At 43.5% G+C, this 57,671-nt stretch carries 57 protein-coding genes (2 of these 57 cut by a window edge); 28 read left to right on the forward strand and 29 right to left on the reverse strand.

Annotation, left to right across the window (positions count from 1 at the left end; genetic code table 11):
• A protein-coding gene (locus tag M1L62_RS17345) for an MlaD family protein (RefSeq protein ID WP_254560879.1) crosses the window boundary here: on the forward strand, positions 1-421 show its 3' end. The gene continues 503 nt to the left of window position 1, outside the view; 421 of the gene's 924 nt are visible here — the last part of the coding sequence; its start codon lies beyond the left edge, outside the window; its stop codon occupies positions 419-421.
• A 238-nt stretch (positions 422-659) separates the two neighbouring features.
• The gene (locus M1L62_RS17350) at positions 660-1,031 is read left to right on the forward strand and encodes an Hpt domain-containing protein (protein ID WP_254560880.1); all 372 of its coding nucleotides are present in this window, start codon (positions 660-662) and stop codon (positions 1,029-1,031) included.
• A 72-nt stretch (positions 1,032-1,103) separates the two neighbouring features.
• Here M1L62_RS17350 and M1L62_RS17355 read toward each other — a convergent pair whose 3' ends face one another.
• Both M1L62_RS17355 and M1L62_RS17360 read right to left on the reverse strand, forming a co-directional pair.
• Positions 1,104-2,276 carry a glycosyltransferase family 2 protein gene (locus M1L62_RS17355; RefSeq protein ID WP_254560881.1) on the reverse strand — a complete coding sequence of 391 codons (1,173 nt, stop codon included), beginning with the start codon at positions 2,274-2,276 and terminating at the stop codon, positions 1,104-1,106.
• Between the two features lie 3 nt (positions 2,277-2,279).
• Positions 2,280-3,197, reverse strand: a complete 918-nt coding sequence (locus M1L62_RS17360; protein ID WP_254560882.1) for a glycosyltransferase family 2 protein — start codon at positions 3,195-3,197, stop codon at positions 2,280-2,282.
• A 188-nt stretch (positions 3,198-3,385) separates the two neighbouring features.
• On the opposite strand from M1L62_RS17360, the gene M1L62_RS17365 reads away from it, so the two are divergent.
• The 4 genes from M1L62_RS17365 to M1L62_RS17380 are packed head-to-tail and all read left to right on the forward strand — an operon-like array spanning position 3,386 to position 6,015.
• Entirely contained in the window at positions 3,386-3,937 is a 552-nt protein-coding gene (locus tag M1L62_RS17365) for a hypothetical protein (protein ID WP_254560883.1), read from the forward strand.
• Positions 3,934-5,091, forward strand: coding sequence for a response regulator (locus tag M1L62_RS17370; protein WP_254560884.1), 1,158 nt, complete (start codon positions 3,934-3,936; stop codon positions 5,089-5,091). Before M1L62_RS17365 ends, M1L62_RS17370 begins: the two co-directional genes overlap by 4 nt.
• Before the next feature lie 18 nt (positions 5,092-5,109).
• Complete coding sequence (locus M1L62_RS17375; protein WP_254560885.1) at positions 5,110-5,451, forward strand: STAS domain-containing protein; 342 nt, start codon at positions 5,110-5,112, stop codon at positions 5,449-5,451.
• On the forward strand, positions 5,452-6,015 hold the full coding sequence (locus tag M1L62_RS17380; protein WP_254560886.1) for a hypothetical protein: 564 nt from the start codon (positions 5,452-5,454) through the stop codon (positions 6,013-6,015).
• Positions 6,016-6,021: 6 nt separating this feature from the next.
• Here the strand turns inward: M1L62_RS17380 and M1L62_RS17385 are convergent, their stop codons facing one another.
• Positions 6,022-7,224 carry a glycosyltransferase gene (locus tag M1L62_RS17385; protein ID WP_254560887.1) on the reverse strand — a complete coding sequence of 401 codons (1,203 nt, stop codon included), beginning with the start codon at positions 7,222-7,224 and terminating at the stop codon, positions 6,022-6,024.
• 52 nt (positions 7,225-7,276) lie between these two features.
• Positions 7,277-8,617 carry a lipopolysaccharide biosynthesis protein gene (locus tag M1L62_RS17390; protein ID WP_254560888.1) on the reverse strand — a complete coding sequence of 447 codons (1,341 nt, stop codon included), beginning with the start codon at positions 8,615-8,617 and terminating at the stop codon, positions 7,277-7,279.
• Between the two features lie 176 nt (positions 8,618-8,793).
• On the opposite strand from M1L62_RS17390, the gene M1L62_RS17395 reads away from it, so the two are divergent.
• The 4 genes from M1L62_RS17395 to M1L62_RS17410 are packed head-to-tail and all read left to right on the forward strand — an operon-like array spanning position 8,794 to position 12,937.
• Positions 8,794-10,449 carry a glycosyltransferase family protein gene (locus tag M1L62_RS17395; RefSeq protein ID WP_254560889.1) on the forward strand — a complete coding sequence of 552 codons (1,656 nt, stop codon included), beginning with the start codon at positions 8,794-8,796 and terminating at the stop codon, positions 10,447-10,449.
• 51 nt (positions 10,450-10,500) lie between these two features.
• Complete coding sequence (locus M1L62_RS17400) at positions 10,501-11,373, forward strand: glycosyltransferase family 2 protein (RefSeq protein WP_254560890.1); 873 nt, start codon at positions 10,501-10,503, stop codon at positions 11,371-11,373.
• Positions 11,374-11,379: 6 nt separating this feature from the next.
• Entirely contained in the window at positions 11,380-12,156 is a 777-nt protein-coding gene (locus tag M1L62_RS17405) for a glycosyltransferase family 2 protein (RefSeq protein ID WP_254560891.1), read from the forward strand.
• A gap of 13 nt (positions 12,157-12,169) precedes the next feature.
• Positions 12,170-12,937, forward strand: coding sequence for a glycosyltransferase (locus tag M1L62_RS17410; protein ID WP_254560892.1), 768 nt, complete (start codon positions 12,170-12,172; stop codon positions 12,935-12,937).
• A 1-nt stretch (position 12,938) separates the two neighbouring features.
• On the opposite strand, the gene M1L62_RS17415 is transcribed toward M1L62_RS17410, so the two are convergent.
• The 6 genes from M1L62_RS17415 to M1L62_RS17440 all read right to left on the reverse strand — a co-directional run bounded on the left by M1L62_RS17415 (position 12,939) and on the right by M1L62_RS17440 (position 20,736).
• Positions 12,939-14,120 (reverse strand): glycosyltransferase, encoded by a 1,182-nt coding sequence (locus tag M1L62_RS17415; RefSeq protein ID WP_254560893.1) that lies wholly within the window; start codon positions 14,118-14,120, stop codon positions 12,939-12,941.
• Between the two features lie 26 nt (positions 14,121-14,146).
• Positions 14,147-15,007: a beta-1,6-N-acetylglucosaminyltransferase gene (locus tag M1L62_RS17420; RefSeq protein ID WP_254560894.1), complete on the reverse strand. Its 861-nt coding sequence runs from the start codon at positions 15,005-15,007 to the stop codon at positions 14,147-14,149.
• Between the two features lie 43 nt (positions 15,008-15,050).
• Complete coding sequence (locus M1L62_RS29585) at positions 15,051-16,556, reverse strand: O-antigen ligase family protein (RefSeq protein ID WP_254560895.1); 1,506 nt, start codon at positions 16,554-16,556, stop codon at positions 15,051-15,053.
• A gap of 162 nt (positions 16,557-16,718) precedes the next feature.
• Positions 16,719-17,897 (reverse strand): glycosyltransferase, encoded by a 1,179-nt coding sequence (locus M1L62_RS17430; protein ID WP_254560896.1) that lies wholly within the window; start codon positions 17,895-17,897, stop codon positions 16,719-16,721.
• A complete protein-coding gene (locus tag M1L62_RS17435; protein ID WP_254560897.1) occupies positions 17,894-20,074 on the reverse strand; it encodes a GumC family protein in 2,181 nt (726 codons plus the stop codon). Before M1L62_RS17435 ends, M1L62_RS17430 begins: the two co-directional genes overlap by 4 nt.
• Positions 20,071-20,736, reverse strand: a complete 666-nt coding sequence (locus tag M1L62_RS17440; RefSeq protein ID WP_254560898.1) for a TolC family protein — start codon at positions 20,734-20,736, stop codon at positions 20,071-20,073. The genes M1L62_RS17435 and M1L62_RS17440 overlap by 4 nt, the downstream gene beginning before the upstream one ends.
• Positions 20,737-20,849: 113 nt before the next feature.
• On the opposite strand from M1L62_RS17440, the gene M1L62_RS17445 reads away from it, so the two are divergent.
• Positions 20,850-21,467: an acyltransferase gene (locus tag M1L62_RS17445; RefSeq protein ID WP_254560899.1), complete on the forward strand. Its 618-nt coding sequence runs from the start codon at positions 20,850-20,852 to the stop codon at positions 21,465-21,467.
• Positions 21,468-21,557: 90 nt separating this feature from the next.
• Here the strand turns inward: M1L62_RS17445 and M1L62_RS17450 are convergent, their stop codons facing one another.
• The 5 genes from M1L62_RS17450 to M1L62_RS17470 all read right to left on the reverse strand — a co-directional run bounded on the left by M1L62_RS17450 (position 21,558) and on the right by M1L62_RS17470 (position 25,426).
• Positions 21,558-22,778, reverse strand: coding sequence for a sugar transferase (locus M1L62_RS17450; RefSeq protein WP_254560900.1), 1,221 nt, complete (start codon positions 22,776-22,778; stop codon positions 21,558-21,560).
• A gap of 20 nt (positions 22,779-22,798) precedes the next feature.
• On the reverse strand, positions 22,799-23,188 hold the full coding sequence (locus tag M1L62_RS17455; protein WP_254560901.1) for a response regulator transcription factor: 390 nt from the start codon (positions 23,186-23,188) through the stop codon (positions 22,799-22,801).
• Between the two features lie 326 nt (positions 23,189-23,514).
• Entirely contained in the window at positions 23,515-24,000 is a 486-nt protein-coding gene (locus tag M1L62_RS17460; protein ID WP_254560902.1) for a TspO/MBR family protein, read from the reverse strand.
• 48 nt (positions 24,001-24,048) lie between these two features.
• Positions 24,049-24,636, reverse strand: coding sequence for a DUF4202 domain-containing protein (locus M1L62_RS17465; RefSeq protein WP_254560903.1), 588 nt, complete (start codon positions 24,634-24,636; stop codon positions 24,049-24,051).
• A 154-nt stretch (positions 24,637-24,790) separates the two neighbouring features.
• Positions 24,791-25,426: a pyridoxamine 5'-phosphate oxidase family protein gene (locus tag M1L62_RS17470; protein WP_254560904.1), complete on the reverse strand. Its 636-nt coding sequence runs from the start codon at positions 25,424-25,426 to the stop codon at positions 24,791-24,793.
• Between the two features lie 80 nt (positions 25,427-25,506).
• Here M1L62_RS17470 and M1L62_RS17475 point away from each other — a divergent pair, with 80 nt between their 5' ends.
• Positions 25,507-26,985 (forward strand): aminotransferase-like domain-containing protein, encoded by a 1,479-nt coding sequence (locus M1L62_RS17475; RefSeq protein WP_254560905.1) that lies wholly within the window; start codon positions 25,507-25,509, stop codon positions 26,983-26,985.
• A gap of 7 nt (positions 26,986-26,992) precedes the next feature.
• Here M1L62_RS17475 and M1L62_RS17480 read toward each other — a convergent pair whose 3' ends face one another.
• The 5 genes from M1L62_RS17480 to M1L62_RS17500 form a co-directional block, all read right to left on the reverse strand.
• Positions 26,993-28,132, reverse strand: a complete 1,140-nt coding sequence (locus M1L62_RS17480; protein ID WP_254560906.1) for a glycoside hydrolase family 5 protein — start codon at positions 28,130-28,132, stop codon at positions 26,993-26,995.
• 121 nt (positions 28,133-28,253) lie between these two features.
• Positions 28,254-30,233, reverse strand: a complete 1,980-nt coding sequence (locus tag M1L62_RS17485) for a M56 family metallopeptidase (protein ID WP_254560907.1) — start codon at positions 30,231-30,233, stop codon at positions 28,254-28,256.
• A 37-nt stretch (positions 30,234-30,270) separates the two neighbouring features.
• Positions 30,271-30,633 (reverse strand): BlaI/MecI/CopY family transcriptional regulator, encoded by a 363-nt coding sequence (locus tag M1L62_RS17490; protein ID WP_254560908.1) that lies wholly within the window; start codon positions 30,631-30,633, stop codon positions 30,271-30,273.
• Positions 30,634-30,862: 229 nt separating this feature from the next.
• Entirely contained in the window at positions 30,863-31,987 is a 1,125-nt protein-coding gene (locus tag M1L62_RS17495) for a redoxin domain-containing protein (RefSeq protein ID WP_254560909.1), read from the reverse strand.
• A gap of 100 nt (positions 31,988-32,087) precedes the next feature.
• Complete coding sequence (locus M1L62_RS17500) at positions 32,088-32,324, reverse strand: hypothetical protein (protein WP_254560910.1); 237 nt, start codon at positions 32,322-32,324, stop codon at positions 32,088-32,090.
• A gap of 431 nt (positions 32,325-32,755) precedes the next feature.
• On the opposite strand from M1L62_RS17500, the gene M1L62_RS17505 reads away from it, so the two are divergent.
• The 5 genes from M1L62_RS17505 (at position 32,756) to M1L62_RS17525 (ending at position 41,225) form a co-directional block, all read left to right on the forward strand.
• Entirely contained in the window at positions 32,756-33,364 is a 609-nt protein-coding gene (locus tag M1L62_RS17505; RefSeq protein ID WP_254560911.1) for an RNA polymerase sigma factor, read from the forward strand.
• Positions 33,365-33,502: 138 nt separating this feature from the next.
• Positions 33,503-34,567: a FecR family protein gene (locus M1L62_RS17510; RefSeq protein ID WP_254560912.1), complete on the forward strand. Its 1,065-nt coding sequence runs from the start codon at positions 33,503-33,505 to the stop codon at positions 34,565-34,567.
• A gap of 227 nt (positions 34,568-34,794) precedes the next feature.
• On the forward strand, positions 34,795-38,313 hold the full coding sequence (locus tag M1L62_RS17515; RefSeq protein ID WP_254560913.1) for a TonB-dependent receptor: 3,519 nt from the start codon (positions 34,795-34,797) through the stop codon (positions 38,311-38,313).
• 21 nt (positions 38,314-38,334) lie between these two features.
• A complete protein-coding gene (locus M1L62_RS17520; RefSeq protein ID WP_254560914.1) occupies positions 38,335-39,819 on the forward strand; it encodes a RagB/SusD family nutrient uptake outer membrane protein in 1,485 nt (494 codons plus the stop codon).
• A gap of 29 nt (positions 39,820-39,848) precedes the next feature.
• Positions 39,849-41,225 (forward strand): arylsulfatase, encoded by a 1,377-nt coding sequence (locus M1L62_RS17525; protein ID WP_254560915.1) that lies wholly within the window; start codon positions 39,849-39,851, stop codon positions 41,223-41,225.
• Positions 41,226-42,002: 777 nt separating this feature from the next.
• Here M1L62_RS17525 and M1L62_RS17530 read toward each other — a convergent pair.
• From M1L62_RS17530 to M1L62_RS17540, 3 genes are all read right to left on the reverse strand, one after another.
• Entirely contained in the window at positions 42,003-42,578 is a 576-nt protein-coding gene (locus M1L62_RS17530; RefSeq protein ID WP_254560916.1) for a porin family protein, read from the reverse strand.
• 196 nt (positions 42,579-42,774) lie between these two features.
• Positions 42,775-44,037: a beta-ketoacyl-ACP synthase II gene (gene fabF, locus M1L62_RS17535; protein WP_254560917.1), complete on the reverse strand. Its 1,263-nt coding sequence runs from the start codon at positions 44,035-44,037 to the stop codon at positions 42,775-42,777.
• 163 nt (positions 44,038-44,200) lie between these two features.
• Complete coding sequence (locus tag M1L62_RS17540; protein ID WP_254560918.1) at positions 44,201-44,767, reverse strand: TetR/AcrR family transcriptional regulator; 567 nt, start codon at positions 44,765-44,767, stop codon at positions 44,201-44,203.
• Between the two features lie 109 nt (positions 44,768-44,876).
• Here M1L62_RS17540 and M1L62_RS17545 point away from each other — a divergent pair, with 109 nt between their 5' ends.
• Together M1L62_RS17545 and M1L62_RS17550 are read left to right on the forward strand one after the other, a co-directional pair.
• A complete protein-coding gene (locus M1L62_RS17545) occupies positions 44,877-45,728 on the forward strand; it encodes a helix-turn-helix domain-containing protein (protein WP_254560919.1) in 852 nt (283 codons plus the stop codon).
• Positions 45,729-45,903: 175 nt separating this feature from the next.
• Positions 45,904-46,947 carry an alpha/beta hydrolase gene (locus M1L62_RS17550; RefSeq protein WP_254560920.1) on the forward strand — a complete coding sequence of 348 codons (1,044 nt, stop codon included), beginning with the start codon at positions 45,904-45,906 and terminating at the stop codon, positions 46,945-46,947.
• Positions 46,948-47,023: 76 nt separating this feature from the next.
• Here the strand turns inward: M1L62_RS17550 and M1L62_RS17555 are convergent, their stop codons facing one another.
• Positions 47,024-48,262, reverse strand: coding sequence for an alkaline phosphatase family protein (locus M1L62_RS17555; RefSeq protein WP_254560921.1), 1,239 nt, complete (start codon positions 48,260-48,262; stop codon positions 47,024-47,026).
• 184 nt (positions 48,263-48,446) lie between these two features.
• Positions 48,447-48,830: a hypothetical protein gene (locus M1L62_RS17560; protein WP_254560922.1), complete on the reverse strand. Its 384-nt coding sequence runs from the start codon at positions 48,828-48,830 to the stop codon at positions 48,447-48,449.
• 125 nt (positions 48,831-48,955) lie between these two features.
• Here M1L62_RS17560 and M1L62_RS17565 point away from each other — a divergent pair, with 125 nt between their 5' ends.
• Genes M1L62_RS17565 through M1L62_RS17575 form a run of 3 tightly spaced genes read left to right on the forward strand, consistent with a single transcriptional unit; the run spans position 48,956 to position 51,647 of the window.
• Complete coding sequence (locus M1L62_RS17565) at positions 48,956-49,630, forward strand: response regulator transcription factor (RefSeq protein ID WP_254560923.1); 675 nt, start codon at positions 48,956-48,958, stop codon at positions 49,628-49,630.
• Positions 49,627-50,913: a sensor histidine kinase gene (locus tag M1L62_RS17570; RefSeq protein ID WP_254560924.1), complete on the forward strand. Its 1,287-nt coding sequence runs from the start codon at positions 49,627-49,629 to the stop codon at positions 50,911-50,913. The genes M1L62_RS17565 and M1L62_RS17570 overlap by 4 nt, the downstream gene beginning before the upstream one ends.
• Positions 50,914-50,969: 56 nt before the next feature.
• The gene (locus tag M1L62_RS17575) at positions 50,970-51,647 is read left to right on the forward strand and encodes a phosphatase PAP2 family protein (protein WP_254560925.1); all 678 of its coding nucleotides are present in this window, start codon (positions 50,970-50,972) and stop codon (positions 51,645-51,647) included.
• Positions 51,648-51,724: 77 nt separating this feature from the next.
• On the opposite strand, the gene M1L62_RS17580 is transcribed toward M1L62_RS17575, so the two are convergent.
• Positions 51,725-51,913: a hypothetical protein gene (locus M1L62_RS17580; protein ID WP_254560926.1), complete on the reverse strand. Its 189-nt coding sequence runs from the start codon at positions 51,911-51,913 to the stop codon at positions 51,725-51,727.
• A gap of 252 nt (positions 51,914-52,165) precedes the next feature.
• On the opposite strand from M1L62_RS17580, the gene M1L62_RS17585 reads away from it, so the two are divergent.
• From M1L62_RS17585 to M1L62_RS17595, 3 genes are read left to right on the forward strand one after another with little or no spacing between them, the layout of a single operon-like run.
• Positions 52,166-52,438, forward strand: a complete 273-nt coding sequence (locus M1L62_RS17585) for a hypothetical protein (protein WP_254560927.1) — start codon at positions 52,166-52,168, stop codon at positions 52,436-52,438.
• A 39-nt stretch (positions 52,439-52,477) separates the two neighbouring features.
• Entirely contained in the window at positions 52,478-52,807 is a 330-nt protein-coding gene (locus M1L62_RS17590) for a hypothetical protein (RefSeq protein ID WP_254560928.1), read from the forward strand.
• A gap of 52 nt (positions 52,808-52,859) precedes the next feature.
• Positions 52,860-53,066, forward strand: a complete 207-nt coding sequence (locus M1L62_RS17595) for a hypothetical protein (protein ID WP_254560929.1) — start codon at positions 52,860-52,862, stop codon at positions 53,064-53,066.
• A gap of 7 nt (positions 53,067-53,073) precedes the next feature.
• Here M1L62_RS17595 and M1L62_RS17600 read toward each other — a convergent pair whose 3' ends face one another.
• Together M1L62_RS17600 and M1L62_RS29590 are read right to left on the reverse strand one after the other, a co-directional pair.
• Positions 53,074-53,367 carry a hypothetical protein gene (locus tag M1L62_RS17600; RefSeq protein ID WP_254560930.1) on the reverse strand — a complete coding sequence of 98 codons (294 nt, stop codon included), beginning with the start codon at positions 53,365-53,367 and terminating at the stop codon, positions 53,074-53,076.
• Between the two features lie 179 nt (positions 53,368-53,546).
• Positions 53,547-54,407 (reverse strand): AraC family transcriptional regulator, encoded by an 861-nt coding sequence (locus M1L62_RS29590; RefSeq protein ID WP_254560931.1) that lies wholly within the window; start codon positions 54,405-54,407, stop codon positions 53,547-53,549.
• 181 nt (positions 54,408-54,588) lie between these two features.
• On the opposite strand from M1L62_RS29590, the gene ku reads away from it, so the two are divergent.
• Together ku and ligD are read left to right on the forward strand one after the other, a co-directional pair.
• The gene (ku, locus tag M1L62_RS17610; protein ID WP_254560932.1) at positions 54,589-55,362 is read left to right on the forward strand and encodes a non-homologous end joining protein Ku; all 774 of its coding nucleotides are present in this window, start codon (positions 54,589-54,591) and stop codon (positions 55,360-55,362) included.
• Positions 55,363-55,434: 72 nt separating this feature from the next.
• Positions 55,435-56,328, forward strand: coding sequence for a non-homologous end-joining DNA ligase (gene ligD / locus M1L62_RS17615; RefSeq protein ID WP_254560933.1), 894 nt, complete (start codon positions 55,435-55,437; stop codon positions 56,326-56,328).
• Here ligD and M1L62_RS17620 read toward each other — a convergent pair whose 3' ends face one another.
• Entirely contained in the window at positions 56,329-56,808 is a 480-nt protein-coding gene (locus tag M1L62_RS17620; protein WP_254560934.1) for a DinB family protein, read from the reverse strand.
• Positions 56,809-57,038: 230 nt separating this feature from the next.
• Here M1L62_RS17620 and M1L62_RS17625 point away from each other — a divergent pair, with 230 nt between their 5' ends.
• Positions 57,039-57,671, forward strand: partial view of a Gfo/Idh/MocA family protein gene (locus M1L62_RS17625; protein WP_254560935.1) — the 5' end (the start) only. 744 nt of this gene lie beyond the right edge of the window; only the first 633 of its 1,377 coding nucleotides appear in the window; the start codon lies at positions 57,039-57,041; the stop codon falls past the right edge of the window.

A 57,671-nucleotide genomic window follows, 5' to 3' on the forward strand; every position in this document is an offset into this window, starting at 1 on the left:
TGCACAAACGCTTACCTCGTCGTTAGCGGCTTACAGTACCAAGTTAAATCAAAAAGGTGGTCTCGCCAACGACCTCGCTACCGACACAATCATTATGCATGATGTACGTGCCACAATGCTGCGCCTGAACGAGACGGTAGCCTCTGCCAATGCTATGGTGAATAATCTGAAAGCAGCCAGCGCCGACATTAATTCAAACTCCAAAAGCCCGATCGGTGTTCTTCTTCATGACGAAGCTACCGCAACGAACCTAAAAACGACGATTCAAAATCTGGAAACCAGTACAGCCAAGCTTGATGAAAACATGCTAGCCTTACGTCAGAATTTCCTTTTCAGAAGATATTTTAAGAAAAAAGCTAAAAACGAAGCCAAGGAAGAAGAGGTAAAAAAGGAAGAAATCAAAGAAACAGGTGTTAAGTAGTCACAACATGTTTTTTGAAACAGGTTGTATTTCAGCACACTTCTGATTTCGTTCTAATAATTTTAACATTATTTAAGGGATACTACAAAATAATATCATAACTACTTATAAATTTACCTAGTTATAATGTATTCCATATGGTTATTTCCAGTCTGGGAAAAAGTCAGGAAATTCGCTATTATAATTCACTAGTTTAAAATTATTTAACACCATAAAATTCCTAAAAGAATATATCTTAATGGCTCTACCACTTAATCCTGCGCTCGATGTCAGTTACCTCACCCAGATTTACGGTGACGACGCATCTATTGTACAAATTATATTCGAAGCCTTTTTGTCTGATTCGCTGCCACGTTGGAAAAGCCTTAAAGCGCTGATAGAAAAAGAGGACATTGCCGAAGCTGCAAGTGTAGTTCATGGAATTAAACCGTCTTTCACAATGGCCGGACTGACTGCTATCCGTGTAAAAGTGGAAGAACTGGAAAAAGATATTCACAATGAAAAAGACACTCAGGATCTGATAGAGCATTATCTGAAGATCAATAAAGATGTTGAGCATATCGTCCCGATTCTTGAAGAAGAAGCGGTAAAATTAGGAAACCTGGCTTAGTAATAAGTCTGTTGCCCAATATTAAAAAGCCTCAGATTACTTCGTGAATGCTGAGGCTTTTTCTATGGTGATCTATGCCGTTTTTCGCTTGGCCTTTTCCCAGGCCGCACTCTGGCTTCCCCTATAATAACGCTGAATACCTGCAATCACAGCATAATTCATCACGCAGAAATAGTAAGGAACAAACAAAGCCTTCACCTTGATTTTCTTCTTTTCCAGTATCCAACCGGCAAAAGCAGCGCCGTAAAAAAACACCTGACCAGCCATAATCAGCCAGTAAATGACACTTCCCGACTGAAAACAGATCAGTACATTCAGGATAAATACCAGGATCATTAAAAAAGGTGTTATGGTCCAGCGAAGCACACGATGGCTGATGTATTGAAACCACAACAACGGAAAACTGAACGGGAAGAAAAGTTTTTCCAGACGAAGGATAGACTGAATACCTCCCGCTGCAATACGTACTTTTCGTTTTAATTCCTCCTTGATATTGTCTGACGACAGCTCTGAAGCATAAGCATCCGGCTCATAAATAATACGATATCCCTGCTGCGCAATAAGCATTGAGATCATGAAATCGTCCAGAATCGTATCTGATTCGACCTGCTGATACAGTGAACGTCTAACGCTGAACAACTCCCCTGCCGCGCCCACAACCGAATACAGCTCAGAATCCCATTTTTTGAGGGTTGATTCGTATTTCCAGTAAAATCCTTCGCCGGCTGTCGCATCAGAAACTGCGTCCTGCATCACCCGCTTTTCGCCGGATACCGCTCCCACTTTCGGGTCAGCGTAATGGCGCGCAATAAGCAGCAATGCATCCTTATTTAAAAACGTATTCGCATCCGTAAACACAACAACCTCGCTATCGACCTCATGCATCGCTCTGTGGATCGCATGGATCTTGCCATTTCTAGCGGCCGAATGCATGAGTTTTATTTGTGGGTAAAGTGCAATCAGATCGGGAGTTTTGTCATTTGACCCGTCTGTAATGAATAACAGCCTAAGCCTATCGGCCGGATAATTCAAAGACAGCGTGTTTTGAATTTTTTCTACAATGAGATCTTCTTCATTATACGCCGCTACCACGAGGGTTAAGCTCGGAAAGTCCTGATCAAGACCTGGCAAAACCCTTTTTCCTTTGAGTATCCGCCTGATCCTTACCAGAAAATAAAGAAGGATCCCGTAGCCAAGAAAAGTATAAAAAACGATGAATAAACTAAGCCAGAAAAGAATCTTCATAAATTAAAATTTTATAGGATAACCCAGGTGATTACTATCCGTCGCATTGGTAAAATGCCAGGTGATAGCTCTAAAAAAAACAGGGATAAAATTATATTCCTTGTGGATGAGATAGTTCAGCAGATTTCTGGGAATAACCAACAACAGAAAATAGATGCAGAAGATTGAAAATGTGGCGACAGGCGTGTTTTTACGAATAAACAATATCCTGTTGCGGTTCATAAAAAACTCCTTCAACGCACTTTTTTTTCCTACGGAAACGGATTCCTTGTGGTATATAAGCGCCTGAAGGTTTACGTGAATTTCATAACCTGCCTGCCTGATCCGTTCGCACCAGTCGAGTTCTTCATAGTACAAAAAGTAATTTTCAGCCATAAGTCCCGCCTTTTGGATTGCCTCCGCCGAGAGCATCATTGCGGCACCATGTGCATATCCTGTCGGGCCGGTCAATGAATCGTATTGCCCTTTATCTTCCTCAAATTGTCCAATACAGGCATTCCTGGCTGTGTAGTAATTCATCTGCGTATATCCTGCATATTGCAGCATTCCGGGCTGATCGAAGTAATGGATTTTTGGAGAAACAACACCAATGCGCGGATTTGTTTCAAGCATGTTGACAAGCTTTTCTATCAGATCAGCAGTGACTTCCGTATCGTTATTGATCAAAAAATAATAGTCTCCGCTCGCCTGCCTGAGCCCGATATTATTTCCTCCGGCAAACCCTGTGTTCAGCTCCGATCTTATAAAAATTACATCCGGGTATTTTTTTTCCCATTCAGGTACAGGATTTGTTTTGCTTCCATTATCGACAACAATAATTTCAATATTCGGATAGGTATTAACCTCATCCAATGATTTAAGCAAATCTTCTGTAACCTTGGGTTGATTGAAATTAACTGTAACGATAGAAACTTTTTTCATCAGATAGCAGGTGACGACTTAATTTTTGCGTTAAAATGAAGAATTAATTTCCTTGATTTGTAGAAGTATTTCAAAATTAATAATAAAAACCTAGCTTTAAATAAAATATAGAGGCCTTAGCGAAGATTTTATCGAAAATCATCTACGTTGGCTTGTAGTAATTGACACAATCTCATAAAATCGATCAGGTGAAAATACCACGCTTACAAGACATTAAGAGAATTTCAGGCAGTAAACCGGGCAACCCGTCATCCGGTGAGACTGAAAACTCATTACTTGACTCAAAAGTTAGGGAACTGATTGAAGTAATAGAACAGTCCAGTGTCGACAGCAAGGTTTCAAAAAATTACCAGCAGCAAATAGCTGACGCATTTCAAAAGTCACAGTTTTCAGCAAAACAGCTTGAACCTTACGACGCCCTCGACCAGGACAATAGTTTGTCGCGCGAAGAATTATTGGAAGGGCTGGAAAAACTACTTTCTGAAACAAAAATTGACAGCAATATCAGTAAAAACTACCTTCGAAAAAATGCCATACAGAAGGTGGTGATGTTCATTCTGGCTATTTTGCTAATTGTGGTCGGCTTTGCGATGATCATCATGCCCGCTCCTCCAAGCTTTGAAATATTTACGGTTTTCTATTTTACCGCCAATGACGGGGTCACAATCATGGATCTGGTCTCTTTACTCATTATTTTTGGGGGAGTTCTCCTCTTTGTCTTAAATTTCAACAAAAAATGATGACGTTTCCAGATCCTCCTGTCAAGGTAAAAAAAATACTGATCGTTGAAGATAACCTTATGTTCCGTAAGGTGATGGAGGCTTCATTGAAAAAAGCGGGTTACATCTGTGTGCTCTGCGACTCTGCGACGGAGGCGCTGTTGTTACTGCAAACAGAAACGCCTGATCTGATTTTATCCGATTATGATATGCCGGAGATCAATGGTTTTGACTTCCGCCATACCGTTCTGCTCAACCCCGACATACGCGATATTCCTTTCGTATTCCTCACCTCGTTCACCGACAACTCGCTGGTGCTGGAAGGTCTGAATATGAACGCATTGGATTATATCAATAAGGAAACACCGATGCCGGTTATCATTTCCAAGCTGAATAACATCATCAAATCGCTTGAAAATGAACACATAAGATCGATCAGGGAGCTAAAAATAGCAGCGGAAACGCTTAACGTAAAATCGATCCCGACGACTAATCCAAAAGTTTCCGGTTTCAGGATTAACTTTTGGCATAAGGGTTATCTGGGCTATCCGGGAGGTGATTTTATCGATTTTATACAGGTTGACGACCGATATTGTTTTGCCTTGCTGGGCGACATCATGGGCAAAAAATGGAAAGCCTGGTTTTTCACTTTTGGTTTTCTGAGTTATATCCGCGCCGCCATTCGCTTTTGTGTGCTCGACAATGACTTCGCGCTCGATACCATCGTACAAAAAATAAACAAACTGGTTTTCCTGGATGAGAGCCTTCAGAATATTTTGTCCAGCCTTTCCCTGCTTCTTTTGGATAGCCAGACAGGAGCTGTCCATTACACGGGTGCCGGGGATTTGCCGCTGATTCTTTTCAAAAAACAGGATCAAAAAACCGATATGCTGTTATCCTCGGGATTGCTGTTAGGGCTGCTGGAAGATGGTTTTTATGACAAACAGATTGTATCCATGCAACCTGGTGACCAGCTCGTCATTTTCACGGATGGCATGATCGATATTCCTTCCAACGGCTCAAAGAAAAGCGACTACCCCTTTTTTGTCGAAAAGGTCAGTCCATATTTTGGAAAAGAAACAAGCTTTGACCTGATAAAATCCAATGTGCTGGATCAAATCAACGACAGCAACCAGATGGACGACGCGAGCATAATTTTTATAGAGAAACAATAACCCATTCACATAACCCACATGATACTTCAAGTTAATCAGGTTCAGGACATCACGCAGGCAACGATTTTGCCCGAAGAAGCAAGCCTGGCCAACGCAGACAAATTTAAGGAAGAAATGATCACCCTCATTGTTGAAGGAACGAAACTGATCATCGTGAATTTTGAAAATGTCAATTACATTGACAGCTCATTTTTGGGCAGTCTGGTCGTGGCGCTGAAATATGCCATGCCCCGGAAAACCGATATATATCTTGTTGCATTAAAGCCTGATGTCAGAAATTTGTTGACGCTGATCCGCATGGATAAAGTGTTCAAAATTTACAAAAACTTTGATCAGGCGATGGACGCATTAAATCAATAAATGAATAATTACCGGTACCAGAAGTCGTTTCAATTCTCAAATAAAGCCGAAGATGTTTCTTCTGTTTTAAGCATCTGTATGAAACACATGCAGGACTCGGAAGAGCTGCGGGTGGTGCCGGAAGATATTCAGTCCAGAGTGAAATGGGCACTCACCGAGCTGCTCATTAACGGTGCCAAACATGCAGGAACAACAGAAACGCTGTTTCATTTTAAGTTGAGAGAAAAATTCCTGATCATCGAGAAAGAAGATTTTGGGAATCCGCTTTTCCTGAAAGTGAACGGAAGCCAGCGATTATCCTGGCCTGTTGCAGCACCTTTTCTAAACCAGCATTTTGATGTTTATGAAAACGGCATGGATTCGCTCCGGATTTACACGGAGACCAGCAACAGCGCGTTTTTTCTGGTTGAAGAAATCGAAGATGTAGAAATGCCGGAGCTGCTTATCAACACGAGTGAGCACTTCGGATTGATGATTATTGCAAAAGCTTCCGATCATTTTACCTATTCCCTCGATCAGCAAACGGGCAGAAACATATTCCGGATCACCTTCAATCTGGCCTGAAAGTTCTCATTTTTTCAAATGATCATCAATGAGGTCAGCTATTTCCCTGATCCTGATTTCCCAGGTATTTTCAGCAGCAATGGCTACCCGGTTCTCCCGAAGCTCGCTTGAATCTGTTTCTAATGCCAGGTTAATAGCATTGGAAAAACTCTCAGGATCTGCACAGAAATCAACGCTTCCTTTTGTGAATTCTGCCAAATCCTTATTGAAATCAATGGCTACCACCGGCTTTCCGGCACCGAGATATTCAAATAATTTAAGCGGAAAAATGGCGTGGCTGATGTCGTCTTTCTTAAACGGAATGAGCGCCACATCAAACCCCTTGATAACCGCCGGCATGTCGGCATATTCTACCGGACCTAAAAACACGAGGTTTGGAAAATCATAAAAGTCGTCAGGGACAAATTCGGAAGAAACAGGACCGACGAAAACGAATGTTTTTTCAGAATTTCTTTTCACGACCTCTCTCAGCAGGTTGTAGTCCATCCGCCTTTCAATGGCTCCAAAATACCCGATCACAGGACTTTTCAACTTTGCAATTTCAGGGAATACCGGAAGCGCCGGGTTCAACGCTTTGCTGCTGTGTTCCAGATCGGCTGCGTTGGCCACAAAATAAGTCCCGGGGTTTTGTTCTTTCTTTTCTACAAATAATTGCCGGCTGCTGCAAATCACCACATCACTTTGTTCAACCAAAATCCGCTCAGAAACCACCCCATGACGTAAATTGAAGGGCAGAGCCATCGGATCCAGACAGTGATAGACCGTCAGGCGCGGATGGAGGCCTTTTGAAATATTGGGGTAATGAAAATTAAAAGAATTGATGAAGATAAAATCTTTGAGTTTGTAGGAGGCGATAACCTTTTTCAGTTTGTAGCGGATCAGATATTCATTTACTTTCAGCGCAGCCCTGAATACTTTGCCTTCCGGAAGAAAATTGATCGAAGCCAGAATAGGCGGAATAATAATTTTGAGGTTAGGAACTTCCGTATCGATCAGTTTATGATCCTGTAATGAAAAATGTCCCTTGCGAATCTCAAATTCCCTCCCTTTCCTCAGATTGAAGTAGTCCCTGATTGTAAAGGGATTTTCGACGTAATAGACAAAATTCTCCCTGGCCAGTAATTTCGCAGAAGTATAACTTGTAGATTCTATTTCTGAATCAAAACGCGGTAAGCCAAAAATGATAATCTGTTGCCCTCTAAGTTTCATTATCAATGAATAATCTATACAAGCTTCACTTCAAACCCTCTGTCTTTCAAAATTACTTTGCCGACAATTTATACCAGTAACTTTTCAGCAGCATAACTGCCTGTCCGTAACCGGTTGTCAGAATACTGAATATATTAAATGGCTGAAACCGGTTTAATCCCCAATACCCCACTCCTACGCCGATCAGCGTGGGGATAAGCCCCGCAAGCGCGACACCATAAATGCTGTTGGTCAGGAAAATACCAATAAACGAAGAGCCGACACTGGCTGCCAGCATAACCAGCACCTTGATAAAGTTGATTTTAGGCTGGTGGATGACATCCAACGTCAGGGCAAAAAACCTGTCCATCGGATACAACAAGGCAAACGTCATAAAAATACGCATGATGTTGGCTGCCTCAGAATCCACATACTTACTCCCCCCGATGATCGCAATCGCGACGTCCGCGAGGGCGACTGCTCCCAGGCATACCGGAAACAGAGCTACTGTGATAAGGCCTGTATACCGCTTCATGGTATCAATGACCCATTCCTTGTTCCCTGCGTTATAGGCCGCCGATAATTCGGGCATTCCGGTCGCAGCAAAACTTCTCAGCGGAATCTCGATAATTTCCATCAAACGCTGTCCAAGGTTAAAAACCGCCAAAGCAGATGGTCCGAGCATGAAATTGATGATCATCGTATTGGATGTCCCAAAAAGGTTAGAGCTTAACGTGGTACCAACACTGTACTTCCCAAAATGAAAAATTTCGCTGATGCAGGCCGGCGTTCGGTATTTAAAGGAAGAGACACGTGCCCAACCCATAAATATGGTAAACAGACTCGTTAAAAACGCACCGGCAAGATAGGCATAAATGATATTTTGCAAAGTCGCCGTTTTGGTCAGCGCCATGAAGATGACAAAAAGTATAAAAATACCCTGGCTCGAAAAACGGATGTATAACAAATGATCAAACCGCTGCTCAGCCTGCACCACGCAGGAGGCAATAAAGTACGGCAATGAAGCAACATAAATAATCCCGAACCACTCGACAAACAAGACAACGGACGGGTTTTCCAGATAAGAAATAAAGAAATAAGCCGGGATGTTGATCAACACCAGAATCGCGGTAATGGCACCACCGATAAACCAGGCCGAACCCACGACCTCCCGGGCTCTTTCCGGGCTGGCTCCCGCATAAAATTTGATAAAAGCTGTTGTTAAAAAACCCGACCGGAAAGTATCAACCAAAAGTAAAATAGAAAGAAAAAAGACCCACATTCCAATACTCGCAACCGGCAGTGCCCGATAAAGGATAATCATATTGAGCATCCCCAATACCGACATAATGCCATTGCCCGCCAAAGAAAGAAAATGCTTATTTTGTAACTTTTGTAAAAGTTGTAATGCCATTTAACGATGAGTCAGTTGATTGCGAATGCGTTTTAGAAGGGATGCAAATACGTTATTTTTTTTATGAAATATTGCAGCCTGCGCGAATTATTTCTACGAAATAAATGAGTAATTTGCTACCAGCGCTTTATAAATAGTTTGAAAAACACTTTATTTATAAATTATTTACTCAACGTATGGCAAAAAGTATTAACTCTTCTACAAACTTTTACAAAAGTACATTTCCGCTTCTTATCATTATTCTTTTTGCAGGAGTTTTTCTTCGTGTATTTCATTACTTTAATAACCGGTCATTGTGGGAAGACGAAGTTTTTCTCGCTTCCAGTCTGATCAGAATGAATTTCACTGAACTGGCCACGCTACCACTTGATTATCAACAAAGAGCACCAATAGGATTTTTATGGCTTTCCAAACTGGGTGTTTTTCTCTTTGATAAAAAGGAGTTATCCCTACGGCTTTTCCCGTTCATTTGCGGTATTCTGGCTTTATTTGCCTTTGTGCCCGTTGCCAGGCATTTTTTGAAATCAAAAGCTAGTTTTCTGGCGGCGATTGCCGTAGTGGCTTTGGCTCCTCCTCTTGTTTACCACGCTGTTGAGCTGAAACAATATGGGACGGAATTTCTAGCCACCGTTTTGTGCTTATTGCTGTATGTGCGTTTTAATAGTACAACCGCTATTGGAGATCTTTTACTTTGGGGATTGGGCGGCGCCATTATTCTGTGGTTTTCCTTTTCTTCGTTGTTCGTACTGGCGGGAATCGGCGGTGCCATCGGCCTTACCTTGCTGATTAAAAAGGAATGGAAACTGCTCTTTCTATATCTTATTCCGTTTTCTCTTTGGCTGGTTAGCTTTTTGGTCCAATACATCCTGTTCATCAGCCGATTTCCGGAAGAAGAGTGGCTGGTACAATTCTGGCGGAATAGAAACGCCTTTATGCCGCTTCCTCCGCGCTCTATCCAGGACCTGTTATGGCCTTTCAGCCAGATTTATTCGCTTGTAAAATACCCCATAGGACTTACCTGGCATGAACTGGATTACAACCATGATTACAACCCTATCGTACGAGTATTAGCGCGAATGCCATTTTTGCCTATCCTGACAGGTTTGCTTGGCCTTTGGGCACTTTTTAGAAATAATAAAAAACAATTATTGCTGCTTGCTTGTCCCGTTATGCTCGCGCTGGCTGCTTCTTCTCTTGAATTTTATCCGTTGCGCGAACGACTGACGGTCTTCCTGGCTCCTATTTTTATCATTGTGATCGCCAAAGGGATAGAAGATATCTATGATCGTCCGATATCAGGCTTATTAAAAAATCTGTTTCTGGTTTTTCTTCTTGCTGCACCTTTGGTAAATTCAGCAGGACAGGTGATCAACACCGATCTTTTCGGTGATTATAAAAAATCGAGACAGCGGGAGGCGATGCAACACCTTCAGGAGCATTACAAAACTGGTGATGTGGTCTATGTTTACTGGAATAATCTGCCCTCGTTTTTGTACTATCAGGAGGCTTATGATTTCCGGTTTAAAACCATTTTCGGGAGCGATGTCCGGGCCATTTCGCATGATTTTGACAGCTATTTTCAAAATCTGTCGGGCGATTTTAGTAAGATAAAAGAGAACAAGCGGCTCTGGTATGCCTTTAAACCCTACAATGGCTTGAAGATAGGCGATATTGAAAACCAGCCGGCGTGGTATTATTACAAGGTGAACGCATTTAAAAAAGTTTATGATAAAGTCTCGTCGTTGGGAAGCCTGCAAGACAGCTACCCGGCAGGAGATGTGGGTACGGACATTAAATTGTATTTATTTGATCTTCATCCTGACAAACATTGATAACAGATTTACAACCACGGTCTCAGCATAATCATTGAAATTAATAAAGACATGAGCTTATTTGGTTTGCCAAAATGGATTTTGCCCCATCTTTTTAAGAACAAAAAATTTCAGGATCTGACGATTCCCGAAATCGATCATCTTAAAACGGCCATCAGTCATTTCAAAGCCGAGCAACCGGACATATCGGTTGTGATCCCGGCGTGGAACGAAGAAAACAATATTTACAGGACGCTTTCGTCGCTGTCTGCGAGCAATACCAGGTACAAGGTTGAAATTGTGGTGGTTAACAACAACTCAACCGATGGGACGCAAAATGTGCTGGACACGCTTGGAGTCCGTAATTATTTGCAGACGGTGCAGGGAACTCCCTTCGCCCGGCAGATGGGCCTTGAACAGGCCCGTGGAAAATATCACCTTTGTGCAGATTCCGACACTTTTTACCCGCCCGACTGGATTGACCTGATGGTGGCTCCGATGGTGAAAGACTCAGGCATCACGGGTGTTTATGGAAATTACGCATTTATCCCTCCGGAAAATCAGGGTAGATTCGGACTTTGGCTATATGAGAAATTTGCCGGTGTGATGATTCAGATCCGGAAAAAGAACCGGGAATACCTCAATGTTTATGGGTTTAACATGGGTTTTGTCACGGAAATTGGCCGGACCACAGGAGGTTTTAAAGTGAGCGGTTCCAGGATTTATGCGAACATCGTGGGAAGTGATTATGAAAATGAAGCGGAAGACGGGCGCATGGCGCTAAACCTGAAAACAGCCGGTAAGCTCAAAATGGTAAGTGATTCCAAAGCCACTGTTTTTACTTCGCCACGCAGACTGCTTGACGACGGAAGTATTTTCAACGCGTTTTTGAATCGTGCCAAAAGGCAGATGAAAGGTATGCGCGACTATTTATCCTTGTTTTAAGCAATTATGAAGCATATATACCCCGACACGACGCTGCTCATCACGCACTATAACCGGAGTGAATCGCTGGAAAGGCTGTTAACTTCCTTCGAAAAGCTCAACTGTACCTTCGCTGGTATCGTAGTTTCCGACGACGGAAGCCGCCCTGAACATTTGTCAAAAGTTCAGGCACTGACCGGTCGTTTCAATTTTGAACTGGTAACAACGCCTGTCAACAAAGGATTAGGCAATAACATTAACAAAGGGCAGGACGCCGTGAAGTCGCCCTACACGCTTTATGTGCAGGAAGATTTTGAGCCCGCCGATATTTTTCCGGCACATTTTGAAGACGCCCTGACTTTTATGCGGGAGGATTCGAAATGGGACATCGTCAGGTTTTACGCCTACTTTACCTACCCCAATCTCAAACCGTTTAAAAAAGGTTTTTCCGAGATGGTTTACTCTTTCTGGGACATGAACCATTTAAAATTTTACTATTACAGCGACCACCCACATCTGCGCCGCAGTAATTTTTTTGAGAAATTCGGACGATATCCGGAAGGAATAAAAGGAGATCTTACTGAATACAAAATGGCAATCAGTTTCCTTCAAAACAAAGGAAAGGGCCTTTTTTATAATGAATTTACCAAATTATTTTATCAGAAAAACTCCTCCGACGAGCCCAGTACCATGGAGCGTCCGGATTGGCGGTTAAGTAAAAATCTGGCTGTGCAACTGATGCGTCAGGGATACCTGCGCTACCGCTGGCTGAAAAACACACTGGATCTGGCTTTTATGAAGTAATTGAGCATCAATCATGAGCAACACATATATTTTTAAGGAGGTCACCCTGCTGATTACGCATTATAACCGCAGCCAGTCTCTTGAACAACTCTTCCATTCGTTTAAGGATCTCCATTGCGAGTTTGAAGATGTGGTCGTTTCCGACGACGGGAGCAAACCGGAGCATGTGGATTACCTGATCCAGCTTCAAAAGAAATTTGATTTCAGGCTGATCACGACGCCGCAGAATAAAGGACTCGGCAACAACATCAATAAGGGGCAGGATGCAGTGAAAACGGCTTTTACACTTTACGTGCAGGAAGATTTTACGCCAACAGCCCTATTTCCGACAAGTTTTCAAAATGCGTTAAAACTGATCCATGACAAGCCTGAACTCGACATGGTCCGCTTTTATGCCTATTTTGAATATCCTTATCTAAAAAATCCTGATCACGGCTTTTATGAGATCGATTTTAAAGTATGGAAACCCGGATATCAGAAGTTTTATGTGTACAGCGACCACCCACATTTGCGCCGGACAAGCTTTTTCAAGAAGTTCGGGCGATATACTGAAGGCGTTAAGGGCGACGTAACGGAATACAGCATGATGATGTCCTTTCTGAAAAACAACGGAAAGGCGATGTTCTACAAGGATTTCACCGGTCTGTTTGTGCAGAAAAATTCAGAAGCTGAGCCAAGCACTATGAAACGCAACCTGTGGCGGGAAAGTGATAACTTTTTCCTCACCCAACTAAGACATTTATACCGGCATCTGAAATTTAATCTCGACTACCTGAAATAATTCAGATTTTGGCTCCCGCAATCGCTTTGTAAATCTCGCCCACACTATTTTCCCAGGTGTGCGAGCTTGCAAATGCCCTGCGGGCGTCAGCCTTCTCAGGAGAGTTTTCGGCCAGCGCTTTTTCAATCAGCTGCACATATTCTTCCTTGTTTTCTCCCAGATAAACGTGTTCCGCAAAAACGCTCATGGCGTCTGTTTTCGTTGCGACCGTGGGTTTGCCTACGGCAAGATATTCATCAATTTTCCGGGGATAATTGCCAATCGTTACCTCGTTCAAGAGCTGCGGGTTAAGACACACATCGAATGAATTGATATAAGCCGGGAGTTCGTCAAAATTCTTTGAGCCTGTAAAAACGACATTGTTCAGGTGATGCAATCCGCTTTGCTTAAACTCATGATCCTCCGGACCTACCAGCACAAGGCTCCATTCCGGCCGGGAAACGGCAATATGCCGCAGCAATTCCAGGTCGAGCCGAAGGCTTTGCAACGCACCTACGTACCCGATAATCGGTTTCCTGATCGGCTGAATATCCTCCGGCTGGGCCGCGTGAACACCATCCATGAAAATATCAAGATCACAGCCCTGTCCGACATAGTAGGATTGTTCGTTATACTTCCGGCAATAATCTGCCAGGTATGTAGAATTGGCAACACAAATATCACTTTTCGCAATCAACAACGGTTCCAACGACCTGCCGTGTTTTTTCCAGTAATCAACTGCCAGCATATAATCGCGCGAATAGTAAATCGATAACTTCGGATTCAGATAGTCTTTCAGATAAAAGCTCCTGAAAATATCGTTGTCGTTGAAATGGATATAATCACGGAATCCTAGCTGCTGCGCTGCACTTTCAATACTTTTGGCAAAAATCCGGTTGTTTCTTTTATTAAAAAAATCAAAAATACCGTTAGAACTGATCCAGTTAATGGATTCGATCATCTGGTCCGGATAGAGCACCCACAGGTTTTCATTGATCACTTCCAGACCATTTAGTTCTTTCCGGACAACTTTCTTTCTCTTGACAATTTTGGGGTCATTACCATTTTTCCACAAACTGATCCTGTCCAGGGGAGAATTGACATACAACACGCGGTGATTTTTACTGAATTCCAGTGCTATATTTTTGCAATTGCTTCCAATTTCCACATCCCAGGCCTGCTGTCCGGTAATGATAATATCCATAATCTTCTTTTATATAACGTGAGTAATTAACGACCGGACGGTTTAACCTGATCCTTTCGATCCAATGCATCCAGTATTTCAGGATATTTTAACATAGCAAATTTTCTTGCAAACAATGCCTCTGAAGCAAAGAGCTCCGACTCATTTTTTTCGGTAAAAATGTCCGGACTTGCCTTTCCCTGCCCCCATACAATATACCGCAAATTGTTATTAACCATTTTCTCCTTCCATTTCGAATTGAATAAAATAGTCTGAAAAATAATCTCATCCGGCGCCCAGGTCAGCTTGAAAAAACGCTGTACTTCGGGATGACTTTTCAAATAATCCAGAATGTATCTGACAGCCTCCGTTGGAATACTAAACCATTGGGACCTCCCGACTGCTACCAGCTTATCTGGCATTTTCCGCACAGGAGTCAGGCGGTTAAGCCATTTCTGCACATGGTATTTTCCCGGAAACGAATAGTTCGTCAGATGATATTCGGTTAGCCGCGGGATAGCCTCCTTCCATTCATTGGCGACGGAATAAAATTCCATGAAAAGCTGTCCTTTATTCGTTTCAAAAAACTGATGGATCTCTTCTGTCCTTTTTAGCGGGTAGTCGGCACCGCTCAGCAAATTGACATAACCGATCTTCAACCCCGAATCAACAATTTCCCGGAAACCATTTATCGTCGCCTGCACAATGCTGTATGCTCCCCATTGTACATCGACGCGGTTTTCCAGCAAATACACCTGCTGTTTCGCGGCCAAAAATGTAAAAGGCTCAATGGCTGTTTTTTTATCTATGTGAACAAAAAAATATGCGTCCTTATGCTGCAAACGATCAATAAGCCTGCCCAGTTGTTGCGGATCCGAATGAGCCAGTATCAAATGGGCAATTTTCATAACTCCTTATTTTTCGCTGTTTATTTTTAATGAATATTCCGATTTATTTAACCTGTTGACTTGCTTTGAGCAGATTATCGTCGATCCGTTTGGTCACATTGATCAAGGCCACCGCGAGATAAAAGTAAATGCTGGACGGAAATTGTACGAGTGCTTCCTGCGGATAGTTACCGATGTTATAGGCAAAAACAATCATCAGTACCGCCAGACAATAGGTCTTCAATTCCGGGTTTCTGATCGTGTAATAGTTATTGATTCCTTCACGCATGATAAAAAACATCAGGCAGCAGAATATCAGCAAACCTACCCAGCCCAGCTCAACCGCCACGCGGACATAACCACTGTCGGGCGGAAATTTGGCCAGATACGAATGCGGTGCAAAACGTTCTCCCCAGGTCCCGGTTGCACCCAGTCCCCCGCCTATCGGGTGCGCAAGAATATAGGGCTGAATTCGCTTCTGATTTTGCGCCCGAAGGTTAAAAGAATCATCATTGGAAGGCTGAAATGCCGTTTGAAAACGTACGATATTGGGATTGCTCGAAGGCGCGACGATCAGGAAAAGGATGAAAACGCCCGCGATTCCCGTAAAGATCAGAACCTTTGAACTAAATCTTAGAATCAAAAACAAGACCATCGTGGCAGGCAGCAGCACGTAAGCTCCTCGAGTCCCAGAAAATAACATCGCGGAAAAAAACAGGCCAATAAGACCAAAAAGCAAGACTTTTTTCCAAATCTGTTTCACGTAAGTCAGCAATGCAATACAGATAATGCTGCTTACCACCATGTTATAGGAAAACGCAACAGGATCGGACAAGATTGAAAATTTACGCCAGTGCCCGTTGATAAACAAGAGATTAGCAATGTTGGGATCGGAATGGAGCCAGCCGTCTTCGGCGTCCGAAAAACCGATGTATTCTTGTTTGTAACCGTAAAGTGCCGCGATAACTGCAAGGCCAAGCCATAAAAGCAGAACTCCTCTGATGGCGGCAACCGTTTTGATCTGGTACATGAAAACAAAATACATCAGCATCACAACGGCCACAGAGCGGATCGTATAAAGCCAGGCTAGCCGTGATTCCGCTGTCGGGTTTATGACTTCGAGAATGTTGAAGCCAATCCAGATCATGATCATCAAACTGATCGGGCCGCTGAAAACCTTCCAGTCCGGTTTGGTCTTTTGGTGTATGAAGAAGCCGAGTATGAGCAAAAACTGGATCCCGTCCATGACCGTACCCAGCGGAAAATTCAGCCCCAACCGCATGATGGCGAAGAGCAGATAAGCCATGATCATCAGAACGAAAATCCCGAACATCGGGAAGGCAATGATGCCGTACAATACCGCCGGAACGATCAGAGCACCCAGTATCAGCACACCGGCGATCATTCCCATATTGACGATCAGCCAGCCAAAAATCAAGGAAATTAAGAGTAAAACAGCAATACCTACCGGATTGTTTAGCTTTTCAACCCAAAACCACTGCTTTAACCTACCCCAAAAAGTGTCCCGGGCATTTTTGTCTTTCACAAAAATCTGAATGTCCTTCTCCACTTAAAAGAATAGAATTTTAAAGAAAAAAATGAATACACTGACAAATGCCAGCAACAATGCGGCCTGCCTCGTTTTTTTTTGAAGCGGAGACAAATGCTCATAACTCGCTTTGTCTTTTTTGACTGACTTTGCCGGATAAATTTTCATAATCTCAAACGTATTTTACTTCTGTTTCACTTCCTGTCCGTGCCGCGTTGCCACCGAAATCTGGTTGGCTTTTCTGGCTTTTAATAATGCCAGCACCTGAAAGGCGATAAACTTCGGAATGTTGACCAGCGAATTATAGATCCGCGGATCCGTTTTAGAACGCACCAGTGAAATGTAAAATCCGGCCACAAAAACCGTCATAGCGATGAACCAAAGCAAAGCCACCCATGGTGCCAGAATCAGGTTAATGACCAAAAACAGCCCCGATAACAACAGAAATATGAAAAGCGGCGGTCTTAAAAGTACCAGGCCGAACAAGATCTGGTTCCAGTTTAAACCGGTAACTCCCTTGAACAATATCTTAAACCCAAGCGCAAAATATTTGAACCAGGTATTGATCCAACGAGCCCTCTGATTGACCAACTGATCAGTTCCACTCGTTTTTTCGTCGTACACGACCGCATTTTCTGCAAAAGCAATTCTGTATTTTCTGCTGACAATGCCGTCCTGCAAAACTTTGTCGAACCCTGCGCCCGTAACATCCAGATGCCCGAGACATTCTTCGTACAAAGCGGTTGTGAACGCCATACCAGAGCCCGCCAGTGTAGCGGACGAACCGGCACCGAAAAGTATTTTACCGTCGTAAAAGTGGTAGTAGATATCCCGCGCAGCATCCAGACAGGCATAGGTACTATCCAGATTCTTCGCCTCACGAACACCCTGAACGGCCTGAAATCCACGGTTAAAATAGACGTTCAGCTCATTCAGGTATTCAGGATCGGTCAGATTATCGCTGTCGATAATGGTCAGATGTGAATGCGGCCTGATAAAATTCCGTATCGCATAAAAGTGCGACCTTGTATTACTCCCCAAAACTTTTTCAGGGCGTAGCAATGAAACCTTATCCGAATTGAAATGCAGATTTGTGATGTCACATTTATCAGCCACCACATAAATATGGTAATCGCTGTAATTCAGCTCCAATAAAGAGCTGACAACGGCAGGCAGCTGATGTGTTTGCTCATAGGCGGTTACGATAATCCCGTAGTCGGGGAGCTTTTCTAAGCCAGCCTTCTTATCGGAAATTCCGAATGTATTCCGTAATCCATAAATCAGCAGCAAAATCACGGGAAAAACCAGATTATACCCGATTAACCCCTGCACCGCTATCCATATGTATTCGATCACTATCATGCTTCTACCGGTTTACCAAGTTTGCCAGCCTGCTCGGGAATATCCTCGGTGTTTGTCAAAACCCATCCCGAAAACTTCTCACCCAAATTATCAAGATATTGTATTTTAGACAGATCATCGGCAGAAATAGCATGTCCGGCAGCAAAAACCGCCACCAGGCGATCCGAATAAGTTATCCACTCCTTGGCCTTGTTCATCGCGGCAAGGGAATCGGTCTCGATCAGGATTATATCAAACTGCGTTTTCAAGACCTGAATGCTATCGGCCAGCTGCCTTTCATCGGCCAGTTCCAGCAGTGAAATATCGCCCCCTCGGTTTCCCAAAATACTGATTTGTCCGGCCACCGCCTCTGGCAGGTTCTTCTTGTTGACGTAATTTTCAAAAAGACCCGCTTCCGGGTTCAGTTTGGAAATATCAGGCTGACCAAAATTCCCGTCGATGATCAGCACCGTTTTATTAATTTTCGAAAAAGCCCAGGCTAAGGCAACTACAAAAGAGGTTTTGCCAACACCGTCCGAAAGGCTGGTTATCGAAATAATTTTCGGATCATCAATTTCATTATCCAGTTCATAGCGGATCGACCGGACCAGATTTTTGTATGTTTTGATCGATTTGCCATCTGAAGCATTCATGCCCGAGAGGCTCAAATCCGACTCTTTCCCAAGCGCGTTCAGATAACCCAGCACCGGCTTGTTGGTAGCATTGGCCAGCTGCATCGGATAACGGATCGATTTGTCCAGAAAGAAAAGGATGAAGAAAACAAAAACACAAAAGGTAAGGCTGATAATACCGGAAAGGATCACGAGTACCATCTTTTTCGAAGCCTGAACCTCGCCAGGAATCGCCTTTTCAATCATGCGCAGATACACAGGAAAACTGAACTCCAGACTCGCTTCATTGTAACGCTGCAAAGCTTCGATATACTCTTTGCTGGCGATATCAATGCTGGTCTCGTATTCCTGAATTTTAGCTTCATTCGGTACCAGTCCGTCAAACTTTCTGTTCAGTCGGTTTAACTCTCCCTGTATAGATTCCACACTGTTTTTCGCCAGTTCCAGTGAAATCTCCATACTCATTTTTTGTGTAACCAGGTCTTGTTTCAATGCCATCGGGTTGTAGGCATACTTGTCGGCAGCGGAGGATATCTGTTCCGTCAGCTTGCCTTTCAGAGAGTCCAGGCTCAGTTTTACCTTTGGATCAAAATTGCTCTGAATGTACCTTTCGTTCAGCGATTTAAGGTTGATCTTACTGGAAACAATGCTCTGGTTAATCTCAGTAAGTGCGCTTTCAAAATACTTTCTGTCGGACGGATTGAACTTGTTATCAATATTTCTGATGGCCGCACCGTAAGCAATGATATCCTTTTGCGCGATTTCTCTTCGCGTTTCAAAATCAGCCATCTGTCCATAAATACTCTTGGCCTGCTCGTTCAGGTTTAACACCCGGTTTTGGATCTTGAAATTCCGCAAAGTGTTCATTCGCTCGTTGAGTGCCAGCAGTTTCTGCTGCATAAAACTTTGCAGGAAATCAATCGTCTTTTTATTGTTATCGACTACACGTGACGAGTTCTGCGCGATAAATTCCTGCGCCAGTGTATTAATCACATAAGCGGTAAAGTCCGGATTTTCGGCTTCGTACTGAATGTCAATGTAATCACTGCTTCCTGTCCGGTAAACAGTCAGTTTCTCTCTCAGCGAACCTGCATCATAGTGCATGTTCTCGATAATCTTGTTCAGATAACTTTCGTAAGGTTTCCAGACAAAAAGCTCTTCTCTCGCCTTGTATTTTTGCGTAATCAGCGCGATCGCTTTTGCACGTTCTCCCTTGCTCATATTCTGTAACTCCTTTACAGGTTCACGCCAGGTCGAATCTTTTGTACCTTTTAAATCGTTCAATATCAATCGGTAAGAAACCTGATCCAATGTTCTTTTCAGCAACATCATCTGGATAAGGCTTTCAAATTTTCGGGCAATCTGCGAATCCTGCTCTTCTTTGGCTTTCGTCACCACCTGATCCGTTTTATCCACCAATCCCGTGGCAATACGCCCACGCGACTCAAAAGAATCCGGAAGTTTTTTGACAAGGAAATAACAAACAATAACCGTGATCAACGGGACCACGATAAGGGTGATTTTATTTCTTTGAAGTAATCTTAAAAATTGCAAAAATTCGGTCATTTTATATCTTCCAGTTTTTGTCCCAATAATTCTTCCAAATTACTCTTCGCGTTCAAAACATCCCCTTCGGCATTAATAATATTCTGAGAATGATCGGATTGAAGTATCAGTGCTTTATTATAGTTATCCAGGCTTTCCTCACCCTTTTCAAAACGGTGTTTTATGTTTGTCAACATGCTCTCCACATCCAGTATCGCGGCTGATCGCAGGCGCAGCACCGCCACTTTCTGGATATAGGTAAAATATCTTTTCTTTACTTCCGCTTCCATGCTCAGATCGTAAGCCTCCTTATCGTGCAAAGCAGCCGCATACTCCCCTTTTGCCTGCTTGATAAAACTTGGTTTTTGAAGCAGCAAACCCACATTGGCAAAAAAGCCAAACTGGTACCCGCCCAAAAAACTCGGAGAAGAAGTCGTGTTATTGTTGTTCGGACTATATAAATAACCTACCGAGAAAATATCGAAATAAGATAATTTTGCTTTTTTGATTCCATGTTCCGCAATGCCCACCCGGTCTTCATACATCTTCACCCGCGGATAGTTTTTCTTGCATATCGTAATTAATTTGTCCAGATAATCGTACGAAATATCTTTTGCCAAAGACTCCTGTGCCCGGGTCGTATGAATTGTAAAAAAAAGAACCAAAAACACTGCGTATCTCATCTGCATTAATTTTTGAAAAAAAATAAATTATTAAAAACTATTTTTGCTTTTAGTGAAGAGAATATCTGTCTTAAAAAAATACCAATCTCAACGTCCGTAAATAAACCCGTTCTATGTCTTTCTCAGAAAAAATCAAGAGTAGTCCCAAGCTTAAAAAGTTCATTCATTGGTTGTTAATCCCTACGAACCAGGCCCGTCCACGTCTTTGGGTCAAATTATTCCTGAATCCTTTCTATCACAAAAAAGGAAAAGGGGTGATCATACGCCGCTGGGTGAGAATGGATGTAGTTCCGTTCAATCCTTTTTCAATCGGAAACAACTCCGTGATCGAAGATTTCAGCACCGTTAATAATGGCGTGGGAGAAGTTCAGATTGGCGAAAATTCTCTGGTTGGACTGGGAAATGTTATTATCGGACCGGTTAAAATTGGCAATAATGTTATTCTTGCCCAGCATATCGTGGCAAGCGGACTTAATCATAACTACACCGATATTCACCAGCCGATTCACAAACAAGGCGTTACGGTTGCCCCGATCGTTATCGAAGATGACTGCTGGATTGGAGCCAACGCTGTTATAACTGCCGGCGTTACCATCGGCAAACATTCCGTTGTTGCCGCGGGAGCTGTTGTGACCAAAAATATACCGCCCTATTCCGTTGCTGTTGGAAATCCGTCGCGTGTTATCAAAACCTATGACGAAGTGCAAAAAGAATGGATTAAAACCTCTTGACATAACTGCTTTTGTAAAGTTGATGTTATTCAATTTGACAGGTTCTTTTATACCGTTAGCCGTTCCGGTTTCAGCAGCCAGGAACGGTGATCAAACATTTTCTGACTGAAACAATGCCGGAAACGTTTTCAGGATTATTTCCAGATCCATACGGAAGGAAAAGTTTTTAGCATAAGTGATGTCCAGCTCCGTGCGCTCTTCCTCAGACATATCCGATTTACCTTTACCACGTTTGGTAACCTGCCATAAGCCTGTAAGTCCGGCCGGGCCTGCAAAACGCAGAATGTTATGGTCCGTCGTCAGTTTTTCGGCTTCATAAAGAGGTAGTGGCCGGTTTCCCACCAACGACATATCTCCTTTCAGAATGTTGATCAGCTGTGGTAATTCGTCAAGACTCGTGTTGCGAAGAAAATTACCAACCCGCGTTATCCTTGGGTCATTTTGAAATTTCATGAACGCAGCTTTCTGCTCTTTTTGTGCCTGATGTACCTTTTCGCAAATTTCCTTGCCGTCTAAAAACAGACGTCGGTTGCAAAAACCGCCGCTTTGGCACTCCTCGCAGAGATTTGCCATTTCCGCTTTTACTTCGGCCTGGGGCGTTTTGGCGTTGTACATATTGAATGCAGCCATCTTCTTGATCATCTGGTCAGCATCCGTCCGCATGGTTCTGAACTTATAGAGGTCGAATATCTTGTAGCCCGCTCCCACCCTTTTTGATTTATAGAAGACAGGTCCTTTCGAGTCAAAACGTATCAACAGCGCTACCAGAATAAAAACCGGCGACAACAAGATCACCGCCGATCCCGTGAGTATCACATCGATCGCCCGTTTCCAGAAAGGCGTATGATTTTTTTCCGATTCAATCTTTTCAGAAGCTTTCCGGGCTACGTACCATTGTCTTTTGGTAAAATAGTGAAGTCTTGTCAGCAGGTCACCATCTGCAAAATCCGTCGCATAAATGTCATCGGCTTTTTTTATCCTGGCATTTTTCACCACCGCAGGATTAAGGCTATCCACCAGTACGATAAACGGGATATTTCCAAAACCGGCGTTATTTCGCACGGTATCGAGCAATTCCCAGGCGCCACTCTTCACGTGCGCAAGAATTGCGTCTGCGGGGAAATAATCCTGCAAGGCTTTCAGAAGTTGTTCCTTGTCTTCAAAATATTCAATTTGCAAATAGCTTCCGTAGTTAGCAGAAAACCAAAGATACTGTTCGAAATCCTTGGTTAGGTAAGCAATTCGGTATTGCGCAGAAGGCGGCACCTTGGTATCTACGGTTACGCCCTCAGACTGATTTGTCCATTCCATCGTGCTTGCGGTTTACGGGATCAGGAATATCTCTTGCTGCGTCTCAATATCGCATTGATTTTCGCATGCACTTCCACTGGGTTGAAGGGCTTTACCATAAAATCGTCTGCACCTAAATTAAGACATTGTATACGCTCGCTGCTTTCGTCCGAGCCTGATAGTATAATGACAGGAATATCTGCGAATAGATTACTGGCTCTGGTGATTTTAAGGAACTCCTTGCCATTGAGATTCGGCATCTGAAGGTCGGCAATGATCAGGTCGCATTCGTTTCCTTCTTCAAGCCATAACATTCCCTCTGCACCGTCATTCTTGACAAATACATTAAAGTCCTTTTTAAGAAAATGCTCAAGTATTTTACAAATACTTGGCTCATCGTCCATTACCAATAGATTTTTTCGTGGGTTCATATGTTGAGTAAACTAAGATATACTGTGTTAAAATTTAAAAATGAGTGTATAGTCCTTAGCATGACCTACAATAAATTTCCAACGCATTGTTTTACAACTTATCGCATAATTCACTGACGCGCAAACCCGGAAAAAATAAGAATAATTATATTCCCTAAATTTTCATCCCAAGCCCGAACAACCTCATTCATCAATTGATTTGTAACAATATCTGGATTTTTACTGTCGAATAAGTTGTCAAGTAAAATTACGAACAATGTCTACAATCACCAAAATATACAGATATTATTTTAAATTGTGGAGAAAAACCAGTTTTTTATGAAGCCTTAGAGATTATTCTGGTTTAGCAAATAATATGCCCCATTGAGCACAGTAGCGAAGCTTACCCAAAGCAAATAAGGAATATTCATGTAAGAAGCGGCCGGCTTTAACTTATAGAAATACAATAACATAAGCACAATATTCAGCCATAGTAGAAATATTTCTATAAGCGCAAATCCCATGTTTTTGTAGTAGAAAAATAGGAAACTCCAGCAAAAATTCAATAGTAGCTGGATATAATAAATTACCATGGCTTTTGTCCGGGTACTGCTTGCGGGAAGTCGCCAGATCAGGAAAATCGACAATCCCATCAGGATGTATAAAGTCGTCCAAACCGGGCCGAAAACCCAGTTTGGAGGATTAAATGATGGCTGATTTAATGTGGCGTACCAGCCAGGAATTGCTTTGGAAGTGAAAAATCCGGCAATAGCCCCAACAGCCAAAGGCGGAACGATACAAATTGTAAATTTTAAGACCGAGTTACTATTCATTTTAAAGGGCGATTGAGAAAATGGCTTTGCTTTCCGGTCCATCCAAAATCAGGAATCCGGGTTCAGCGCTTTCTGCAATAATTCCGTGCCAGCTTCGCTGTATTGCATCGCCAGGGCTGCGTTCTGGCCCGGATCGCTCATTTTCCCCCAGGTTTTACGAAGGATATCAATCATTTTTTCTTCGCTCAGCTTTTCGATCAGGTCATCGAACTGGAATTCCAGAAAAACCAGGCAGAGCGCATTTTCTATGGTTTGCACATCTTCATCCAGCTTGATGCGCTGTTTAAGGATAATCTCCCTTACTCTCTTGATTTCTGTTTCATCATAACCCACTTCGGCAAGTATTTCGGCTGCTTTCTGGGCATGGAATTTCCCCAGATCGCTGCGCCATTTGAGATACCCCACACGTCCGTCCGGATATGATTTTCGGGCAATCTCCCACCTGCCGATATGCTGGCTTCTTGAAGCCAGCAAGAGACTTTCAGGCGCATGCGGTTCCAGTTTTTTAACCCAGTCGTGCAGCTTTAAGGCGTAGAAATATTCAGAGGGATATTCTTTCCCCTCCCAGACAATTTTCTCAGGTGACTGTTGATTGTAGGCATCAAAAAGGGAAAATGCCTGGTCTAATTTGCTCATGGTGGATTTGTATTCTGTTTTACAATAATGCAAATAAAGAATAAATCCGCTAGTATTTTTTGATTTTGGAATGCATATCAACCAAAACAATACAGGTCTACCACCGGAGACAAAATCCCGGACGATAAACCTGCATCCTTCATGCTGACGATTCTTACAAATGCTGCAAATGCGTAGGCAAGGGGATATTTTCACTTCGCGGATCAGCGATCGGTGTCAATCTCTTATTGGACAGCGGGATAAGCCCGGACCAAATCGGCAGTTCAAGATCTTCTTCCTCATCCAGCGGCATCCCGGAACGCATTTTGGCCGAGGCTTGATCAAGGCTGAACGCCAGCGCGGTCGTTTTTTTTACCTCATTATTTTTAACGGGACGAAGATATTCCCAGCTATCCGGTACTATTTTATTGGTAAGCCATTCGAATGACTCGATCTTTTTATCGATGTCCTCAATGATCTCAGCTTTCGAAAAAATAACGACCGACCGGTAATTGACGGAATGACTAAATGCTGATTTTGCAACGACCAGGTCATCGACCAGCATCACGGTGATACAAACCGGAATCCCTTTTTCAATTTGTCGGATAAAATGACTCCCGACAGAACCGTGGATGTATATTTTGTCTTCATACCGGACGAATGAGGTTGGAATAGAAAACGGCTGATTATCGACCGAATAACTGATCGTACAAAAAAGAGCTTCGTCCAGGATCGGATAGATCGATTCGGCATCGAAGTGCGCGCGTTTCGCAGAGCGGCTTGGAATAAGATGTGGAAGTGCTGTTGCCATAGATTTGTTTTTTTACAAAATTGTTTCTTTATTGGACTGGCACAATCATCCAATTTTAACAAAATCAGTAGTCCAATCACATGCAACCGCTCTCATCCCTATTGCGCATTGACAAATCCGATCGTCAGCCTGTCTATCTGCAAATCGCCAATCAGTTGACGGACCTGATCAGGACAGGAATTATGCAGTCGGGATACCAGCTGCTGAGCAGCCGGCAACTTGCCGAAGCCATGGACATTCACCGAAAAACCGTCGTACGTGCTTACGACGAGCTTTTGGCGCAAGGCTGGCTGGAAAGCCGCGCGGGCAGCGGCACCTATGTAGCCACACATTTTCCGGAAATAAAACCGCAGCCGATCAGCAACGGCGGAAAAGAAATACCCAATACGAAAAAAATCGCCGGTTTTTCCTTTGAAGATAAACCCTATCTGCGCCGTGCGGTGTTAAAGAGCATGACTTCGCTTCGGCTCGACGATGGCTTTCCCGATCCGCGCCTGGCACCTCTCGAAGAACTTTCAAGAGCTTACCGGACGCAGTTGCTGACAGGAAATTCTTATGTAAAACTTGGCTACGGCGATACATTCGGTGCGCAATGGCTCCGCCAGGAATTATCGGCATACCTTAATGAAACGCGCGCGTTGAAAACTTTGCCGGAAAATGTGCTGATAACACGCGGCACGGTGATGGGCCTTCATCTGGCGTGCACCGGTCTGCTCAAAAAAGGGGACAATGTGGCTTTGGGCGAGCTTAGCTGGTCAAGTGCGCGTATGAATTTTATCCAGGCCGGTGCAAACATTTTTGATATACCCTCCGACGAATATGGAATCAAGGTGGATGCCATCGAAGCCATATGCCAAAAACAGCCGCTGCGTTTGCTGTATGTAACGTCGCACCACCACTACCCTACCACCGTGGCTTTACGTGCCGACCGGAGATTGCAACTGCTTGCACTTTCGGAAAAATATGGATTCATTATTTTTGAAGACGACTATGACTACGATTTTCACTACCTGAGTAAACCGCTGCTCCCGCTAGCCGGCGCTGACCGGGCCGGGATGTTGCTCTATTGTGGTTCCTTTACGAAAACAATTTCCCCTGCTTTCCGGGTGGGTTATCTGGTCGGATCCGAGAATGTGATCAACCATCTCGCGCAAATACGCAGAATTATTGATCGACAGGGTGACAATATGCTTGAAAACGCCATGGCGGAGCTTTTGCAAAATGGTATTATTCAGCGGCATTTACGAAAGTCGTTACGAACGTATCGGCAGCGCCGCGATTTTTTTTGTGACCTGTTAAAATCAGAATTAGGTAATTATCTGGATTTTCAGATTCCTGATGGCGGCATGGCCGTCTGGACACGTTTCGATCCAAAAATTGATCTTGGCACTCTTTCGCAAAAAGCACATCAAAAAGATTTGTACTTTTCCGATGGTGCCGATAGCAACACCCTGTCGCCGAAACTCAACAGCACGAGACTCGGGTTCGCTTCGTCGACGCAGGACGAGCTTGAACAAAGCGTTGGCATTATCAAAAAATTGTTGGAACAAAGTAGCTAAAACAATCTCAATATTTCAGCATCAGGTTTAATAACTTCCTGTCCAGTTTATGCCCGTGAAAATCTTCATAAGCTACATCACTTCTCCGGGAATCCAGTACGCCAAAATCTCCGGCAAACTCCCATAGCGAAAAGCCAATGCCGTTGGAGGATAAAATATCCAGCACGTCGCCGAACCAGGCTATAAACACGTCATGCGGTGTTTTGTTCCAGCAGCCGCATTCCCCGCAATGCACACCCACGCCCTGCCCGACCAGATCGATCCAGGGTTTATAATATTTTTCGAGCATGGCGCGGCTTAAATATTGCTCGCCCACCTGTCCCGGCCATTTTGGCTCTGGCAAATGTTCCGGATCTTTATTGGCCCAGGGCGCTTTGTAATGCGAAATAATGCCCGGATGATAACCACGACAGCTTTGCCCGATATCGAGATCTGTAATTTCAGGAATGACACTGGAACCTACATCATTGCCGTCTGCAATAATCAAATGATTTGCATTTTCCCTGCGAATCGCCTGCGAAGCCGCGACGGCCAGTTTCCTGTACACATCACCCGGAACAGAGCTACGTTTGGAAAGCTGGTCGTTCATGTCCGCCCGCAAACTGGGCTCATTGAGCAAGTCAAAACTGATCAGCTTAGACGAAACATTTTTATACCTTTTTGCCCACATATTCCAGTGAAAACAAAATGCATCCAGCGCCTCCTGATCGGTCCATAAGTTGTAGGGTTCATTGAAACCCGCATTCACACAATATCCCGGCGCCCGATGCAAATTAAGGCTTACATGCATTTTATACTTATGTGCAATTTCCACCAGCCGATCGATTCGGTCAACCGCCGCTTCATCGATCTGATAAACCTCTTTCGGAGTTATATTTTTGCTCCGGTCAAATTTCAGGTATGAGGGATAAGCCATGGGCAGCCTGATAAAGTCGAAACCCCAGTCACTCATCCATTTAATTTGTTCCTCCTCAGTTTTCTTTCTCGCTGACGCCGGATCCGGAGAAAAGAAATCCAGAAGGTTAAACCCTTTCCACTTTGGCAGCTTGTTTTTTACCGCCGGTGCTTTCAGGTCAAAAATTTCCGGGCTCGTCAAACCGACGGAGGCCAACATTCCCGTGCTTTTGATAAAGGTTCTTCTGTGCATAAGGATCAGTTCTGAATCCTTATTAAAACATCCATTTTCAGAATTTTACTCTTGAACAAATAAAAACCACAAGACCGGCCCGTTTTCGACCGATCTTGTGGTTATGCGCATTGGATAAATATTACTTTGTAATGCTGATACCTGTGCGTCCATTTACGTTAAAAACGGTTTCCCAGCCCGGACCTTTCACATATTTGGACTTCATTTTCTGATGTAATGCGTCCGGCTGTTTCACACCATTCACGATAAGTTCGTCGTTGTTCAGCTTGTATGAATAACCTGCTTTGTCTTTTAGAGCGCCTTCCTTAATCAAATCGTTGGTAAGCTCGGTCTGCATTTTCTCAAAAATCACTCTCGACTTTTCCGCTTCTTTTCGGGATACTTCTGCTTTCTCTCGTTCCTCTCCGGCAACCTTCCTCTGTTCGTCTGCCTTTAAACGATGCACCTCTGCAACACCTCTCTGTTTTTCAGCTTCTGCTCTTAACTTTTCAGCCCCTTCCCGAATCACATCCGCCTGTTTCCTCACATCCTCTGCCACCATTCGCGTCTGATTCGCCTGCTCACGCATTTTGCTTGCTTCCGCACGCAGTTTATCCGCTTCTAGTCTATGCCCCTCCGCTTGTTTTCTCATGACATCAGCCTCGGCTCTGGCTTTTTCAGCGTGGCCTCTTGCGATCTCCGCATTTTCCCTTGCCACTTTTACCTCCTGCATAATTTCGTCAATATCTGCGTGATAGCTCGAAATCTTATCTTCTGCAATTTTCTGCCCGTCAACTCTCAAAGAAGTAATTTTCCCGTCGACACTCTCAATTTCATAACGTTTATTGTTTTTTGTAGTCTCAATATTGCTGACATTGCCATTCGTCTGAATCCGCTCATAAACACCAGGCACCGTATCGCGCAGAGTCGGTTCCTGCATATTCACAACCGGTTCTTTTGAAGGTTTAACGGGCTCAGCAGGCGGTATAGCAGGCCACGAAACCTGGTCAACCATAGGTTTGGGAGTAATCAGTTTATGCTCCGTTACCTCGGATGGCTCAGGTTTTTCATTGGGCGAGAAAGCAGCAGTCAGCAGTGTAGCCGCGATTAAACTGGTTGTTACAAATAATTTTTCCATGGCGTTTAAAGATTTATTGTTTTTGTAAATGATTCGCTTGATCCGGTCCAAAAGGAAGTTTCTCTTGCCGGGAAATGCCATTGCATATGAATTTTCCAGAAGGCTATATTCCTGAAATGAAACCAGCGCCTGTACAAAGGAGGTGTCATTTTTCATGACAGAAATAGCGATGTCGTCGCAGCAATGCTCGCGTTCTTCACGGATCAACGCCGATATCCAGATCACGGCCGGGTTGAAAAAGAAAATATTCTCACCAAAACTCTGGATCAGATTAACAAGATAATCCTTTCTCCTGATATGTGCCAGTTCATGAAGTAAAATGGCTTCAACCTGGTTGGCCGGGAGATTCGTGAGCATTCCCGCAGGAATAAAAATGATCGGTTTCAGAATGCCAACGACCATCGGGACCGTCACAATGCCGGATTGAAATAAGGACACCGGCTGTCTGATGCCAAGGGTTTCGGCAAGTTGAATAACCTTTACTTTCCACGCAAAATCAGCTTCCTGTTTGTGATGATGTTTTAACTGGTGAATGTAGAAAAGCCCCGCTCCTGCTTTCATGGTTTTCAGCGCAAATATGACAAGCCAAATGGCGACAATGACGGCCGCATTTTGGCTGAAAAAATGGTCAAGTACTGAAAGCGAATGGTCAACCGGGTTAGAAAAGGTCGCGTTTTGTCCGGTTATCAATACATCTGTGTCAGCTGTATTGATCGCTGAAGTGTTATCAGCAACGAAAAGTGAGGTCCGGCTTGGGCTACTGAATAGTGTAAAAAAGGTAAAACCGCTGGCCAGAGTGAAAAAGAGCAGCGACAAAGCTAAAAGATTGTAACGCAGCGCCGGACGAGATTTACGCGTTGAGACGAGGATAACACCGGCCAGAATGGCTAACAGCAAACCCTGCCACAACGAATGTAATAAGGTCCTGCAAACAGTCTGTATCAGTTTTTGAATAAAAGGATGGTTCAAATGATCAAAATTCATGGCTAATAAATTTTAGGAATGTGAACAGATGGGGTTTCTAATCGAGCTTGTTCAGGAAGTCTTTGATCTCCTTCAGGTCGCTTTCAGAGGTGCCTTTATTTCCAAAAAGCTGCATCACCAGACTGGATGCAGAACCTTTGTACATGGTATCCACGAAACGTTTCAAAAGCAGATTCTTCGTTTTGCTTTCTTCTTCCGCCGGGCTGTAAATGTGTTTCATGCTACGCTCGTCTCTTTTCACAATCCCCTTTTCCGCCATGATCTGCATCAGCTTCAGGGTCGACGAATATTGTACTGCACGCTTTTCTTCATTGAGCTTGTCATTGACAAACCGCACCGTCGACGGACCGTGCTGCCAAAGCACTTGCAGTATCTCCAATTCTGATTTTGTAGGCTCCATATTTTTAATTTTCAATAACAACGGATCAAAGGTAGGAAATATTTCGTACGAAAAAATATTTAGGAATTTTATTTGCAAAAATATCATTTTCACTAAAACATATTTACCTGATCATCAAAGAGAAGTGTCGTAAAAACAGATGGCGTGACCTGTTGAAGAATATCCTCCAACAAGCCACGCCAACGCGGTATATTCAGGCGACTTGACCTAAATCTTTGTAAAATCGGTTCTAATAAAACCGGCCTACGTATTTGTTTTCAACGATAACCTTTTTCATTTGCTTGGGATCGATTGGTCCTTGCTGCGAATAAACAATTTTTCCACCCGGCTCCACAAGAATCGTGTAGGGCAATGCCCCCTGCCATTTCGGGTCTATGGCCTCAATAAGTTTGTATTTGTCTTCGATATGGAAAATGTAATTTTTGTTCGAAGCACGTTTGCCCTGTAAAAATTTCAGGGCTTTTTCCTTTTTATCCGGCGTATCCGCACTCACCGAAATAAACTCAAAATCGCGGTTGCGGTACATGTGATACATCTGCATGAAATCGGGGAATTCGGTCACGCAGGGTCCACACCAGGTCGCCCACACGTTAATCAGGCGGAGTTTATCGGACTTATTTGCGATCAGTTCCTTTAATCCCGCTTCGTCAATCGTTTCAAGCGAAACAGGTTCCTTTGCCCAAGAAGTTTCCTCATCCTGCACGTTGTGTTCTTTGGTAGCCCATTTCATCGAGCAGCCAAAAGTCTTGGTGGTGGCAACGGTCACCGGTTTGTTGGTGACCAGCTCCTGAATCGCGTTGTATGCATCTCTGTTTTTCGGAGTTCCCGTTGGTTTTTCCACATCGTCAATCCGGCCCGTATAGCGTAGTTTTCTTTCTTTGTCAAAAATAAAAATGTGCGGCGTAGCCACCGGGCCGTAGGCCAATGCCGTCGCCTGGTTATCGCCATCATACAAATACGGAAAGTTGTAACTTTTATCCTTTGCACGCAGTTTCATTTCCTCGTACGTGTCACTCATGTCGGTATAGCCAAGTTCGTCAAGCCGGATTGCCTTCGGATCGTTGGAAGAAATCGCTATAACCGCAACTTTTTTATCCTTGAATTCGGAAGCCAGCGCCTTGATCCTGTCTTCATAAGCCTGAGCTGTGGGACAATGGTTGCAGGTGAAAACAATGGCCAACACAGCTGCATCGGAAAAGTTTTTGAGGGAATAATTTTTCCCGTCAGTATTCTTTAAATTAAAATCCGGAGCAGCTGAGCCAATGGCCAGCGTTGCAGGTGGCTGGGCGGAAAAAGAATAGACGGATGACAGCAATAGAATAATGACCGCCTGAACTGATAATCGTATACGCATAACGCTAAGATTTAGTGAATATCCAATGACAACAAACACTTAAATTTAAAAGTATTTATCGATATTATTATATTTATTAAATCTTAGCGCAATAGGGAAACTATCTTATTACCAATTCCAGCTCCGTTTCCTTGAAAGGCTGGGTTACCGTCGCTGTATTTTCGTTAACCCAGGTACACCAGACTTTCCCATTGTACTGCCTGTGCACATAATCTCCGCCTTTCTTTCCAGCGAGCACTTCCACTACCTCCTCGGTCTGATACTCCTCGATCTGCATCAACTGCACACTCCCTTTCTTCCTGACCCAATCTTCCTTTATAAATTTAGGCACAAACATATTGAAACTGATTTTAAAGGTTTAGACTCCATTATCAACCTTCTTGTACAGTTCTCAAACGTTGAAATGATGATTTTTCTTTTATCTCTCACCGGTATCATTAAAATCATACCAGAGATTCCTTCTAAGCGGATTGCTGCCACCCATTTTGCCGATATTCTTTAAATCCTATTTCCTGTCATAAAATTTAAGTTTATCCCGTATCGGAAAAACGAACCGGCGGCAATTAACCGGCTTTAACACTGAAACTCTAAGTTGAGAATCAACACACTGATAATCAACAACTATCACTCATTCTCAAACTAACCGGAATGGCTAATCTTTATTAAAAAAACTAAATAATAAGTATATAAAATTTGTAGATTAAATAGATTACCTATTTTTGTGTCATAATTACATTTATTAACCCGGACATCATCTTAAAAAGCAAATTGAGGAATTCTCAACACATATTGTACCCACAGGAGCTCGATTCCGCACTTTGGCGTCAGTTCAAATCGGGTGACCCGGATGCGTTGGGAGAACTCACTCAGCTGCATTACCGGGCCCTGTACAATTATGGATCCAAATTTACCAGGGATCCCGAGTTTATCCGCGACTGTATTCAGGAGCTGTTTCTTGACTTATGGGAAAAACGGGATGCCATATCGGACACCGACTTTGTAAAATCATATTTGTTCAAATCCCTTCGCCACAAAATATTCAAGGAAAACATTCGGCTGAAACGTTTTCAGCAACCGGAAGAACTTTCTTTCGATTCGGATGAATACACGCTTTCCATTGAATCGATCATCATAGAAAACGATCATCATCAACAACAGATTATACAGCTGAACCAGATTATCTCCAATCTCACCAACCGCCAGCGGGAGATTATCTACCTCCGTTTTTACCAGGGACTCGACTACGAGGAAATAACCGAAGTAATGGGTCTTGGCCGCCAAAGTACTGCCAATCTGCTCTACCGCACCTTGAAAGAAATCAAAGAAAATTGGGGAATTGTCGGGTTCATCCTTCTCGAAGCATTATTTCTCCGTTAATTATCGACTGATAATAAGCACATTAAAAAATAACCAAAAAAAATTTCAGCTTTTTTGGTTATGAATTCTGCTATCGCGGATATACATACACAAAGGACCTTAACCGATAAACTATACAGATTTTATATACTTGAATACATGAGTGATTTCAGCCAGTATACCACCGAAGATTTTCTTGAAAACGATTCATTCCGATGTTGGGTACTCTCGCCTACTCCTGAACTGGATCTTTTCTGGAACGACGTTATCGCACAAAATCCGGAAAAGGCAGCCTCAATAAAAAAAGCAAAACTCATGCTGACCACTATGGAGCTTAGATTTAAAGAGACAGTGCCCGAAGAGTTTATGCAGCAGGACATCCGAAACATCGTGCAGCGTGCTACAAAGGTTGTGAGCCCGATACCTGCGGAGCCGGCGGTCAGGTCACTTTCTTTTAACTGGTTGAAAATTGCTGCTTCTGTTCTGCTTTTTGTGGGCGCAGGCTGGTGGTTTTTGCAGCGGGATCGTACCGAGAAGTTTGTCGTGCGAAAAAATGATACCAACGCAGCCATGACAATACTTTTGGAAGACAGCAGCGTGGTTATCCTGCAAAAAGGCAGCAGTCTCAGTTATCAGGCACATTTTACAGCAAACAAAAGAGAAGTGAAATTACAGGGAGAGGCATTTTTCGAGATCAGTAAAAATCCGGACAAGCCATTTCTGGTCTATGCCAATGAAACGGTCACCAAGGTCTGGGGAACAAGCTTTACAATCCGGGCCTTTGAAAACGATAATACGGTGCAGGTGGCTGTAAAAACCGGAAAAGTTTCTGTTTACTCATTGAACAACCCTGAAAATCCAGCCATTAAAAAATCGGAGACCGGAGAAGTTTATCTACTCCCAAACCAGCAGGTTACGTTTAACAGAACTGAGCAAAAACTGAGCAAAACAGTATCAAAAAATTCGGTCGAAGCACAACAGACAGCTAAAACGGAGCTTGTTTATGAAGACACCCCGGTGAGTGAAATCCTGCAAAACCTTGAAGAAAACTACGGTATTGATATCATTTTTGATCAAAAATTACTCTCAGGCTGCCTGCTCAACACACAGTTTAAGGAAGAATATCTCAACCAGAAGCTACTGGCCATTTGCAAGGCCATCGGCGCAACTTATGAAATAACAAACGGTAAAATCACCATCACCTCCAAAGGCTGTGACGCATGACCCATCGCCAACATAATCCCGTCACCATGATCCGATAAAACAATATACAACAAAAAAAGTCAATGGTGATTGCGGCACCACTGACTTTATAAATCCCGAAAGTCGGGTTCTCCGGCGTCCTTTTCAGGATGCGAGGGAATTATTTGTCCAAAGCTTTTCACTCAAAGAACAAATCAATCAAAAATATGAAAAAACATCGACAGCAGCTCAGGCTCTTATTTAAAGTTATGAAACTATCATTCTATCAATTGCTAATAGCCTTTATGGTAGCTGCCTCCTCATTCGCCAAAAACGCCGGAGCCCAGGAAATTTTGCGCCAAAAGGTGACCATCCAGGCAAATAACCTGGAAATGCGGAGTGTATTGAAGCTGATCAACAAACAGACAAACGTCCGCTTCACGTACAATTCCAGCCTTTTGCCTGCACACCTGAAAGTGAATTTGCAGGTAAGCAACAACCCCCTGGAAGATGTTCTTAACGAGCTATTTAAACCCGCATCCATTGCCTATGAAGTCGATGGAGAGCAGGTGATTTTGCGAAAATCAACTCCTGTAACGCCCAGCGAACCGTCACAAAACCGGGCTGAAAAAGTACTTGATAAAACGCTGAAAGGCCAGGTTAAAGATGATAAAGGTGAAGATTTGCCCGGGGTGAGTATCGTCGTTAAAAATACGCAGCGTGGAACCCTTACCAACGAAAAGGGAGAATATACTTTGAGCATCCCGGACGGTGATGTAACGCTGGTGTTCTCCTACGTAGGTTATCTGCAACAGGAAATCAATGTCTCGAAACAATCAACGCTTGATGTTTCTCTGAAACCTGATACCAAGGCGCTTGATGAGTTTGTCGTGGTGGGATATGGTACACAAAAGAAAACTGACATTACCGGTGCGGTAACGTCTTTTGATGCGAGAAGTATTGAAGAAAAACCTATCGCACGTATCGAACAGGCACTGATCGGTCAGATGCCCGGTGTGCAGGTCAGACAGCAGACGGGACTTCCGGGTGCAGGTCTGAGTATTCTGGTGCGCGGTACGGGTTCGATCAATGCAGGTACCGAACCTTTGTACGTGATCGACGGATTTCCGTTGGATGTGGCGGGGCAGAATTCAAGCGGAAACTTTTCATCAAGCCCGCTAAGCAACCTTAACCCAAATGATATTGAGAGTATTCAGGTGCTGAAAGATGCGGCAGCGGGTGCAATTTATGGTTCCCGCGCAGCCAACGGCGTTGTGATCATCACCACAAAACGAGGAAAATCCGGCAAGGCAAAAATCAGTCTGAATGCCAATACGGGCGTCAGCAGCATTGCCCGGAGGCTTGATATTTTCAGTGCCGACGAATGGGTGAAAATGGCAACGGAAGTAGCGAATGTCAACTGGGTACGCTCGGCTGCCGGCAGAACGGCTGATCAGTCGAATGAGACAAGACGGTCGCTGCTCGGATTGAAGGCCGGTGAATATAACACGACCTACATGCCGGACGAACGCTGGTCGCAACCGGGCCACCCCGGCTTACAATACGTTGACTGGCAGGACGAAATGTACCGGAAGGCATTATTCCAGAATTACGAACTTTCTGCGAGTGGCGGCAGCGACAATGTGAAATACTTTATTTCAGGAAATTACCTTAACCAGCAAAGCACGCTGATTAAAACGGGTTACAAAAACTACGGAATCCGGGCCAATGTAGAAGCAAACGCTAGTAAAAAACTGAAATTTGGTATCAATCTTGCCCCCTCCTATTCTGAAACCAACGCACCACAAGGCGACGGAAAAGACAGCCCGATCATGAATTTGGCTACTATTTCTCCGGTGGTAGAAGCTAACGCGGGATTGTTGACGGGTGCGGGGGAATTTCCGACCTATACATGGAGCAGCCCAAGACTGGTAAGCCCGGTGGCCGTTGTCAACAATTCGATCGGACTTACGAAAACAACACGGATTCTGAGCTCGGTTTATGCAGAATACCATATCCTTCCCGATCTTTTTGCCAAAACGACAATCAATTTTGATGATATCAACCAGCAGTCGAAAACCTATGTTTCGGATTACGTAGCGGTCGGTGGCGCAGCAGAACGGATCACCAATCCGGGAAAAAATGCAAGCGGATCCTATGGCGGTTTCAGAAAACAGAATTTTGTAAACGAAAACACGCTGAACTACGCCAAAACTTTTGCCAGAAATCACTCCATTTCGGCCGTAGCCGGTATTTCCTATAACTGGGTGCATAATGAAGCGTTCAGCGTCAGCACAGCCGGTGGGTTTGCAAACAGCATCATCAACACCATCAACAACGCGATCCCAAACTCCGCGGGTGTAACGGTGAACGGAAGTACCACCGAAAGCAACAACACGCTCTTCTCCTATTACGGCCGCGTGCAGTATGATTTCAAGGGACGTTACCTGCTTTCAGCAAGTATGCGCCGTGATGCTTCATCAAAATTCGGTTCCGAAAATCAGTGGGGAACCTTCCCTTCCGCTTCCGTTGGATGGAGAATATCGCAGGAGCCATTCTTTAAAAACATCAAGGCTGTTAATGATTTGAAACTCCGTTTCAGCTGGGGAAAATCCGGGAACAACAACATCGGAAATTACAATTCCATCCCGACCCTTGCCAGTGCAGGATATAACTTTGGCGGGAATACGCCGGTCGTGGCTAACGGTCAGGTGGTGGCCGGACTTGCCAACCCGTACCTGAGATGGGAAACGTCCAACACCTATAATGCCGGCCTCGATGCATCCATTTTGAACAACCGCATCACTTTGACGATGGATATTTACACCAAAAAGAATTCGGACCTGCTCCTTAATCTTCCGGTGCTCGCGGCCAGCGGATTTTCTTCAAGCCTGCAAAATATCGGCGCCGTACAAAACAGAGGGCTCGAACTGGGTGTAACGTCCGTCAACATTGCCAAACGCGATTTTGAATGGACAACCAATGCAAACATTGCCTTTAATAAAAATAAAGTCATTTCACTCTCCGAGGACGGGTCGCCGATTTACGTTCCCTCTGCTTACAGCGGCAGTAATCCGCCTTACATCTTGCAACCTGGCTTGCCTATGTTCAGTTATTATGTGACTAAAACGCAGGGAATTCTGACACAGCAGGATATGGATGATCCCAAGGTGGCCAAACTTTTAAACCAGACCGTTGGCGATACCAAGTTTTTTGACAAAAACGGTGACGGGAAAATTTCAGCCGACGACCGTGTGGTTTACGGTCAGCCTACGCCGAAATTTACCTGGGGTTTTACCAACAACTTCACTTACCGAAATTTTGACCTGAGTGTACAGGTTTATGGTCAGCATGGCGGTTCGATCCTTTCCTACTTTGGCCGTGCAGTCGATTTCGCGGGCAGTACCACAGCAAACGTTCTCGGCGTATGGAGAGATCGCTGGACACCGGAAAACCAGAATTATGATGCACCGAGAGGGAAATTCGGCTCCAACTACACCACGCCGCAGGTTACTTCCGACTGGGTTTATAAAACCGATTTCATCCGTGTTCAAAACATTACGCTCGGTTACAGGTTTAAAGATCTGGTTAAATCGGGCTTGTTCAACAGCGCACGTCTGTATGTATCCCTTCAAAACTATTTCGGGCATGACAAATACAAAGGCGGTGTGAATCCGGAAGCACAAAATACCAATGTAAGCGGTAATGGCAGTTATCCGCTTCCGGGAGATTATGGTGCAATGCCGTTAAGCAAAACAGCTTCCATCGGGGTTAATCTTACGTTTTAAACAAATTACAAATTATTGAAAATGAAAAAGTTAATATATTTCCTGATACTGGGCACGCTGACCGGGCTTGGTTCATGCAGCGACCAACTGGACCAACAGCCGGTTTCCAATACGACGGCGGAGAATTTCTATAAAAATACCAATGACTTTTTACAGGCCGTTAACGGCGTTTACAGCAAGTTGACCTCCTACCCGAGCCAGGTTTTATGGCTGGGAGACATGCGGAGCGACAATCTTGCCGTAGTGCACGACGGAAACCGCGACTGGCAGGGTATCAATGATTTTTCTCCGAACATTACCAACACCGCATTTATCAGCAGTGCCTGGAACGATAACTTCAACGGAATTTTCAACGCCAACTCGGTACTGGAAGCACTCGAAAGCAAAGGAAACATCATTACCGATGCCGCAACGAAAACCCGTTTTACAGCGGAAACCAGATTTCTGCGTGGGTTTTACTACTTTCAGCTTGTACGCTTGTTCGGCCAGGTTCCGCTTATCGACAAGCCAAAAACGGCAACGGAAGTAGCATCGATACCACGCAGCCCGGTGGCGGATGTCTACGAACTTATCCTTTCTGATTTGCAGTATGCAGCCGCAAATCTGCCCGCATCTTACACCGGCAGCGATATCGGACGCGCCACCTCGTATGCGGCCAAAGGAATTTTGGGCCTGGTTTACATGACGCGGTCCGGCCCGGTTTACGGAGGCAACGGCCCTGGACTTGGTCTAAAAGAATACGATAAGGCACTGGCGCTTTTTGATGAAATTATCAAATCGGGGAAATATGATCTTTTGCCGGATTACACTTCCGTTTTTTCATACAGCAACGAAAATAACAAGGAAGTAATCTTTGATGTTCAGTTTATGAGCAGCTCCAATGGTGCCGGTTTTCCGAGCCATCTGGTGCCGGTTGCCTTCTGGACAGGACAGGGAATTTCCAATGCTTACGGTAACGGATATGGCGCCAGCAATTTCAACATCTCCAAAAACCTGCTGGCCTCTTACACCTCCACTGCTGAAACCGATGTCCGCAATGCGTTTAACATTCAGCTGAGTTATTCCAGACCGTTCGTTAAAAAGTATATCGATTACTCCAAACGTGGTGTCAACGGCAGAGACTGGCCTATTAACTTTATCGTGCTGCGTTATGCGGATATCCTGCTGTTAAAAGCAGAGTGTATTCTGAACGGAGCAGCCGGAACCCAAGCCGACGTGGACCTTATCGTAAACCAGATTCGGAAACGCGCGGGATTGTCAGCGCTAACCAATGTCACGGCCGATCAGTTACTGGAAGAGCGCAGAAAGGAATTCCTTGGTGAAGGAATTCGCTGGAACGACCTTGTTCGTTCAGGAAAAGCAGTTACTAAAATGAACGACTGGATTAAAAGTGATGCGATCACGACCATCAACACGGTAACAAATGATTTCATTATTTATCCGTTACCAGCGGTTGAGATCAGTACGAAAGCTGGCTTGTACACACAAAATCCAGGTTATTTCTGAAAATCAGCCCCGATTAAATTTAAACACTTATGCTCAAAAGAATATTGATCCTGCTTTGCATGATGGTTTGCGCAAAGCAGCTGTCGGCCCAGTCACAAAAACCCAATATCATATTCATCCTGGCGGATGATCTGGGTTATGGTGATATTGGCCGGTATGGCCAAAAACTGATTCAGACGCCCAACATCGACCAGCTTTCGCGGGAGGGCCTGACATTTACCAACTTTTATGCCGGTGCCCCCGTTTGCTCTCCATCGCGCAGTGTCTTGATGACCGGACTTAACACCGGACATACCACCGTTCGCGGAAACAATACGAAACAAGGCGGTAATCCCGGTAAAAAAGGTGCTCAAACCATCTACCGGGCCAACCTCAGCGACAAAGATTTCACGATAGGAAATCTGTTGCAGCAGTCGGGTTACACAACGGCGATGGCTGGGAAATGGCACCTCGACGGATATGACTCCCTGGCCACGCCACTGCACCGGGGATTCGATAAATTCTCAGGCTGGCTGATCAACTATCCCGAAACATATTCCAACGGATACTGGCCTGCACAGCGATACATCGATGGGAAACTGGTCGAAATCGAGAAAAACAGAGATCATAAAAAGGGAAGTTATTCGGATCTTATCTGCACCGAGGAAGCCATTGATTTCCTTGCGGGTCAGCAGAATGCGAAGAAGCCCTTTATGTTAATGGTGAATTATAACCTTCCCCATTCTCCTCTCGATGCGCCTGACCTTTCCGCTTATCAGGGAAAAAACTGGCCGGAAAACGCAAAAATTTATGCATCCATGGTTCACCAGCTCGACCAGTCGGTGGCGCGAATTAAAAACTATCTGGTTCAAACCGGACTATCAAAAAACACCATTGTTTTCTTCTGCTCAGACAACGGGCCAAGATCCGAAAACACGAAACAGCTATCAGAAGTAGCAGATTTTTTCAATTCCAATGGCGATTTAAGGGGGTTTAAACGGGATATGTACGACGGAGGCATTCGGGTGCCGATGATCGTCTGGGCGCCCGGTTTGGTAAAAGCAGGAACGATCAGTACCACGCCTGCCTATTTCGCAGACATCATGCCAACCTTCGCCGGCATCAGCAACACGAAGACTGCCTTCAAATCCGATGGAATTAATCTCTTTCCGTTATTGAAAGGACAAAAAACTGAAGAGAAACCAAGGTTTTTATATTGGGAATTTTTCGAGAACGGGTTTGAACAGGCCGTGCGATATGGCAAATGGAAGGCTGTCAAACATACAGACAAATTGGAACTTTATGATCTTGACGCTGATATAAGCGAACAAAATGATATTGCAGCCGGCAACCCTACAGTCGTTCAACAGATCGAACAGTATCTGACAACGGCCCGCACTGACTCACCTTTCTGGCCAATAAATTAACCAAAATTTATTTCAGGATTTCTGAAAAATCTGATAAATACCAACGCCGGATGGATACGTAATGTAAACCGTCCGGCGTTGGTATTTATTTTATGCAGGTAACGCCTGGATACAAAATTCTGGCATAGATTTTATAAAATTTTATGGTAATCCGTTAAGCCGAAATTATTGATTGGATGAAAAATCCATTCCATTTTTTTGGCTTAAAAATTTACTGTAACCAGTTATTTATCAACATCTTAAACTTATTATTAAGCACATCACCTCAGATACGCCAAATTTCACGTATTTTAGCTGTTGCACTTTTAAAAATTCCCCATTTATTTTGAATTCTGATTTAAGCAAACTCCGATATGCCTTCGGGTCAAAAATATTTAAAGAAATAGTGTGTGTATAATATGGCAAAAACCCTGGCAATAGCCGGGGATTTTTGTTTTCAGACTTCATAATTTGAGTCTGTAAGCCCTGTTATCCAAAGCAATACGAATAAATATTACTTGCTTGTAATATTTATTCTATATTTTTCTTTGTTTTTATATTTCCAACCCCTACTTTTATGTCACTTATTTTACAAGTGTAGAGGAGGGTTAAAATGAGCAAAAGGGCCTTGATGATATCAAGGCTTTTTATTTTGCCATATTGCCGATTTTTGAGCGGGAAGATTTCATATACTACAAAGCCGCCTATCGCTTAAAACAACTACTACAAACGGGTTCAAAAAAAAATGGCGAACCTGAGTCCGCCATTTGGTTAAATCCATTTTATGTTTTTGTGAAGCTATTTCACAACTGGTATAGCCCAGAACAAACTGACTTGTATCACACTATTTTTAAAGTCGGGATCGATGTTTTTTCCTGAAAAATCGCCCACTTTGGATAGCCCCGCAATATAACGCGCGCCAATACCCAACCCAATGGAAGACTGATAACCAATACCAGCGCCCAGTGCCAGATCAAGATTTTTAGAGAAATGATCGATCGTCTGATCCGGAATATCTTCACCTGTCTTAAAAGAAACCTGCGGTCCCGCTTCTATGTAAAGTCCGCCCGTGGTTTTCAATTTCAGCATAACCGGAACAGTCACATAACTCGTTTTATACTTTTCAGCTTTAATTCCATTGTCAACTTTGGCGCCTTGTGTCGAGAAAAGAACCTCTGGCTGAATTGAAAAGTGCTCTCCCACCCCAAAATTCAACAAACCACCCAAATGAAATCCCACCAGGGCGTCGGATTCGATGTTACCACTCGTATAATTACTTACGTTGACACCGACTTTGGGGCCAAATTTGAATGATTGCGCGAAGGTAAAAGTGCTGATAGCTAGCAGGATCAGAGTTAACGAAATTTTTTTCATATGGCTTTTGATTAAAGTGTAAATATTTACCTGAATTAAGCAATAAAAAAGCATGCCAACAAAATATTATGAAACTATATACCCGGGTTTATTTATCAGACAGAACACTTCATTCGACGTAAATAAAGACAAAAAGGTCACATACCATCATAGTATGTAACCTTTTTTCACTTTAAAACTCTAAAACTCAGTTTGATTATTCCTCAAACTTTTTGAAAATACTTGTAGCAATATGTCCACCAAAGCCAAATGTGTTGCTCATGGCGTAGTTAACCGTTCTTTCCTGCGCTTTACCTAATGTCAGGTTAAATTTACCCTCAATTTCAGGATCAACCTCAGTCGTATTGATCGTTGGAGGAACAATATTGTGAATCGTTGATTTGATACAAGCGATCGCTTCCACTGCACCGGCTCCTCCCAGCAAATGTCCGGTCATGGACTTGGTTGCGCTGATATTCAGCCCAGAATTAAATCCGAAGACTCTTTCAACCGATTTCAATTCGCTGGCATCACCCATTGGCGTTGAAGTCGCATGCACGTTCAGATAATCTATTTCATGCGGTTGAAGATTCGCCTCTGCCAAAGCCTCCAGAATACCCAGATACGCTCCTTCTCCCTCAGGGTGTGTACCCGTCAGGTGATAGGCATCGGCAGCCATTCCTCCCCCAACAATTTCAGCCAGAATAGGCGCTCCTCTTCTCACGGCGTGCTCATAACTTTCCAATACCAGTGCACCGGCACCTTCACCCATCACAAACCCATCTCTTTTTATATCAAAAGGCCGCGACGCAGATGACGGATCTTCGTTGTAAGTAGACAGGGCCTTGCTTGCGTTAAAACCTCCAATCGAAGTTTCATTGATTGGCGCCTCAGATCCACCTGTAATGATCATATCCGCTTTTCCCCAATGAATGTAATTGAATGCGTCAATAATCGCTGTATTGGAACTTGCACAGGCAGAGACTGTTGTGAAGTTTGGTCCGCGTAAACCATATTTAATGGAGATAACACCCGAGGCAATATCCACAATCATTTTCGGGATAAAGTATGGGTTAAAACGTGGTGTCCCGTTGCCCAGCGCAAATTCCATTACCTGCTCCTGGAACGTCTGTATACCTCCGTTGCCACTTCCCCAGATCACCCCGATACGGTTTTTGTTAAGCGTGTCAAAGTTGATATTTGCATTTTTTACGGCCTCTTCAACCGCGATCAAAGCATACTGGGTAAAAGGATCATATTTTCTTGCTTCATTTCTTTCGAAAAAATCCTGCGCTTTGATGCCTTTCAGCTCGCAGGCAAATTTCGTTTTGAAATGTGTTGTATCAAACTTTGTAATATTGGCCGAACCGCTAACCCCGTTTATTAATGAATTCCAAAAATCGTCTACATTGTTCCCGATCGGCGTTAAGGCGCCAAGCCCTGTTACTACCACCCGGTTTAATTCTTTACTAATTTTCATTTTGTGACTTCGATTTATTAAATATTAGCTTTTGGTTAGTTCCACATTTCAAAAGGCGAAATTAAAATTTGTTTGCACTAATACCTCCTAAAATATATCCGATGATAATAAAAATGTAAATTTACCGAACGATCGGTAAAATAAAAACAATTTGATCTTTTATTTAATTCCCCTGCCCCAGCAGTTTCGGAATGGCCGATATGCTGGTTCTGAATATGTTATTATCATTCATAGCACGCGACAAAACCAGTGAACCCTGAATATTGATAATTGCCTCCATGGCTTTTGCTTTTGCAATATCCTCAGGTAAGCCGTTTTCCGTGGCAACGAGTGCAAAACCGTCGCTCAGGATCGTGAAACAGGCGGCTATCGATTCCTGAAACGAAGCCGATTCGGATCCTGCGGAAAGCATCCGCAACGGACAATTCCTGTCCCCATTCGCAAAAAGGTCACTGATTGCCATTAAAGCCTCCTCCAGACGAACATCCAGAGGTCGCGACGTATCTCGGATCACTGCATCAACGCGGTCTAAAAACCAGGCCCTGATATTTAGCAACACATGTTTTGCCATTTCCTTTTTCCCCCCCGGAAATCGGTGGTAAAGACTGGCCTTTTTCAGTCCGGTGGCCTGCGACAATAATTCCATTGACGCGCCGTCATATCCGAAACGGGCGAATACTTCTGTCAGCTTCCGGTCTACGTCCTGCGGGAAAACTTTAATTACGGGCATACAATTCCATTTTACCGATTGTTCGGTAAAATTACAAAAACTTTTTGAGCGCTTTGCTTAAATTTGTGGCTATGTTTCATAACCCACATCGATCTGATTAAATATACCCATGGACCACTTCAAACAGTTTACGTTCAAAAAATTCGGATATATCAGCATTGAAAAAACAGACCATGAGGATTTTAAACAGATGCGTTTTCAGGATTTCGTCAAAGTGGTTCTGTTAAAATCAGGCAGCATCATCAAAGTTGATTTTAAGGAATATCCAATTGAAAAAGATGCGCTATTTTTCATCAATGCCGGACAGTGGTACCTATTTGAGCATATCCGGGAGGGGAAAATGCTGTATTATAATCGTGATTTTTATTGCATTGAGATTCACGACAAGGAAGTAGCCTGTGACGGAATACTTTTTCATAATGTATACGAAATCCCCGTTGTTTACCTGACGGACGAAGAATCTGCATCCATGCATACCATTTTTGAAGAAATAAAAAGTGAGATCAGCCACGACGACAGCAGTACCGAAGAAATGCTGCGGATTCTTTTAAAACAGATCATCATCAAATCCACACGTATCTGGAAACAGTCGCATCAGGTTACAGACGAAAGTGCGAAACAGGAACTTGAATTCTCCCGAAAATTCAGCCAGCTCGTGGAGTGGCATTATACCAGCAAACATTCCGTAGCCGACTATGCCGATATGCTGAGCATCACTCCGAAGGCCTTGAATAAAAGAATTGCCAAATACGGCAAAATCACGCCGAACGATATCATCAAAAACCGGATCATGCTTGAAGCGAAAAGACTCCTGGTCCATACCGATTTAAGTGTAAAAGAAATCGGCTACAAACTGGGTTATGATGACCCGGCCTATTTCATCCGGTTATTTTTAAAACAAACCGACGTTTCTCCACAAAACTTTCGCAAACAGTATTTATCAGGGTTGGTGGAAAATTAGTTTGCCCAAACCCCTATTCTTTCAATGATTTAACCGGAATTTCCCGTTCTTTTTCTTCTTTTTCAACGAAGGGAAAAAAGTGCAACGAGAGTTGCCAAAGGTGCATTGAGCGGCCTGGCGTCACAGGGTAATTTTGTCCTATCAAATTAATCATTCAGTTAATCAAAAAGACAAAATGAAAACGTTATCCCTTTTTAACACCACAGCAGCATTTTTCGCTTCCATACTTTTGAGCGGAACACTTTCAGCCCAAACCATCGACCCGGCTCAGGACCCAGCCATTGAAAGCAATACCAAAGTCTTTTTGAACGCATTGAATACCGGAGGCGGAAAACCATTGGAACAATTATCACCCAAGGATGCACGCGCCGTATTAACGGGCGCGCAGGAATCCGTTAAAGTTGACGTATCGGGTATTGAAGTTTCCGAAAAAACGGTCAAGAGTGAGGGACTTGATGTAAAACTTACCATTGTACGGCCGGCAGGCGTTAAATCGAAACTTCCAGTTTTCATGTTTTTCCACGGCGGGGGCTGGGTTCTGGGAGATTTCCCAACCCATAAGCGTATCGTGAGAGACCTTGTTGTTAATTCAGGCGCCGTTGCAGTCTTTGTCAATTACACCCCTTCGCCGGAGGCACACTATCCGGTAGCGATCAACGAGGCCTATGCCTCTACGAAATGGGTAGCCGAACATGGCAACGAAATCAATGTGGACGGAAAACGTCTGGCTTTGGCCGGTAACAGTGTGGGAGGAAACATGACAGCCGTAGTTGCACTCATGGCGAAAGATAAAAAAGGCCCGGAAATTAAACTGCAAGTGTTGATGTGGCCGGTAACCGATGCCAATTTTGAAACAGCTTCCTACAATCGGTACGCTGATAAACGTTTCCTTACAAAAAACATGATGATCTGGTTCTGGGACAATTACACCACCAGCCCCGCAGAACGTAACGAGATATACGCTTCTCCTTTGCGTGCCTCGAAAACACAATTGGCAGGATTACCGACTGCCTTGATTCAAACCGCTGAAAATGATGTACTTCGTGACGAAGGTGAAGCGTACGGACGTAAACTGGACGAAGCCGGTGTAAAGGTGACCGTCACACGTTACAATGGTATGATCCACGACTTTGGCCTACTCAACCCCATCAGCAATGTTCCAGGTTCCCGTTCCGTTGTTTTGCAGGCAGCCGCCGAAATTAAGAACGCGCTGAAATAAACAATCACTCCTTTTACAAAAAAACGCCCTTTGATTTTGGATCAAGGGCGTTTTTGCGTGGAGAATACTGCGAAATTTATTCCACAATCCACCGGTTAAGATTGTTGTATTTTGCTTCCAGCACAATTTTATAGAAACCCGCAGGTAATTTTGAGATATCCAACGTTACCCTTTCATTCCCGGCCGGAATCTCGTCCATCAAATAATACAAGTCACGCCCACCCTCTTCAAAATGATTTGTGGTACTGAGCCAAACCTTGACATTACCTTCCTTGGTCACAGCTTTCCAGCTGACATTGATCTTACCATTTTCTTTTTTTACGACCGGATCCAGAATAGAAATCTTCCCGGTTAATGACACCCCATCCACTTCAAAAGCCTGTTCCTTCGGAAAGCTCACATCCATATGTCTGGCAATGGTTGGCATAATATCAACAACACCGGGGTTGGACCTGAAATTTACGTTCAGATCTTTTGCATTGGTTACGATCCAGGTACTGCGTTCACGGTCCGACTGACCACCATGACCCTTTCCATCTTTCGCATCACGGCCATGATCGGTGGTTATAACAACAAGCCAGTCCTCCTTGAAATTTTTCTCCCGATACTGCACAGCTTCCCACAAACGCCCCATTTGTTTATCCATCATCCGGATAGCGTTATGAAACTGATCGCTGTCGCCATACTTGTGCCCCATATCATCGGTGTATTCCAGATAAACCCAGGACAGATCAGGGCTATTGGATTTGATATAAGACGCAGCCTCGTCCACCACTTTTTCATCGATCTTATGGATGTAATCTTTCAATTTATCATGAGGAAAGTGAATCGTATCCAGTTCAAAACCGTCAAAAGTATAATCTGTTTTCAGCTTATCTGTTTGCGGCAAGCCGTCCCCTACCAGTTTCGTACGGTTATCAAGCCATGTCGAAAAAACAGCACTACGTTTCGCCGGATACTGCTCCTTGAAAAAGCGAAAAATTGTCCAGTAGTTGTAGTTTGGCGCTTTGATATCGTTATCCCAAACATTGTGTTTGTTAACCCAGGTTCCCGTTAGCAAACTGTTATAACCCACAGCAGAGATCGTTGGTGTTTGCGAATAAGTCCCCTTTTCCCCGCCAACATGTGCCCGTGTATAGCCACCTTGCCTGGCAATCAAGTCCAGATTCGGCTTCTGTATTTTCTCTAAAACATCATTGGAAATACCGTCAACAATGACAAAAACCGTTTTTTTGACGCGGGGTTGTGCAAGAGAAGGATTGCTGGCCAAACCAACAGCCAAAAAAGCAGCTATAATAATGTACTTTAAATTCATGAATAAATAGAGCTCAGATTAATTCCTACCTGGAAAATCGGCTGAAATTAAACATAAATATTGCAGCTCAAAAAATGTGATGTGTTTCCACACACAATTTCACATTAATATAACAAAACGGGAAAACTGAACGCCGCCCGGTATGCCCGGTCCGTTAAATTTTCCCGTTTTTAAATTGCAATTTCTATACCTCAAAAATCAGCTGCTCATCCCGATCTGAAATCTGAATTTTTCTGATAAAATTATCATAACCTTCCTCATCCTGGTGGTCACTGTAAACACCATAGGTGTCCATGCTGTATCCAACAAGTCCGTCATTAGCCTCGATAATGTACAAAATAGAAGAATCGGCGGGATCTGATTCGCCTTCAAATCTGTATGTTTTGATAATTGTCAGATCCTCCGGCTCATATGTTTTGCCTTTACTCGCCGAAAAACCTTCTTCAGTCCACCTGAATTCGTTATCGAATTTTCTCAAACGAAGTTTTTCCAAAACATGCGATAACGTCGCCATTTCCGTCACCCTGGGTTCCGAATCCGGCTCGTTGGTTGAAATGTTATTTTCCATAGTGGTCATTGACAAGTATGTCGTGTTTGGTTGATTTCGATTATTACCCCTTCTCAAATATTGTGCCATAAGAAATGGGATATGGATTCAGATTTAATTCAAAATTGAATACGTAAATTGTACCTATGAAAATTCTGATCATAGAGGATGAAAAAGAGCTTGCCGGAAACATCGCAGCTTATTTATCCGACGAAAATTACTTGTGTGAGTTCGCGGAAACCTTTCAACAGGCGATTGAAAAAGTGGGTGCGTATAACTACGACTGCATTTTGCTCGACTTGATGCTGCCTGGCGGCGACGGTTTAAGAATTCTTGAAACACTGAAAAAAGAAAATAAACAGGACGGCGTGATCATCATTTCGGCCAAGGATTCGTTGCAGGATAAAATTGCGGGATTGCAAATCGGCGCAGATGATTACCTTGCCAAACCTTTTCATTTATCCGAACTTGCGGCCAGGATTTATTCGGTAATCCGCAGAAAACAATTCGGCAATTCGAATATTATCCGGTTAAACGAATTACAGATTGATTTGCTGGCCAAAACCGTCCATATCAATCAGGAACCTGTGCTGCTTACCAAAAAAGAATTCGATCTCCTTTTACTTTTTATTGGAAACAAAAACCGGGTTCTTTCCAAAAGCGCATTGGCAGAACATCTCTCCGGCGACATTGCCGACATGCTCGACAACCACGATTTTGTATATGCCCATATCAAAAACATGAAAAAGAAGCTGGTAGACGCGGGTTATCAGAACTACCTGAAAACGATTTACGGAACGGGATATAAATGGGAAGCATGAGCAAATTGTTGAATAAGCCTTTAAAAGCTTTTGCCATTTACGCCCTGCTCGTGCTGGCATGCAGTATTCCCGTTTATTACCTGATCGTGGATTATATCTGGCGCAACGAGCTGGATGAGTACAACCAGATCGTTCGCCGGCGAATAGAAACGGGATTGAACAAACTTAATCTGAATGAAACTGACTGGAATAAAACGATAACACTCTGGAACCAGACGCAGCCCGGAACAACCATTGCCAGGTCCCCGGCCGACAAGCCGCTGCCTGACAGTACCTACACCGTCATGCGGCAGGATCCCATGCACACGACGGAAGATCTCGAACGGTTTCGCGGGTTATCGGCATACATCCTCATCAAGGGAAAACCTTATCATCTGAACGTTGAAATCAATGTCGAGGAAGCTCACGAGACGGTATTCGCTATTGCGGCAGTAACTTTTGTTTTCTTCATTATTCTGCTTGCGGGTTTTGTACTACTAAACAGGAATATTGCGTCGAAAATTTGGAAACCGTTCCATTCCACACTCGACCGCCTTAAATCTTTTGATCTCAACAGTCACAAAAACATAGATCTGGAAAAATCAGAGATTGAAGAATTTGAACAGCTCAATGAGGTTTTAAGGCAATTGATCGAAAAGAATATATCGGTATTCCGGCAGCAAAAGGAATTTACCGAAAACGCCTCCCACGAACTCCAGACACCGCTTGCCGTTTTGAAATCCAAGATTGATCTGCTGATGCAAAACGAAACCTTGACCGAAGAACAATCCGAGCTTATCGCCTCGCTGAATCTCCCGATTTCAAGGGTTTCCAGGATCAATAAAAATCTTTTGCTTTTGGCGAAAATCGAGAATCAGCAGTTTGCCGAGGATGAAAAAATAGATATGAGTGAGTTGCTGCAACAAAATCTCGAATTTCTGGAAGAACATCTTGTGGCGCGGAATAACACCGTTGAAACGGAAATTCACAGCGATATTTCCATACGTGCCAATAAAAGTCTGGTTGAAATTATGCTTGTGAACTTATTGCTGAACGCGATCCGTCATAATCCCGTGGACGGTTTGATAAAAATTGAGCTGACAAATTCCAGACTCATCATCAGCAATACCGGCGAAGTTGCACTTAATCCACAAACCTTGTTCAAACGTTTTATCGCGTCGTCAACCAGCACTCCAAGCAGCGGCCTCGGACTGGCCATTGTGCACGAGATCGGGAACCGTTATGGCTGGAAGGTTTCTTACACTTTTCAGGAAGGTTTTCATCAATTTTCCGTACAGTTTTAAAATTCAGAATTTCTTCCAAATCATGTCCGACTTTTAGGTAAAAACCTCCTGGTCAGATGAAAAAGTTGCTTTGGGTTCTGCTGTTTGGATTTCAGTCACCCTGTCTTTTCGCGCAATCCGATAGTATTTATTTGCATGAAAGACCAAAATTTCAATCGTTCCAATTCATACCACCGGTGGCACTGATGATGGCCGGTTTACTGACCAACGGCAGCGGAAGGGAATCGTTAAAAAATGAGATTGTTGAGGAGCGCAATGAACACTTATCGCATTTCCGTACACATCTGGACGATTATCTACAATTTTCTCCGATCGCATTGACTTATGGATTGGATGCAATGGGAATCAAATCCCGAACAGATGTCGCCAACAGAACCGCAATTTTGTTGAAAGCCGAAATCATGATGATGGGCTCGGTAACGGTTTTGAAAAACGTCACACACAAGATCCGTCCTGATGGAAGTTCTTACAACTCCTTTCCGTCGGGGCACACAGCGCAGGCTTTTGCCGCCGCTACTTTTTTAAGCGAAGAGTACGGACGGCGCTATAAATGGATCCCTTACGCGGCCTATGGCACCGCCACATCTGTGGGTTCGCTGCGTATGGCAAACAACCGTCACTATATCAGTGATGTCTTAATGGGCGCCGGAATAGGCATTCTTTCCGTTAAAGTTTCCTATTGGACCCACAGGTATCTCTGGGGACAGAAGACCAAAAAACCTTATATTTATTAACCGCCAGATCGTCAATGATACCGGAAAATCCGGCTGACATGAAACCTGATCCGGCACGAAAAGTATCTGACTTTTACTTAACGCTGGTTATATTCAACACTGGAAAGACTTGTCGAAAGACTGGCACCGGTTTCTATTTTATGGTTGTTTGGTTTTTTGAACGCGAAGGCTACAATCATCACCAAAGTCAGCATTGAAATTATAAAAAGTCTGTCGGCGTGTTTTTCAATTGTCTTGTACATATCGTTGAATATAGTTTTTGTCATCTCCAAGAATTTACCGGTTTTACCTTATTTTGACGCAATATAGATATTTTATTTTCTTCACAAGCAAATTACCTATTTTTTCTACGCTTTTTAATCATCAAAACAGAATAATAAGAAAACCAGTTAAGCTAATCTGATTGTAAATCATCAACCCAAATACAGTTACTTATATGCTGGCATCGATTTTATAGGAATACTGAAAGCCGGATTTTTCGGCATCTTTTTATTCCTAAATATCAAACTGCGAAGAAGATGGAAATCAGCTATGAAAAAATACTGGACCGCCCGGTGGGTAATAAAATCAAGGTGATCGTTGTGGCCAATGTGAGCCAGGACGGCTGCGACTGGGATTATCGGGCCGAAACTTATGAACTGGACGGATGGGTAGACCCGGTAATCCGCGCGAAGGCACAGGGCCGGGAAGAAAAATATGTCGATTATGTTACATCGGAGGAAGCCTTTCAGATACAAAACGAGTTCTGGGAAAGTCTGAAACCGACGGCAAAAACTGATCAGCCGGCTTAGTCAGAGAAACACTGGTATGGGGGTAAAATTGGTATAATTATGTACCTTTATTCAAAAATACACCCTCATACCAGCATGAATTATTTCGATATTTTTAGAATAAATTATGATGATTTGAAAATCATCGCGGAGAATCCCGAGGCGATCATCAGTTCTGTTGAAAAGACGGACGAGGGTTATATCGGAGAAATCATTCTGCTGGGTGAACATCCACAACGGGAAAGTACGATATTATTTTTCCATGAATACGGGTTTTCTTCGGCCGAAGAAGCCTACGCTGACCTGGATTTGATTATCGAAACGGTCACGACAGCTTTCAGAAATACGAAGAAAAGTGAGGCAATCAGCAAAGGGGATTTCGCTGATTAGCCATTCTTTTTGATTAAATTCGAAAATAATTTCACCACTCCTCTGCTACTTCATGGAAAAAACGTTCAGCATATTCATTCTTGATCCTGAAAAAGGGATTCTGCCCAACCCTATTAATGTTCAAAACGAGGTTGGAAAATGGTATAAGGAATTTTTATCCGAGCGCCACGCTGAAAAAGTAATTGAAAAATTAATGAACGAATACGATTACAACGGCTCTAAATACATTATCCTTCCCGTTTACAGTAAAGAAGAGTAAATTAAAACTACTTTATCTTTTTCACCAACACCCGAACCTTATTGTCCAGGTGAATCGTGTCCCCGAAAAGCTCTACCTTATCTCCCACTTTGAGCACCCGGTATTCTTTTTCCATTCTCACCCGGCTGATCAAAGCGTCAAAGTTTTGATTTTTGCCTTTTAAACTGGCCGTGTAGCCATCCTTTCCATACTCGATTTTTTCAATGGTGCCCTTCGCTGAAAACTCTTTTACTGGCGCGCAGGATTCTAAAATCATCATGCTCAAAAATGCTGCTGTTAAAAAACTGTTCTTACTTTTCATTATTTTGATTGAATTGATGTTAATGGCAAAACCAGGTTTTAAGGCCTGTCAGGCTGTGAAACTGCTTTGGGAAAGCGATTCTTGGTTACTAACAGATTATTTGCGATAATGTTTGATCAGGTGTCGAGAAAATTTGTCAATAAGTTGTCTTCACTAATCGATAGGACAACAAGAAGCTGCTAGTCACGGTATTGCCTGCGAAAATGCACCGGAGTCATATTTGTAGCTTTTTTGAACATTTTCGAAAAATAGATATTGTCATCATATCCCAGCTCAAAACTGATCTGCCTGACGGTCAGACTACTGAAATACAATAAACGTTTAGCCTCCAGAATATTTCTTTGTTGAATTTGCGAAGAAACGGTTTCACCGGACGTTTGTTTCACCACATCATTCAGATGAGAAACCGAAATGGATAACGAGGCCGCATAATCTGCCGGTCTTTTCCATAACTTATAATGCTGATGCAGCAACGCCTGGAATTCTCCTGTAATCACAGCCGCGCGGTTGTCCCTTTCGGCAACTGGTTCGGTTTCATTTTTAATCCCCGCCAGAATCCCCAGAATACTTTGCAATATCGCCTGTCCGGTGTAACCGGCATATTCCCGGTCCGGTTCCGTCTGCGTTTCATGCAGCAATCCGCCCAAAATCAGCAGCTGTCTGTAAAGTACATCACCACCGTTCAGATACACATTGGTTTTGAAGTTATGTTCTAAAACCGATTTCATATCCGCGACAACCAGCGAGGGGTCGAAATTGATACTTATTGCCGCCGGCTGATCAAACGCCACAACCTGATGCACCTGACCCGGAAAAATTAACAGGATCGCCGGAGCAGAAATTTCAATCTCTTTAAAATCAATGATCATTTTAAAATGCCCGCCCGTTACAACCGCCAGCAAATAATGTTTGTCGCGATGCGGTACGAAAATGTCATGTTCATGTCTGGTGACATCTTCCTGCATATACTTGACCGATATCCCGGACCTGGCTTCGGCGGACAAATCAAATTGTAAAATCGGCTCTTTACTTTTTCTCACAAAACATGGTTTAAGACAAGATTCCAAATGTAGAGATTGTAATTAAAAAACGCTCCTGATATCCCGGTTTGTATGTCCAAAATTTTCCCCGTCGGTTTTTCCCAATAGCCCTCCTGTCCCCAAACCGGCTGAGGCACAAATTTTTACCAAACTATAAAACATCAACTAACCATGAAAAATCATGCGGGCTATATGGACTGGGGCCATTGGATTTGGTCTCGTAAACATTCCGATAAAATTGTTTAGCGCTGTTCAGCAGAGCGAGCTTGACCTTGACATGCTGGATAAGAAGGATAACGCTAACATAAAATTTCAACGCGTCAATGCCAACACCGGCAAGGAGGTTGCCTGGGAAAATATTGTGAAGGGTTACAAAATTGATGACCGATATGTGGTACTTGACGATGATGATTTTGAAAAAGCCAGCCCTGAACAAAACAAGATCATAGAAATTGCTGAGTTCGTTGACGAAAAACAAATTGACAGCATGTATTATGAAACGCCTTATTATTTACAACCGGAAAAATCAGGGATCAGGGCGTATGCATTATTACGTGATGCGCTTGCTAAAACGGGTATGATAGGCCTGGGGACATTTGTGCTCAGGAACAGGGAAAGTCTGGTTTTGATAAAACCGGTTGGCGAATTACTTCTGCTCAATAAAATACGGTTTCATGACGAAATTCGTGAAACCGACGAAATCAATATTCCGGATGTAAAAGTTAAACCCGGGGAGATGAAAATGGCAGTGCACCTTATCGAGCAGCTGACCACTGATTTTGATATCAGCAAATACAAAGATACGTATTCAGAAAAGCTTCTGAAACTGATCAAGGCCAAGTCAAAGGGAACGAAAACGACAGCTTCTACCATGAAAGTGGTCCATTCACGCAGTCGTGATCTGATGGCGCAATTAAAGGAAAGTCTGGAAAATAGTAAACGCAAAGCATCCTGATGTTGCCGGTAAAAGAGACAAAACGAAATTTCGGAAATACACGGTCACCGTGGTCAAAACAATAAGCAAAGTATGAGCCCGAAAGTAGAAGTTACACATCCTGATAAAATGTACTGGCCGGATGAGAAGATCACGAAGGGTGATCTGATCGCATATTACGAACAGATTTCGCCTAATATTCTGCCTTATCTGAAAGGCCGTCCGTTATCGCTCAACAGAATGCCAAAGGGAATAAAAGAGCCAGGATTTTTCCAAAAAGATGCCGGTGATATTGCGCCGGAGTGGATGAAAACGGCAAAAATACATTCGGAATCCAATGACAAAATGATCGATTATCTGGTGTGTAACGACAAAGCCAGCCTCTTGTTTATTGCAAATCTGGGTTGTATTGAAATGAACCCCTGGAATTCAACGGTTGAGAATCTGGAAAATCCTGATTACATCGTGATCGATATTGACCCTTCCGCCAAAAATACTTTTAATGAGGTAATCGATGTGGCGCTTGTTACGAAAGAAATTTTGGACGAGGCCGGTATAGAAGGTTTTTGCAAAACTTCCGGTTCAACGGGTTTGCATATTTACATTCCTTTTAACAAAAAACACAGTTACGAGGAAGCCAAGAATTTTGCACATATCATCGCTATGATGGTCAATGAACGCATTCCTGATATTACTACCCTTGAAAGATCACTTTCAAAACGCCGGAAAAATCAGATTTATGTGGATTTCCTGCAAAACCGAATCGGGCAAACGCTAGCCTCTGCATATAGTGCAAGACCCAAACCCGGAGCAACCGTTTCTACACCGCTTGAATGGAAAGAAGTAAAACCCGGGCTGGATTTTCACGATTTCACAATTCAGACAATTTTTAAACGAATTGAGAAAAAAGGTGACCTTTTTAAAGGGGTTTTGGGAAAGGGTATTGATCTGGACAAAGCAATCAGAAGACTGGAAGTTGTACATTAGTTACCGCCAGCATTTTAACAAGCGTCGAATGATGAGTATTTCGCCCAGATGATAGGCGTTATGATCGGCTATCAGCAATGCCTCTCTGAAAATATTCTGCCCTGTACCGTGCGGAAGCGGCTTATACAAATCCGTGCTGCGGTCACTTAATATCTCAACAAAACGCTGTCTGTCATTTTTGATCTGCGCAATACAATTTTCCCATAACGTATCCGTCACTTTTTCCGGATTCGGCGACCAATATCCATCCGGCCATGCAGGTGATATGTGATCTGCTGAAAGGCAAAATTCCACAATGTCCCACTGTGCGGTCCTGATGTGATCGACCAGTTGCCAGATACTGTAAGGTAAATTGTCGGGAATCACAGTTCGCAATGCAGCCGGCAAATCCGCTATTGTCTCATCCAGCGACAAGTGGGCATTCCCCTTCTCGATCAATGCCATCAATTCAGCGACAATAATATTTCTTTCCTGATCCATATGCTCGTTTATAATTGAATATGCTAAATCGATTCCAGGTTAGTAGCCACGTAAATTTAATGTCCGACAAATTAAATCTGGCGACTGCGCCAGGTAATATTAATCAACTACCAGGATATTTCTAATCATTTTCACAGAAACAGATAATTTATAAATCCCGACTGAACACATCCTCATTTTATTCCTTATTTTAGAGAATTCAATTTTTTCACTCAATTATCGCTAAACCCATGGATTCAAAACGCCGGCATTTTCTTAAAAGTGTTACAGCTGCTTCGGCCTTAATTGCCACCGGAAGCGTTGCAAAACCTTTCAACATCATCCGGGATTTAAAAAAGATCAGTCCAAACGATAAAATCCGTTTCGCAACCATCGGAATGGGCATTCAGGGAAATCAGGATACAAAAGCAGTGCTGCGTGGCGTGCCGGATGCTGAATTTGTCGCAGCGGCAGATCTTTACGACGGCCGGCTGACCCGTGTCAAAGAGACTTACGGAAAAGATATTTTCACAACACGCGACTATCGTCAAATCCTGGAACGCAAAGATATCGACGCAGTATTGGTGGTGACGCCGGATCACTGGCATGACCATATCACCAAGGCTGCTTTACAGGCCGGGAAACATGTCTATTGCGAAAAACCGATGGTTCAGCATATTGACGAAGGAAAATCGGTGATTGAAGCCTGGAAAAAGTCTGGCAAAACAATGCAGATTGGCAGCCAGCGTATCAGTTCTGCATCCTTTAAAGAAGCCAAAAGGCTTTTTCTGGCCGGTGAGATTGGAGAGATCAATTACGTAGAATCCAACAACGACCGCTTTAATTCGCTGGGTGCATGGAATTATTCCATTCCTGGCGACGCC

The sequence above is a fragment of the Dyadobacter diqingensis genome, assembly GCF_024220585.1.
Taxonomy (GTDB): Bacteria; Bacteroidota; Bacteroidia; order Cytophagales; family Spirosomataceae; genus Dyadobacter; species Dyadobacter diqingensis.

Excerpts from the sequence above, each read along its gene's own strand:
- M1L62_RS17475 (WP_254560905.1), top strand. The coding sequence starts at position 25,507 with ATGCAACCGCTCTCATCCCTATTGCGCATTGACAAATCCGATCGTCAG.
- M1L62_RS17450 (WP_254560900.1), bottom strand. The coding sequence starts at position 22,778 with ATGGAATGGACAAATCAGTCTGAGGGCGTAACCGTAGATACCAAGGTG.
- M1L62_RS17485 (WP_254560907.1), bottom strand. The coding sequence starts at position 30,233 with ATGAATTTTGATCATTTGAACCATCCTTTTATTCAAAAACTGATACAG.
- M1L62_RS17545 (WP_254560919.1), top strand. The coding sequence starts at position 44,877 with ATGGACCACTTCAAACAGTTTACGTTCAAAAAATTCGGATATATCAGC.
- M1L62_RS17400 (WP_254560890.1), top strand. The coding sequence starts at position 10,501 with ATGAGCTTATTTGGTTTGCCAAAATGGATTTTGCCCCATCTTTTTAAG.
- M1L62_RS17420 (WP_254560894.1), bottom strand. The coding sequence starts at position 15,007 with ATGAAAATTGCCCATTTGATACTGGCTCATTCGGATCCGCAACAACTG.
- M1L62_RS17600 (WP_254560930.1), bottom strand. The coding sequence starts at position 53,367 with ATGAAAAGTAAGAACAGTTTTTTAACAGCAGCATTTTTGAGCATGATG.
- M1L62_RS17410 (WP_254560892.1), top strand. The coding sequence starts at position 12,170 with ATGAGCAACACATATATTTTTAAGGAGGTCACCCTGCTGATTACGCAT.
- ligD (WP_254560933.1), top strand. The coding sequence starts at position 55,435 with ATGAGCCCGAAAGTAGAAGTTACACATCCTGATAAAATGTACTGGCCG.
- M1L62_RS17380 (WP_254560886.1), top strand. The coding sequence starts at position 5,452 with ATGAATAATTACCGGTACCAGAAGTCGTTTCAATTCTCAAATAAAGCC.
- M1L62_RS17580 (WP_254560926.1), bottom strand. The coding sequence starts at position 51,913 with ATGACAAAAACTATATTCAACGATATGTACAAGACAATTGAAAAACAC.
- M1L62_RS17395 (WP_254560889.1), top strand. The coding sequence starts at position 8,794 with ATGGCAAAAAGTATTAACTCTTCTACAAACTTTTACAAAAGTACATTT.
- M1L62_RS17455 (WP_254560901.1), bottom strand. The coding sequence starts at position 23,188 with ATGAACCCACGAAAAAATCTATTGGTAATGGACGATGAGCCAAGTATT.
- ku (WP_254560932.1), top strand. The coding sequence starts at position 54,589 with ATGCGGGCTATATGGACTGGGGCCATTGGATTTGGTCTCGTAAACATT.
- M1L62_RS17460 (WP_254560902.1), bottom strand. The coding sequence starts at position 24,000 with ATGAATAGTAACTCGGTCTTAAAATTTACAATTTGTATCGTTCCGCCT.
- M1L62_RS17520 (WP_254560914.1), top strand. The coding sequence starts at position 38,335 with ATGAAAAAGTTAATATATTTCCTGATACTGGGCACGCTGACCGGGCTT.
- M1L62_RS17430 (WP_254560896.1), bottom strand. The coding sequence starts at position 17,897 with ATGATAGTGATCGAATACATATGGATAGCGGTGCAGGGGTTAATCGGG.
- M1L62_RS17350 (WP_254560880.1), top strand. The coding sequence starts at position 660 with ATGGCTCTACCACTTAATCCTGCGCTCGATGTCAGTTACCTCACCCAG.
- M1L62_RS17480 (WP_254560906.1), bottom strand. The coding sequence starts at position 28,132 with ATGCACAGAAGAACCTTTATCAAAAGCACGGGAATGTTGGCCTCCGTC.
- M1L62_RS17375 (WP_254560885.1), top strand. The coding sequence starts at position 5,110 with ATGATACTTCAAGTTAATCAGGTTCAGGACATCACGCAGGCAACGATT.
- M1L62_RS17500 (WP_254560910.1), bottom strand. The coding sequence starts at position 32,324 with ATGTTTGTGCCTAAATTTATAAAGGAAGATTGGGTCAGGAAGAAAGGG.
- M1L62_RS17390 (WP_254560888.1), bottom strand. The coding sequence starts at position 8,617 with ATGGCATTACAACTTTTACAAAAGTTACAAAATAAGCATTTTCTTTCT.
- M1L62_RS17570 (WP_254560924.1), top strand. The coding sequence starts at position 49,627 with ATGAGCAAATTGTTGAATAAGCCTTTAAAAGCTTTTGCCATTTACGCC.
- M1L62_RS17515 (WP_254560913.1), top strand. The coding sequence starts at position 34,795 with ATGAAACTATCATTCTATCAATTGCTAATAGCCTTTATGGTAGCTGCC.
- M1L62_RS17360 (WP_254560882.1), bottom strand. The coding sequence starts at position 3,197 with ATGAAAAAAGTTTCTATCGTTACAGTTAATTTCAATCAACCCAAGGTT.
- M1L62_RS17435 (WP_254560897.1), bottom strand. The coding sequence starts at position 20,074 with ATGACCGAATTTTTGCAATTTTTAAGATTACTTCAAAGAAATAAAATC.
- M1L62_RS17495 (WP_254560909.1), bottom strand. The coding sequence starts at position 31,987 with ATGCGTATACGATTATCAGTTCAGGCGGTCATTATTCTATTGCTGTCA.
- M1L62_RS17525 (WP_254560915.1), top strand. The coding sequence starts at position 39,849 with ATGCTCAAAAGAATATTGATCCTGCTTTGCATGATGGTTTGCGCAAAG.
- M1L62_RS17490 (WP_254560908.1), bottom strand. The coding sequence starts at position 30,633 with ATGGAGCCTACAAAATCAGAATTGGAGATACTGCAAGTGCTTTGGCAG.
- M1L62_RS17465 (WP_254560903.1), bottom strand. The coding sequence starts at position 24,636 with ATGAGCAAATTAGACCAGGCATTTTCCCTTTTTGATGCCTACAATCAA.
- M1L62_RS17405 (WP_254560891.1), top strand. The coding sequence starts at position 11,380 with ATGAAGCATATATACCCCGACACGACGCTGCTCATCACGCACTATAAC.
- M1L62_RS17540 (WP_254560918.1), bottom strand. The coding sequence starts at position 44,767 with ATGCCCGTAATTAAAGTTTTCCCGCAGGACGTAGACCGGAAGCTGACA.
- M1L62_RS17530 (WP_254560916.1), bottom strand. The coding sequence starts at position 42,578 with ATGAAAAAAATTTCGTTAACTCTGATCCTGCTAGCTATCAGCACTTTT.
- M1L62_RS17415 (WP_254560893.1), bottom strand. The coding sequence starts at position 14,120 with ATGGATATTATCATTACCGGACAGCAGGCCTGGGATGTGGAAATTGGA.
- M1L62_RS17510 (WP_254560912.1), top strand. The coding sequence starts at position 33,503 with ATGAGTGATTTCAGCCAGTATACCACCGAAGATTTTCTTGAAAACGAT.
- M1L62_RS17590 (WP_254560928.1), top strand. The coding sequence starts at position 52,478 with ATGTACCTTTATTCAAAAATACACCCTCATACCAGCATGAATTATTTC.
- M1L62_RS17370 (WP_254560884.1), top strand. The coding sequence starts at position 3,934 with ATGATGACGTTTCCAGATCCTCCTGTCAAGGTAAAAAAAATACTGATC.
- M1L62_RS17585 (WP_254560927.1), top strand. The coding sequence starts at position 52,166 with ATGGAAATCAGCTATGAAAAAATACTGGACCGCCCGGTGGGTAATAAA.
- M1L62_RS17620 (WP_254560934.1), bottom strand. The coding sequence starts at position 56,808 with ATGGATCAGGAAAGAAATATTATTGTCGCTGAATTGATGGCATTGATC.
- M1L62_RS17555 (WP_254560921.1), bottom strand. The coding sequence starts at position 48,262 with ATGAATTTAAAGTACATTATTATAGCTGCTTTTTTGGCTGTTGGTTTG.
- M1L62_RS17550 (WP_254560920.1), top strand. The coding sequence starts at position 45,904 with ATGAAAACGTTATCCCTTTTTAACACCACAGCAGCATTTTTCGCTTCC.
- fabF (WP_254560917.1), bottom strand. The coding sequence starts at position 44,037 with ATGAAAATTAGTAAAGAATTAAACCGGGTGGTAGTAACAGGGCTTGGC.
- M1L62_RS17440 (WP_254560898.1), bottom strand. The coding sequence starts at position 20,736 with ATGAGATACGCAGTGTTTTTGGTTCTTTTTTTTACAATTCATACGACC.
- M1L62_RS17470 (WP_254560904.1), bottom strand. The coding sequence starts at position 25,426 with ATGGCAACAGCACTTCCACATCTTATTCCAAGCCGCTCTGCGAAACGC.
- M1L62_RS17385 (WP_254560887.1), bottom strand. The coding sequence starts at position 7,224 with ATGAAACTTAGAGGGCAACAGATTATCATTTTTGGCTTACCGCGTTTT.
- M1L62_RS17565 (WP_254560923.1), top strand. The coding sequence starts at position 48,956 with ATGAAAATTCTGATCATAGAGGATGAAAAAGAGCTTGCCGGAAACATC.
- M1L62_RS17595 (WP_254560929.1), top strand. The coding sequence starts at position 52,860 with ATGGAAAAAACGTTCAGCATATTCATTCTTGATCCTGAAAAAGGGATT.
- M1L62_RS17355 (WP_254560881.1), bottom strand. The coding sequence starts at position 2,276 with ATGAAGATTCTTTTCTGGCTTAGTTTATTCATCGTTTTTTATACTTTT.
- M1L62_RS17445 (WP_254560899.1), top strand. The coding sequence starts at position 20,850 with ATGTCTTTCTCAGAAAAAATCAAGAGTAGTCCCAAGCTTAAAAAGTTC.
- M1L62_RS17575 (WP_254560925.1), top strand. The coding sequence starts at position 50,970 with ATGAAAAAGTTGCTTTGGGTTCTGCTGTTTGGATTTCAGTCACCCTGT.
- M1L62_RS17560 (WP_254560922.1), bottom strand. The coding sequence starts at position 48,830 with ATGGAAAATAACATTTCAACCAACGAGCCGGATTCGGAACCCAGGGTG.